Genomic DNA, 55,866 nt, shown 5'->3' on the forward strand with positions numbered 1-55,866 from the left:
CCAGCGCCAAGGCCAAGGTGGCCGGCCTGACCGTGGGCATGGGTTACCCGGAAAAGTGGCGTGATTACACCGGCCTGGAGATCCGCCGTGATGACGCGCTGGGCAATGCGCAGCGCGCCGAACTGTTCGAGTACCAGCGCAACATCGCCAAGCTGGGCAAGGCGGTCGACCACAGCGAGTGGGCGATGCTGCCGCAGACCATCAACGCGATGAACGTGCCGCTGGAGAACCGCCTGGTGTTCCCGGCCGCGATCCTGCAGCCGCCGTTCTTCGACGGTTCTGCCGACGACGCGGTGAACTACGGCGCCATCGGCGCAGTGATCGGCCACGAGATCAGCCACGGCTTCGACAACGCCGGTGCGCTCTTCGACGAGACCGGCAAGCTGCACAACTGGTGGACCGCTGAAGACCTGAAGCAGTTCAACGCCGCTGGTGATGCGCTGGCCGCACAGTTCAGCAGCTACGAGCCGTTCCCGGGCGTGCATGTGAACGGCAAGCTGACCCTGGGCGAGAACATCGCCGACGTGGCTGGCCTGGGTACCGCCTACGATGCCTACCAGCTGTCGCTGCAGGGCAAGCCGGGCCAGACCCTGGAAGGCTTCACACCCGACCAGCGCTTCTTCCTCGGCTTCGCCCAGGCCTGGCGCAGCAAGAGCCGCGAGCAGGCGCTGCGCAACTCGCTGCTGACCGATGTGCATGCACCGGGCCAGTTCCGCGCACTCACCGTGCGCAACATCGACGCCTGGTACCCGGCGTTCGAAGTGAAGGAAGGCCAGAAGCTGTACCTGGCCCCGGACAAGCGGGTCAAGGTGTGGTGATGTAACCGGAACGGGCGCCGAAAGGCGCCCGTTTCATTTCCTGGTAGCTGCCAACCCTGGTCGGCACATGCCCCGCTCTGGTGGGTGCCAACCTTGGTTGGCACGGGGCAGGAATCCACGCATGGCGTGGATCTACCTGCGGGTGGTGGCAACCATCAGGAGAGCGCTCGCAGCCAACACCGCAGCAGCCCAAAGCGTGGCGTATGACCCGACACCATCCAGCAGCCGTCCCCCGCCCCACGCGCCGAGCGCGATACCGATGTTGAACACGCCCACATACAGGGCGGTGGCGATCTCCACGGCCTGCGGCACCGCTTTCATCATCCAGCTCATCAGGCCCACCGATACGCCGCCATAGGCCAGGCCCCATAGCAGCAGCACCGCAATGCCACCGCTCGGCGTGCCACCCAGCCACAGCAACAGCAGCGGCGTCAGCAGCAGGCCCGATGCGATCGCCAGCAACGTACCGCGCGGATGGCGCGCTGCCAGCGGCCCGGCAATGAAGTTGCCGGCGATGCCGGCCAGGCCGTAGGCAAACAGCAGTGCACCGATCCACGACGCCTCCACGCCCGAGACGGACGTCAGCAGCGGCCGCACGTAGGTGAAGGCGATGAAGTGCCCGGACACCAGCAGCACGGTCAGCCACAGGCCATGCCGCAGGTCACGCTGGCCAAGCTGCTGCACGAACTGCCGCAGCCGCACCGATGTACTTACAGGTAACGCAGGAACCACCCGCAGATGCAGCAGCATCACCGCCGCACTGAACAACGCCATCGCTGCAAAGGCGCTGCGCCAACCCAATGCATCCCCGATCAGCGCGCCCAACGGAACACCCAGCACCGACGCTGCGGCCACGCCGCCGAAGATGATCGAGGTAGCCAGGCCGATGCGGTCAGCCGGCACCAGGCGCGCGGCCAGACCGCCGGCGATGGCCCAGATGCCGCCCATGCAGAACCCCACCAGCACCCGTGCGGCCAACAGCCAGCCGATGCCCGGTGCCAGCGCCGACGCGAGGTTGGCGACCAGCAGAAGCGCAAGCAGCGCGCACAGGATGCGACGGCGATCGATGCCACCGGCTGCGATCACCACCAGCGGTGCGAACACTGCCGCCAGCAGGGCCGGCAGCGAGATCATCAGGCCGGCGGTGCCGGTGGACGCGCCGAGATCTTCGGCGATCGGGGTCAGCAGGCCGACCGGCAGCATTTCGGTGGTGACCACCGAGAACGTGGCGAGGCCGACGGCGGAAACCGCCCACCACGGATGACGAGGCACAGGCGCGGCGTGCGCAGGCGATGAAGCGCTCACGGGACGATTCCTTCAGGGGATGTGGTCGAGGCAGACGGGCGCAGTGCACGGTGTGCGAGCACGGCGAACAGCAGCACGCCACCGCCTGCCACCAGCGCAACAACAAAGCCGCTGCGCACGCCCCCCGCATCGACACTCCGCCCAGACAGCGCCGCGCCCAGCGCCACGCCGATGTTCAATCCGGCCAGCAACCAGGTCATGCCTTCGGTCAGGCGCGATTCGGGCACGTACTGTTCGACCAGCGACATCGCCACGATCATCGTCGGCGCGAAAAACACCCCGGCCAGCAACACGGCAACGGCCAGGGCAGGCAGGCTGCCGACCCACAGCAGCGGTAGCGTGGCCAATGCAGTGGCCGCTGCTCCGGTCAGCAACAGGCGCGGCAACGGGATCTGCAGCTTCAGCGCACCAAACAGCAGGCCCGCCGCGCAGCTGCCCAGCGCATAGGCCGACAGCACCCAACTGGCAGCCAGTGGCTGCCCGCGCTGTTCGGCGAAGGCCACGCTGGTGATGTCGACGGTACCGACAATCACACCCATCGCCAGCATCAGCAACGCCAGCAGGCGGATCTCCGCTTGCCGCAGCAGCGAGCGCGAGGGTGTTGCGCCTTCGCAGCGCTGCAGCGGTGGTTCGGTACCGCGTTGCAGAACCAGTGCGGTCACCCCGAGCACCAGCAGCAGGGCGGCGGCCAGCACGCCGGCCTGCGGCCATACCGCCACCGACAACCCGACGGACAACGGTGGCCCGGCGATGAAGGTCACCTCGTCGAACACGGTCTCCAGCGAATACGCGGTCTGCAGCTGCGGGCGCCCGCGATGGATCGCGGTCCAGCGCGCGCGCACCATCGCCGACACGCTGGGCATGCAACCGGCCAGCATCGCCGCAATGAACAGCGTCCAGTCCGGCGCGGCCAGCAGCGTGCACGCAAGCAGCAACAGCAACCCGGCCGCACTGGCCGCGGTGGCCCACGGCAGCACCCTGCCCTGCCCGCGCCGGTCGACCCAGCGCGATACCTGCGGCGACAGCAACGCGTAGGTCAGCACGAAGGTGGCCGACACCGCACCGGCCAGTGCATAGCTGCCGCGCAGCTGGGACAGCAGGGTGATGATGCCGATACCGGTCATCGGTAGAGGAAGGCGTGCCAGCAGCCCGGCCAGGGCGAGGCCGGCGGTGCCGGGGGCCGCGAACAGGTCGCGATAGGGGGTGGCCATCAGGTTCTCCAGGGCAGCGACTTGCCTGGCGCACCGGGCGCCACGACAATACATACAGAGCGTATGAATAAGAGGCTACATTCATACGTACCGTATGTAAATAATCATGCACTGTGTATGTAAGGAGCTCCGGATGGTTCGTCGCACCCGCGCCGAGATGGAAGAAACCCGCGCCACCCTGCTGGCCACCGCCCGCCGGGTGTTCAGCGCGCATGGCTATGCCGCCACCTCGATGGACGACCTGACCGCCCAGGCCGGGCTGACCCGCGGCGCGCTGTACCACCACTTCGGCGACAAGAAGGGTCTGCTGGCGGCTGTCGTCGCCCAGCTCGATGCCGAGACCGACCTGCGTCTGCAGGCGATCAGCGATGGCGCGGATGATGCCTGGGACGGCTTCGTGCAGCGTTGCCGCGCCTATCTGGAGATGGCACTGGAGCCGGAGATCCAGCGCATCGTGCTGCGCGATGCGCGCGCGGTACTGGGTGGCGCCTCACCGGAATCGCAGCGCCACTGCGTGCACTCGATGCAGCACCTGATCGAACATCTGGTGGCGCAGGGCGTGGTGGCGCCGGTGGACGCGCAGGCGCTGGCGTCGCTGATCTACGGCAGCCTGGCCGAGGCCGCGTTCTGGATCGCCGAGGGCGAGGATGGCGACGCGCGCCTGCAGCAGGCGACGGCGGCGCTGGGGATGCTGTTGCGTGGGTTGAAGTCGGCCGGGTGAAGCCCATCCACGCATGGCGTGGATCTACTGCGGAATCCGCTCTGGTAGAGGCCAACCTTGGTTAGCGCTTCTGCGGCACCGCGCGAAATGCGTGCCAACCAAGATTGGCACCTACCGGAGCAGTTCGGGCCACCCGCGCAACACCGCCACCGGCACGCCCATGCGCGTGCAGGCGCGGCTGGCCAGGCCATCGGGCAGCGCGCGGCGGAACAGCGGCGCCATGCCCTGCATCAGCTTCGCCGACGCTGCAGCTTGCGCGCGCTGGCGCGCATTGCGTTCCAGCATGCCCTCCGCCCAATCCGGCAGCAGCGCCGCACCGGCGCCGAGGAACACTTCGCGCGACAGGCCCGGCACCGGTACCGGCAGGCGCACGCCGGACAACACCTCCAGCACTTCGCGCGAGCGTTCGTCGACGCGCAGTTCCGGCTGCCGCGCGCAGAAGTACGCCGCCACTTCCGCTTCACTGCGCGGCACATCCACCGCACCCAGTGCCTCGGCCACGCAGCGGTACTCGTCGTAGTAGCGATCGGCGATGTGCGCCGGCACCTCGCGCCCGTAGCGGCGGAAGCCTTGCAGGAAGCCAAACGCCTCGGTCACGTGCACCCACGTCAGCAGCTGCGGATCGTCCGCCGCATAGGGCTCCCCCTGCGCGGTCTGGCCGCGGATCTGCGCATGGATGCGGCGTACCTTGGCCACCAGCGCCTCCACCTCGCCGCTGGGCGCATAGCTGGTGCCGGCAACGAAGGCGGTGGTGCGGCGCAGGCGTCCCACCAGGTCCTGGCGGAAATTGGAGTGGTCGTAGACGCCGGCCAGCGCGCGCGGGTGCAGGGTCTGCAGCATCAGCGCACACAGGCCTCCGGCCAGCATCGAGGGGAACTCGGCGTGCAGCCGCCAGGTGACGCTGTCCGGGCCGAACCAGCCCGGGTCTCCCAGCGGGTGGTCGTAATCGATGCCGCTCTGGCCACGCGGGAAGGCCTCCAGTACCCAGCGCCGGATAGGCGCGGTGACGGGGCGGGAGAGTCGCTGCAGCAGAGCCGGCATCACAGGTCCAGGAAAGGCGGAAGAGCGGCCGCAGGTTGCGCGGTCGGCCCCGATTCTGGGCGATCACGACGCCGACGGCGAGTCTCCGCGCTCAGCCACGGTTTCATGTGCAGCCGCAGCACGTTTCACCCTGCGACATCCTGTCGCAGGCTGCGACCATGATGTTGCGATGCAACAACATTCACCCATTCAGACAAAACCCTTACGCCGCTAGGCATTGCGCCCATTGCACGGCTCGCTGGAAGTGCTAGAACTGAACCCGCCACACCGTCCAACGCTGATCGACGCACGTTCCACAAGGAGCCAGCCATGATTGCTTTGTTCAAGGGTTTGGGACTACTGCTTCGCGACAACGAGCTCTACAGCAGCCCGTTCGAAAAACAGGTCGCGCACTGGCGCAGCCTCAGCGAGCAGCAGATCCGCGATGAAGTGGCTGTGCTGGCCCAGGCCAAGTGCCAATGGCTGATAGCCTCGATCGTCGGCTGGCAGGCGGCCTCGCTGCTGATCCTCGGGCTGATCACCAACTACCTGTGGCGCGACGATTACCACATCACCTTCACCCGCGTGGTCGTGGTGTTCGGCTCATGGATCTCGATCCTGTTCGTGATCTGGTTCATGGCCAACATGTTCGACCGCACCGCCGGTTTCGAGCGTTGGATGAAGGCCTTCAACAGCCGCGCCCGCATCAGCTCCAAGGCCGACAGCGTCGAGAACGTGGCCGAGGCACTGGACCTGGCCGAACACTACCCGGAAGTGCTGGACTACAAGCAGGCCGTCACCGCCAAGCGCGAGCTGCGCCATGAGGACATCCGCATCATGACCGAGATCGGGCGCATGAAGCAGCACTCAGAACTGGTCGGCCGCCTGAACCATGTGGGTGAGAACGAGCACCACCACGACCTGACACTGCAACCTGCCTACTGACCCTTCAGGGAAGCGGGGGGACCCACAATGCCACCGTGATCACTCACGGTGGCATTGTTCTATCGGGTCCTGGCTGACGCATTGGTGGAAGCCCCTGGGCAGGTCACGCATCGCCTCGGTCTTTCCCACCGCCACCGCGAACCGACGCAACGGCGGCGTGGCACACGCGGCCCCGCTGCTGCATGCAGGGTCCAGCACCACGTAGTGGCAGTGGCCACTGCTGCTGGCGATGCACTGGAACCGCGCCTCGCCATCGACCACGGTGCGTTTGCTGTACAGCGTGTCCACGCCGTTGGCATTGGTACGGGTGATCGAGGTTTCGCTGGACTTCTCGCAGCCGGCCAATGACAGCGCAGCAACGCAGGCAAACAGGAACAGGCGCATGGTGCCTCCAGGGTGCGGCTACATGCCGCGGAACAGGCTCATGAACGGTTGGCTGACCACCAGCGTCTCCGTACGCCCACGCAGGCGCAGCACCCCGCGCCCGGTATCGTCGCGGCTGACCGCTGCCACCGCCTTCATGTTGACGATGGTCGAGCGATGGATCTGGCGGAAGTGCTGCGGATCGAGCACTTCCAGCAGCTCGCGCAACGGTGTGCGCAGCAGGCTCTCACCGGCCGCGGTCATCACGGTGGTGTACTTGTTGTCAGCACGGAAATAGGCCACGTCTTCCAGCATGATCAGCTGCGTCTCGCGGCCGTTGCTGGCGGTGATCCAGGCCAAGGGCGGGCGCTCTGCCGCCCTCTGCGACGGCCCCAGGCGCTGAAGCAGGCGTTCGAGTACGGCATCGTCCTGGCGCGTTGATGGCAGCCGCGACAGGATGCGTTCGCGCGTGGCCAGCAGGCGCTCATCGCTGACCGGCTTCAGCAGGTAGTCCATCGCACCCTGCTCGAACGCGTCGATGGCGTACTGGTCGTAGGCGGTAACGAACACCACCTGGGTGCGCGGGCTCAGTTCGGACAGCGAACGGGCCACTTCAATGCCACTGATGCCGGGCATGCGGATATCGAGGAAGGCGATGTCCGGCTGTTTCTCGGCCAGCTGTTCCAGCGCACTGGCGCCATCCTCGCACTCGGCCACCAGCTTCAGGTCCGGCCACAACCGGCCCAGCTGCTCGACCAGCGACTGCCGCAGCAGTTCCTCGTCTTCGGCAATGAGCGCCTCAAGCGGCATGGCTGCGCTCCTTGCTCGACTGCGGCAGGGTCATGGTCGCGGCCACGCCGCTGGGGAAGTTGGCGACGATCGCCACGCCGGCCTGTTCGCCGCAGGTCAGGCGCAGGCGCTCGCGCAGGTTCTTCAGGCCGATGCCGGTACCGCTGGTGCCCTGGCCGAAGCCGAGGCCATCGTCGGCCACCGTCACCGTTACATGGTCATCGAAGCCACGCGCCAGGATCCAGATCGTGCCACCGCCGGGCTTCGGTTCCAGGCCATGCTTGATCGCGTTCTCCACCAGCGTCTGCAGCGCCATCGCCGGCAGCTGCACGCCGTGCAGTTCGTTCGGTACCTGCACCTCCACCCCCAGCCGTGCGCCCATGCGGATACGCAGGATCTCCAGGTAGGCACGGGTGCGCTCCAGCTCCACGCCCAGCGTGGACAGCGATTCGTCCACCTGTGGCAACGAGCTGCGCAGGTACTGGATCAGGTGGCCCAGCATCTGGTCGGCACGTGCCGGGTCGGTGCGGGTCAGCACCTGCGCGTTGGCCAGCGTGTTGTAGAGGAAGTGCGGTTCCACCTGCGCATGCAGCAGGTTCAACCGGGCCACCGACAGCTCCTTTTCCACCTGGGTCTGCTCAGCCGCGGCCTGCTCGTCGCGACGCTGGTCGGCAACACGGCGGCTGATCGCGCGGGTGACCGCTTCGGCGTTCTCGAAGTTGCTGCCCTCATCCAGTGCCAGCAGGTCGGCCCACCAGCCGGCATCCGGCTCAAACAACAGGGTGACGGTACTGGTGCCCTGCCCCGGCGTGACCGTCGCCAGCACGCTGTTGCGCTTGATCGCCAGCCGTGCCGGCAGGTTCCAGCGCGATGGCTGGCGGCCGTTCCAGGCATCCACGCGGCGCACGTAGGCCCGCACCTGCAGGCTGCCGGCCGAACTTTCCACGTCTTCAACGCGCGGCAGTTCAGCGATGGCCGCTTCCACCACCGAGAATGCCTGGCCGGCATCCATCGGCAGTTCCACCTGGCGGCGCTGGCGGCCGGAGAGCGTGGTCGAATCCAGCCGGCCGGCGACCAGCCAGACGCGGCGTACATGGGTAATCGCGCTGCCCAGCGCGGAAATCATCAGGAACATCGCCAGCAGGCCGAAGATCCAGCCGGGGCCATCGTTCATGCCGCTGAAGATGCCGCTCCAGACCATGCCGGCGACAAACAGCGCCGCAGCCCAGGCCAGCAGGTGACGAAGCAGGAGAGAGAGGCTGGCGAACACGGCGGCGCCTTGGAGGAAGGGGGTGAGCCGAGCATAGGGCGGCCCGCCGGGCAAACAAGCGGGTTGCGACGAAGGGCCGGAAAGCGGGGATGGAAGCCATTCTGGTAGAGCCGGCCGCTGGCCGGCTCCCCATGACCTCCACAAGCATCACAAGGTTGCCGGCCAGCGGCCGGCACTACCCGGGAGGCGCCGGGCGAACCCGGCGCATTCCCTTACTTGCGCTGGTCGGCGCTGGCGTCACGCACGGCGCGGAACGATTCGTCCTTGCTCCAGTTCGGCCAGCTGCGCGAGTTGGCCAGCTGGTTGCCCAGCGTGTACAGCACTTCCAGGTCGCGGGCGGCACCAGCGAACACCCAGTCCGGCTGCCACTCGTCGCCCTGCTGGTGGTAGCGCTTGGCGGTGTAGTCCTCGGAGGCCTTCTTGCCTGCGGCCACGCCACCGTCCACCCAGTCCTGGCCGGCCGACCAGGACAGTGCCGGCACGCCACGCTTGGCGAACGGGAAGTGATCGGAGCGGAAGAACAGGCCCGCTTCCGGCTTCGGGTCCGGCGTGTAGCGGATATCCCAGCCCTTGGCCACGTCCTTCAGCTGGTCCAGCAGCTCGAAGCGCGCGGCACCGTAGATGCCGAAATCACGCGACGGCCCGAACGGCGCCATGCCATCCATGTTGATCACCGCCACGGTCTTTTCCAGCGGATACAGCGGATGGGTGGCGTAGTACTCCGAACCCAGCAGGCCCTTTTCCTCGGCGGTGACCGCCAGGAACAGCAGCGAACGTTGCGGGCGCTTGGCCTTGGCGAAGCCACGGGCCAGTTCGATCAGCGATGCGGTGCCACTGGCGTTGTCCAGAGCGCCATTGAAGATCCGGTCGCCACGTGCGTCGGGCTCGCCCACGCCGATGTGGTCCCAGTGCGCGCTGTAGACGATGGTCTCGTCCGGGTGGCTGCTGCCTTCCAGGCGTGCGGCCACGTTGTGCGAGGTGATCACTTCGGTCTTCACCGCGTACTTCGCGTCCAGGCTGGCGCCGGTCAGCGGCACCGGGGTGAAGTCGCGCTGCTGCGCCTTCTTCTTCAGCGCCTCGAAGTCCTGCCCGGCCGAGCGGAACAGCTCCACCGCCAGGTCACGCTGGATCCAGCCTTCCAGCAGCGGGTGGCTGTCGGCCGGGTTGTCGCGCACCACGTCGAACATGGTGTTGGTGTTGGAACCGGCCACGGTGGCCCAGCCGTACGACGCCGGTGCGGTCTCGTGCACGATCAGCACGCCCAGCGCGCCCTGGCGGGCGCCTTCTTCGTACTTGTAGGTCCAACGGCCGTAGTAGGTCATGCCCTTGCCGTCGAAATCACCCTGGCCGGTCTCGAAGTCCGGGTCGTTGATCAGCACGACGGCGATCTTGCCCTTCAGGTCCACGCCCTTGAAGTCATCCCAGTTGCGCTCCGGGGCCTTCACGCCGTAGCCGAGGAACACCAGCGGGGCCTTGCTGATGTCGACGTTGCTGGCGCCGTTCATGGCGGCGCGCACGGCGATCTGCTTGCCCTGCTCCAGCGGCACGGTCTTGCCGCCCTGGTGCAGCGCCAGCTGCGGTGCGCCGACGATGTCGCCCTTGCGCAGCGGCACCGCCTGGGTCCACAGGCGCTTGCCGTCCTTGAGGTCGCCGCCCGGCTGCAGGCCGGCGTCGGCGAACTGCTTGCTGAGGAAGGCGATGGTCTTCTCTTCGCCGGCGGTGGCCGGGGAGCGGCCTTCGTAGGCGTCGGAGGCCAGTTCCTTGACGTCGGCGGAGATCCGCGCGCCATCGAATTTCGGGGTGGCCGCCATCAGTGCGCTCGACACCGACAGGGCCAGCACGCCCAGCACTACTCGTTTCATTGCTCTCTCCAGCAGGGAAATCCTTCTGGAGTGTAAGGGGTTCGGCAGGGCTGCGCCCTGCACCCGCAGAAACAACGGCAACGGCCGAAGCAACAGCAAAAGCTGGGTTCCTGAGGGTAGGCGGGGTGGGTCCGGTTGCGGGGGACGCCGTGAATCCGTCCCTGGAGGCTTGGGCGCGCCATCCATGGCGCTTACACCCCCGCAACCGGACCCACCCCGCCTTCGAAAGATTTCTGCTGCTGTTGGTAGGTGTCGACCTTGGTCGACACACCGCTGTTGGTAGGTGTCGACCTTGGTCGACACGCCGCTGTTGGTAGGTGTCGACCTTGGTCGACACGGGCGGAAACAAGAAAGGGTCAGAGCTCTTTCCCGGTGGGAAAGGGCTCTGACCCCATCTGTGTGCTGCCTTGGCGTGTTACCAGTTCGGGTCTTCGGCCGGGGCGGCAGCGGGCTTGGGCTTCGGCTTGGCCGCCGGGCGCGCGGCGGCAGCCGGTGCAGCCGAGGCCGTTGCGCCGGCAGCGGCAGCAGCCGGCTTGCTGCCCAGCTTCTGGCGCAGTTCAATCTGCCCCGGACGGAAGCCGCCGCGCATGGCGTCGACACCGTCTTCGATGGTGCCGTACGAGGTCTGTGCGGCCACGCGGTCGATGCGGATGGTGCAGCACGGGTGTTCGCTGCGGCCCAGCGAGCGGCCGGTCTGCGGGTCCTTCAGTTCTTCGCCCAGGCGCACGGCCTGCCAGCGCTGGCCGGCCTGCACGGTGTCACCGCCCTGGCTCAGCACCACCTGGTCTCCGTCCACCGAAACCACCGACACCGGGAACAGCGTGGTGACGATGGTGGTGCCGATCTGGCCGGACAGCGATTCCATCATCGCCGCGGCCATGTTGCGGCCGTTGACCACGCGCGGCAGGGTGCTGGGGCCGGTCGAGGCCAGCTGGTGGTCGAAGCTGTCGGACATCACCACCTGGCCGGTGGTGGCGTTGATCAGGCGCAGGGTAATGCGGCCGCCACCGGAGTACGAGGTCACCTGGCGGTCGGACATGCGCAGGTTGCGCACGCTGCGCGGGTACTCAAAGCGTTCGATGGTCGGGATCAGGATCAGGTCGGTCGCCAGCTGCTGGCCGACGCGTGCGGTGTCCTGCAGGCGCACGTTGCCACTGTTGATGTGGTCGATCTCGGCCTGCAGTTCGTCGCCGAACTCTCGGTCCAGCACGATGAAGCGCTGGGTCTGGGTCAACGTGTCGGACAGGCGTGCGCGGATCGCGTCGGCCACTTCGTCCGCGTCCACGCGGCCGTCGCCCACGGCATAGCTGCCGGCCTTGGTGCGCGGCAGTGCAACCACGATCTTCGGCTTGCCCTGCTCGTCCGGCGCGCGGTACTGGGCGATCTGTGCGCGCACGCGCACCTTCCAGTAGCTGCGCATGCGGCGATGGGTCACGTCGGAATCGAACGAACTGGCGCCACGCTTGGCATCGACGTTGACCTTCTCGTCGTAGCTTTCCCTGACGCTGGCCGAGGCCGAACCGCTCTTGGCCGAGGCTTCGCCGGAGGCACTGGCCGACGCCGAGCCCTTGAAGCTCCAGCCTTCATCGCTGGCGCGCACGCGGGCGATGGTTTCCTCGTCCAGCTGCCGCACTTCATCCTGCGACAGGATTTCATAGCCCAGCACCGCGCCCTGCGAGCCGGCGATCATCTGCTGGGTGAACGCGTCGGCGCGGATATCGCCGACGTGTTCGTCATCCACATCCACATGCAGGCCTGCACGCAGGCTCTGCATCTGGCTGGCCACGCGTACGCCGTTGACCTGCGCCACCGCCGACTGCAATGCCGCCAGCACCGCCAGTTCCGGGGTGCTGCCGATGCCGTCGGCTTCGCGCGCGACCTGGGTGGTGCCGCCGAAATCCGGCGTGCCACGCAGGGGCGCTGCTTCCACTGGCGCATTGCTGGCCAGTGCACTGGTTGCCTTGTCCTTGGCGGGCGCGGCAGCCGGGGTGTCCTGCTTGCCACAGGCTGCAAGCAGCGTGGCAGCCAGGCCCAGGCCGATCAAACGGTAGGTCATACGCATGGAGATTCGCCTCGGATCAGAGCGTGTCGAGCATCGAATCGGCGTTGGACGGCACCTTCACCTTGCTCTTCTTGGCGAAGGTCACGGCCGACTTGGTCGAACCGTACAGGCCCTGGATGAAGCCCGGCGATTCCTTGGCCACCCATGCACCGGCGGCCAGCTTGCGGCCGACGGTGGCCAGCTGGGTCGCGCCCAGGTTCTTCATGCCGGCGGTGAAGCTGCTGGCTTCGCCGCCCAGCTTCTGTGCTTCGGCCGCCGAGGACAGCAGCGAGACCAGGCCTTCGGCGTAGTGCTGCTTGGATTCAGCGTTCAGTTCCGGCTGTGCGGCCTGGCGCTCGTTGATCGCCGCCTGCGCAGCTTCACTGACCGACACGGACTTCTTCATCGCATCGACGCTGACCGAACCCGACGACAGCGCCTGGCGCTCGGCTTCCAGCAGCTGCACCTGCTCGGCCAGGCCGAAGGCGCGGGCAAACGAGGTCTGGGCCTGCAGCGAGTGCGACTGCGAACTGACGAAACGACGCACCAGCGCTTCCTGCGCGGCTTCGTCCGGAGCGGCGGCGCTGGAGGCGCTGCTGCTGGAGGTGCCGGTAGCGGCGCCAGCCAGGTCCTTCAGCTTGCCCAGGCCAGCGTGGGCCGGCATCGACAGGGTGGCGGCAGCGATGGCCACGACAAGAGCGGTATTGCGGATCATGTGAGTGTCCTTTTGGGAGAGACGGCCGCGAAGCGGCACGTGGGAAATCGGTAACCCCAGGGCGATGCCGAGCGAGCTCGGCACCCACCGGGGTGGCGGATCAACGAACTGCCTTGACGTTCAGTTCGTTGATCATCTGCTGGGCAGCCTTTTCAGCCGCCAGCTGCAGCGCGTTGGTACGGGCGACGGTTTCGTTCGGGCCGGTACCGGAGAACTGCACCGGGCCCACCGACGACACGGTGCGCGGGAAGCGACCAGTCACATCCAGCACCTTGCCGGTGACCGTGACGAACACGCGGGTGTTGCCGCTGGCCGGGTCACGGTCGCGCATGCCGACGTCGAGGGTGCCGACGGCGATGTACGGGATGTTGGCCGCACGGATGCCGTTGGCGGTATCACGCAGGGTGGCCGGGGCCAGGTCGTTGCCGGTGCTGAAGTCCTTGCGGATACGCTCGATGCTGAGCAGACCGCGCGACTCGCCTTCCACGTATTCGGCTTCAACCACTTCGTAGCCGGCGGCGCTGAAGGCACCGGTCATCGCGGTGTTCACTTCGGCGGCGTTGGCCACCTTCCAGCTGATGTTGTCGCTGCGCTGGGTGGTGCTGCCGCCGCTGGTGACCGACATCGAACCGTTCTGGTTGATGCTGCCGTTGGTGCTGACCGAGTTGCCGCGGAAGCTGTCGCCTTCACGGGTGTTCTCGCTGTAGCTGCTGCTGGCGTCGACGCGGCGGTATTCCTTGTCCTGGAACGACTGCACGGTGTCCTGCGAGCGCGCCATGAACAGGAAGGTCAGCAGCGAGCGCTGCGCGGCGGTGGCACCGGCGACGGCCGAGCCGGCATCCAGCTTGGTCTGCAGCAGCGTGGTGTTGATCTCGGCGCGGACGGTGACGGTGTAGGTCTTGGCCTTCTTGTCTTCGGTGTCCGACAGCTGCACGGCGCTGAGCACGTAGCGGTCGATCTCGCCGATGAACTCGGAGCGACGTGCTTCGAACAGGCGCAGCTTGGCCGCACCGGTTTCGGCGATGTACGCCTCCAGTGCATTGACCTTGGCCTTGTTCAGGGCCTGGGCACGGGTGTCGGCACTCAGGCGCAGGCCGTAGCTGGCCGAACCGGTACCGCGTGAACTGGCGGTCTGTGCAGCGACCGGGGAGGCCACCACCAGGGCGATGAGGATGAGCAGGATGGTACGCATCAACGACATGACTTGATCAACTCCTGGAGGGCTTGGGTCTGCTGCTGCAACGGGCGGCCGCCCGGCTTCTGTTCGTCCAGCCAGCCGCGCGAATCGGCGCGCTTGGCGGCGGCGCCGGCGAAGGCGTCGAAGCCGGCCAGCAGGGTTTCGTAGCTGGCCGACCACTGGTCGACCTGCCACTGCGTGACCGGCACCACCTTGGTGGCACCCTTGCGCAGCGGCTGTTCGAAATAGACCTTGCCGGAGAACGGCTCGGTCACCTTGGCGGTGAAGAACGCGCCGAACAGCATCGTCTTCATCGCCGGGGTTTCTTCGATCACGCCGTTCTTCAGCGCATCCACCTGCAGGTTGATGACGTAGTCCGGCTCGGGAATCTTCAGCTGGTAGACCTTGCCGTCGGCAAAGCGCGCCGCCATCGCACCACCGATCGCCTGGCCCGAGGCCGGCGGCAGCAGGCCGACGCCGGTATTGGACGACAGCGTCTTGGACAGCTCATGGGCCAGCGTGGCGCGCAGCGGGGCTTCCCACTTCGGGTCGGGCAGCTTGGCGCGGACCGCGTCGGACAGGGTTACGCCACCGACCTGCAGGCGACGCACGGCGGCATCGGGCAGCCTGGCCTGGGCGAGGCTGGCAGCCAGCACCTGCGACAGGCTGGTATCGGCGCTGCCATATAGCAGATCGGCGACGATCGCGTCGATATCGTCGTTGTCCGGCCGGTAATCCTGCACGTCGATGCGCTGCAGGGTAAGCGGATAGGACGCGATCACCTGGCGCTCGCGGAAATCGAAGAACAGCGCCTGCAGCGCCACTTCCACCAGCACCTTGTACTGGTCACCGATCGGCTCGACCGAGACCAGTTCGCGGTCCAGTGCCGCGGCCAGCACTGTCGCACTGGTGGTGCCGTCGAGCATCGCCACCGGCTGGTCGATCAGCTGCAGGTGGGCCGGGGCGCGGCGCTTGAGCGACTGTGCCAGGGCCTGGTTCAACGGGATCAGGCCGCCCTGTTCCAGCACCGCATGCGCATGCGGCGTGGTCGCCTGCACGGCAGCGGCATCAGCGGTATAGGCAAAACCGGCCCAATAGGCCTGCTGTGATTTGTCTGCCGCCTGTATGGCCATCGGCCATACGGCCAGGCACAGGGCACAGGCAAGCAGGCGCGCAAAAGCGCGCGATGCGCTCTTCGTCCTTGAATACATCCAACCGCTCCTCGGTCAATACGCATGGAAAGTGGACGCTGACGCGTCCGCTGGGCGCGAAACATAACGGCTCGCGGGCCCGCCGACAAGTGCTGCCTTCGTCGAGGTCACTCCGTGGGAGGCAGGCCGGCCCGTTGCCGCAGCAGGCCCCGCTCTGCCTGGTTCTGGCTGAGTCTGGCGGCTTCCGCAAAAGCGTGACGTGCATCCAGGTCGCGCCCCAGCGCCTGTAGTAGCTCCCCGCGCACCACCTGCAGCGGCGCGTACTCGCGCAGTCGCGCGTCCACCAGTAACGGCTGCAGCTGCGCCCACGCCGCGAAGGCACCGTCGCTGCGCAGTATCGCCACCACGCGGTTCAATGCGACAACTGGCGAAGGCTGCACCTGCAGCAGCTGCGTATAGAGCGCTGCGATGCGCGGCCAGTCGGTATCCTCGGGGCGGCGCGCCGCTGCATGGCACGCTGCGATACGCGCCTGCAGTACATAGGGATCATCAGCGCCACCGGCGGCCAGAGCGCGCGCCAGCACCTGCTGCCCGCGTTCAATCTGCAGCCAGTCCCAGCGCGCGCGGTTCTGCTGGTCCAGCAGTACCGGCACGCCCTGCGCATCGGTCCGTGCCGCGGCACGCGAGGCCTGCAGCTCCATCAGCGCCAGCAGGCCCAGCACCGGCGGCACCGGCAGCCGGTGCGCCAGGATGCGCGCGAGCCGCAATGCCTCCTCGCACAGCGCCGGACGCATCCAGTCATCACCGGCACTGGCCGCATAGCCTTCGTTGAACACCAGGTAGATCGCCTCCAGCACCGAAGTGAGCCGCTCGGGCATCGCGTCAGCACGCGGGACCTCGTAGGGCACCTGCTTCTGCGCCAGCGTGCGCTTGGCACGAACGATGCGCTGCGCAATGGTCGGTTCGGGTTGCAGGAACGCGCGCGCGATCTCCACGGTGGTCAGGCCACCAAGCAGGCGCAGGGTCAGTGCCACCCGTGCGTCGGCCGGCAGCACCGGATGGCAGGCCACGAACATCAGCCGCAGCAGGTCGTCACCCAGATCATCTTCCAGCGCCTGGCTGTCGTCCGGTGCTGGCAAGGGTGCCGGATGCAGCTCCTCGCCCCACTGCGCATGCTGCTGCGCCACCCGCTGGTGCTGGCGCAGCACATCAATGGCACGGTTGCGCGCAGTGGTCATCAGCCAGGCTCCGGGGTTGTCCGGGATGCCCTGCTCCGGCCAGCGCTCCAGCGCGGCCAGCCAGGTGTCCTGGGCCAGCTCCTCGGCGCGGCCGACATCGCCCCCGAGCAGCCGCGCCAGGCGCGCGATCAACACCGGCGACTCCATCCGCCAGAGGGTTTCCAGACGCTGCGTCAGTGCGGGCTCGAGCATGCGCCGATCACAGCACGCACGCCCGGCCCGCACAAGCGCCGCAGCTCACGCTTCAACTATCGGCTTGAAGCCACCCCAGAACATGCGCTTGGTATCGAACGGCATGTCCTTCGGGCCCAGTGACGCCAGCCGCGGGTCCGCCATTACTTTCGCGTTGATACGGTCGCGCGCCGCGCGCGAACGGAACACCACGAAGGCGACGATCACCGTTTCGCCAGGTTTGGCCTTGACCGCACGCGGAAACGACGTGCTCTTTCCCGGTTCCACATCGTCAGCCACGCATTCCATGTACTGCAGCGCGCCATGGTCCTTCCACACCGCACCGGCCTTGCGGGCAAGGCGGCGGTAGGCCGCCACCTTGTCCTGGGGGCACGGCAGCACGTAAGCATCCACGTAAGCCATGAGGATTCTCCCTGCGGCGGCCGTCAGCCCGGCTCGCCGTCCATGTGTGCGATTTCCCAGAGATGGCCATCCAGATCCTGGAAGCCGCGCTGGTACATGAAGCCCAGGTCGCGCGCCGGCTGCGGTTCGCTGCCGCCGGCGGCCAGTGCCTTGTCCACCAACTCGTCAACTGCCTTGCGACTGGGTGCCGAGAGTGCGTTGATCACTTCCGTGTGGGTGTGCGCATCGGCAATCGGCTTGTTGGTGAACTGCTGGAAAAAAGGTTGGGTCAGCAGCATCACGTAGATGCTCTCGCTGATGACCATGCCTGCCGCGTCATCGTTGGTGTAAGTTGGATTGAAGCTGTAGCCCAGCGCGGTGAAGAAGGCCTTGGATTTCTCCAGGTCCTTCACCGGAAGATTGACGAAGATCATCTGCGGTTGCGGTGCATTCATCGGTGAAGCTCCTTGTGGATGAAAAGAAGAGGGATCAGGGCTGCTTCATGCAGTTGACCATCCACGGCTTGCCGTAGCGGTCGATCAACATGCCCCAGCGGTGCGCCCAGAACGTTTCGGCGATCGGCATCTGCACCTGGCCACCGTCGGCCAGCGCGGCGAACACGCGTTCGGCTTCTTCGATGCTGTCGACGTCGACATTGATGGTGGTCGAGCCACCCTCGCCGCCGCCGGGGCCGTCGGCCGCCATCACGATGGCGTTGCCGATCTCCAGCTGGCTGTGCGCAACGTGGTCCAGGGTTTCCGGCGGCATCTCGTTGCAGCCCGGCGAGCCATCGGAGGGCGGCATGTCGCGGTATTTCATTTCCGAGGTGACCTGGCCACCGAGTGCCTTTGCATAGAACGCCATCGCCTCATGGGCCTGGCCGCTGAAGCCGAGGAAGGGAATCAGTCTCATGGCAATACTCCGTGGTGTGGTTCAGGGTGGTAGTGCCGGGCCGTGCCCGGCAGGGAGATGAATCGGGTCAACCTTCCAGCTGTGCACGCAGACGCTGTTCCTGCTGCTGTAATTCGGGGGTGAAGGCCTCGCCGAAATCCTCGGCGGAGATCAGCGGGCGCAGCTCCAGCGTGCCGCCACTGTTGAACGGCGCGCGGCTGGCCCACTCGACGGCCTCATCCAGCGAACGCACGTCCCACAGCCAGAAGCCGGCGATCTGCTCGCTGGCGGGGCCAAACGGACCGGCCTCGACCTTGGGCGCGCCACTGCCGAAATGAATGCGGCGACCGCGCTGGGTGGCGTGCAGGCCTTCACCGGCCAGCATGATGCCGGCGGCCACGAGTTGTTCGTTGAAGGCGCCCATTTCGGACAGTTCCTGTTCGCTGGGCATGCGGCCGGCTTCGGAGTCGGCGTTGGCCTTCACGATCACCATCACTTTCATTGCGGTCTCCCGTGGGGACGCGTGGTGCGTGCCCTTCACTGGGTACAACGAACCAGGGGGCTGGGAATCGACACGTCTTTTGAAAATTATTTCTTCCGTGGAAAGCGCGCCTTCGGCGGGAGTCGGCGAACGGCGGAGCCCCTCCGTGGTGGGTGGGTTGGTCGCTGAAAGCTGGTTTCCTGTGGGTGGGCCGGGCGGGTGGGATTGGCGGGGACGCCGTAAACCCGTCCATGGGGGCTTAGCCGCGGCATCCATGCCGCGGATACCCCGCCAACCCCACCCGCCCGGCCCCAGACAGATTCCGGTGGCCGAACCACCACGGGAAGATCAAGAAAAAAGGCAGAAGCAACAGCAACAGCGGGTGGCTGGCGACCTCGGCTTTGCGAGCGGAGCGACCCGCTTTTGCTCTTGTTGTTGATCTCCCGTGGTGGGTCAGCCGCAGAGATCTGTCCAAGGCCGGGTGGGGAGGCAGGGCAGGGGCGTGAGCCGCATGGATGCGGCGACCGAGCTTACATGGACGTACTTGCAGCGCCCCCTGCCCTGCCTCCCCACCCGGCCAAATCCAAGAACCCGAGCTTTCAGCGACCAACCCACCCCACCACGGAGGGGCTCCGCCGTTCGCCGATCGCCCGCCGCAGGCGGCTTTTCGCGCTGCAGCATGCCGGCAGGCAAACCTGCGCCATCATGGACACCCCGCCCCCGCCAGGACCGTGCCATGCAGCAGTACCTGCTTCTGATCTACATCGAGCCTGCCCTGCTGCAGGCCCTACCCACCGAAGAATTCAACGCGCTGATGCGCGACTGCCTCGCCCACGCCGACAAACTGCAGGCGGAAGGCACTCTGCTGGCCGCGCAGAAGCTGCAGCCGGTCGACACCGCGCAGACCCTGCGCGTGCGCGATGGCCACAGCCGTGTATTGGATGGCCCGTTCGCCGAAACCCGCGAACTGCTGGCCGGCTTCAACCTGATCGTCGCCCGCGACCGCGACGAAGCCATGCGCATCGCCCGCGATTTCCCGTGGGCACGCTTCGGCAGCATCGAGGTGCGGCCGCTGGAAGACATGGACGCCGAGCGCGAACGCTGCGGCGCCCCGGCTGCGGCTATGGCAGCAACCGTACTCTGATCTCGCGCGGGCCCACGCCTTCGTTGCCGCTGTAGTCGCGCACGCTGGCACGCACGACGTACTCGCCCGGCGGGAGCGCTGCCGGCTGCCAGCGGCCGGTTTCCATCAGGCCATCGCGCACGGTGTTGGTCGCCAGGTAGCGGAAACGGGTCACCGCGCTGCCATGCACGGTGATGCCGCTGTCCGGTGCGTAGGCCACGCGCACCGCTTCGGTCTGCGGCGGCATGCGGTTGAACACGATGTTCCAGCGCGGCTGCTCATAGCCCTGCAGCGGCTGCCCGGCAGCATCGAGGATCTGGTAGCCCACCTGGTACATGCCCAGCCGGCGCCGCGGCAGGTTGTTATCAACCTGGTCCCAGGCCTCGACCACGATCTGCACGCCACGTCCCTGCCGCGCCAGCATCACCACGCCGTCGCTGCCCGCCGCCAGCGGTTGGTCGTTGTCGTCCAGCAGCGCCACATCGGTGATGCGCGGTGCGAAGTGGTCGGCGTAGTTGTGGAAGCCCAGCGCCACGGCGTTGGTTTCGAAGCCGCCGGTGCCCACCGCCAGGTGCACGTGCGCCTGGTTGTTGATGCTGCCCAGGCGATCGCCGACGTGGATGCGCGTGCCGCGACGCACCCGCATCCGCTCCAGCTTGCCCTGTTCGTCGTACAGCGCCTGCCAGCGCGCATCGAACGGCTGGTCGCGCGGTGTGCGGCCGACCCGCATGTGGATGTACTTGAGGCGGTCCACGACCAGGCCCTCGGCCTGCCCACCCAGGCTCCACGCCGCTACCGGGCTGCTGATCTTGCCATCGGCGATCGCCAGCACGGTCTGGCCGACATCGCCGCGCACATCGAAACCGCCGTGCAGGTGGTGGCGGCTCTCGCCCTTGAAGTTGCCGCGCACCTCGCCCAGCGTGCCGACCACTTCATGCCAGCCATCCTGGGGTGCCAATGGCCAGCGCCCACCGGTGTCCGGCAATGCTGCATCGGCAGCGGGCCCGACCAGCGCCGGTGCCGGCAGGTCACCCACCGGCAGCGGGCGCAGGCGGTGCAGGCGATAGCTGGCAGAATCGGCCACCAGCACGCTGCCATCGGCATCCATCGCCAGGCCACTGGGGCGGGCCAGGCGCGGCAGGCGGCCGTTGCCCACCAGCGCGATCTGGTGGCCCTGCGGCGTCACCTGCACGATGCGTCCATCAAGGTCACCCACGTACAGCACGCCGTCGTGCGTGGTGGCCAGCGACAGCGGCCCATTGATCACGCCGCCATCGCCCAGCAGCGTGCTGACCGTGCCGTCGGCACCGACCCGACGCACCGCGTTGTTGAACAGGTCGGCCACCAGCAACGCGCCGTGCGCATCGAAGGCCAGCGCCACCGGGGTATCGAAGCGCGCCGCGGCGCCCAGGCCATCGGCCAGCCCCGGGCGCTCGCCGCCGGCCAGGGTACGCACGTTGCCGTCGGTACCGATCACCCGGATGCGGTCGTTGAAGGTGTCGGCCACATAGACCTGGCCCTGCGCGTCCACCGCGATGCCCATCGGTGCATCGAAGCGCGCCTGCGCGGCAGGGCCATCGGCGTAGCCCTGTTCGCCACCGGCCAGCGTGGTCACCTGGCCATCGGTGCCGATACGGCGGATCGCGTGGTTGCCGGTGTCGGCCACATACAGGTTGCCCTGCGCGTCGGCGGCGATGCCCGAGGGCGTATTGAAACTGGCCTGCAGTGCAGGGCCATCGATACGCCCCTCGCCCTGCCCGGCCACCGTTTCGACGCGGCCATCGGGAAGTCGGCGACGGATCCGGTTGTTGTCACCGGCATCGGTGAAATAGACGCTGCCATCGGCACTGCGCAGCAACGCGTACGGATCGGCGAAACGCGCCTGCGCGGACGCGCCATCGCGGTCACCCGGGTGGCCATCGCCGGCCAGCGGCTCGATCTGCGCGGTCCACGCCAGCGGCGTTGGAACCGGACCTGCCGGTTCAGCCGGCGTATGCAGCGGCGTCTCCCACCAGGTCGCGGCCAGTGCCACTACGGTCGCCAACGCTACGCCTGCCGCCATCCATTGCCACCGTGCCATCGTGCTGCGCTGCCTGCCTGCTGTCTGAAGAGACACCGACAATAGACGCTGAACGCAGGATCCGCCACGGCCAAACGTACTGCCGGATACCAGAGTTCCATGCGTCGCGCTTGTTCTCCCTGGCTACAGCGGGTTCAATGCTCTTCCCACGGATGGAGATCCTCCATGCCCCGCATCTTCCCCCTCGCCGCCCTGCTGGTGGCCGCACTGGCCAGCACGCCGGCCTCCGCCTCGATCTCGGTGGCACCACAGAAGCCGTCAGTCACCGCCGATGCGATGCACCAGGCCTATGCCACGCGATGGGATGAGGCGATCCAGCAGTCACGCAGTGGCAACACGCTGGGCGCACTGATCGCGATGGAACGGCTGATGGAAGATCCGATGCTGGATGACTTCGATGCTGAACATCGCGGCCGCGCCGCGCAGGTGGCCGGCTGGACCGCGATGGTGCAGAAGAAGCCGGACCAGGCTCGCCGCTATCTGCAGCGCGCGCAGGAGGCACTGCCGGACGATGCGCAGATCCTGCTGACCCTGGTCTCGGTGGAACTGTCCGAGAACCAACCGGCGCCTGCCACCAAGCACCTGGTGCAGGCGCTGAAGCATGCCGACGCACCGTTGCCGGTGGACCACCACGCGATCAACTACCTGCAGTTCCGCCTGCGGGACCAGCCGCAGCAGCGTATGGAACTGCTGCAGGCACTGTTCGACAACGGCTGGAAGAGCGGCGGTCTGGAACCCACCGGACTGTGGCTGGCACTGGCCACGCTGCAGGCCGACAACGGCCGTGGCGAGGCCATCCCCGCGACCCTGGCCCGCATCTCCGCGCCCGCCGAAATCATCCGGCTGCGCAGTGACAAGCGCTTCGATCCCTATGTCGACCGCGCCAACCCGCGCTTTGATCCCGTGCAGGCTGCACAGAAGCACCTCGACGAACTACGGGTTTCCGGCCTGCTCGACCGGGCGCTGGACGCGCGCATGGCCGAGTTCAGCAGCACGCTGCTGATGCTGGACCGCAACGAGGAAGTGCTGGCGCTGACCGATGGCATGGCCGCTGCGGCCGCCGAAGGCGAGGCGCCTTCGGCGGCGGAAGCCGAATGGGTGGCATGGCTGCTCAACAGCCGGCTCACCGCGCTGCGCCGGCTGGGCCGCAACGAGGATGCGCTGGCGGCAGCCAAGCTGGCCGCACGCATCGGTGCACTGGGCCCCGATGGTGCCGAGCACCAGTTCAACGTCGGCTTCGTGTTCAGTTCGCTGGGCCGCATGCAGGATGCCGCCACGGCAGTGAATGAGATGCCGGGCCTGGCCGGTTACGGCAAGGCGGCCCAGGCACTGCTGCAGTTCGTTGCCGCCCGTGAACGTGGCGATGCCAAGGCCGAACAGGCCGCGCGTGCAGCGATCCTGGCCCAGGGCGATGACGCGCGCCTGTTCCAGCGCGAGATGCTGCTGGACGAGGGCAATCTCGACGGCGCAGCTGCCGTGCTGATCGAACAGTTGCGCTCACCCGTTGAACGCGGTGAAACGCTGGCCAGCCTGCAGGACATGCGCACCTATCCGTCGCTGCCCGGTGACGTGAAGATCGATGCGGCCTGGCGTGCGCTGAAGCAGCGCGCCGACGTGCAGGCCGAGGTTGCCCGCCTGGGCCGCATCGAACGCTACGAACTGGTCAGCACCTCCACCTCGCGCTGAGCAAGCTCCCATGTAGAACCACGTGCGTGCAGCACCACCCGCCTAGCGCGCCGGCACCTCGGTACGGATGCCCATCGCCTCGCGGTAGCGTGCGTACAGGACCATCACCTTGTCCACATAGGCCAGGGTTTCGGCATAGGGCGGCACGCCCTTGTAGCGGGTGACCGCGCCGATGCCGGCGTTGTAAGCGGCCGCTGCCAGCGGCCGATCACCGTTGTAGCGACGCAGCAACGCGCGCATGTAGCGGGCGCCGCCATCGATCGACTGCTGCGGCGAGAACGGATCATTCACCCCGTACTCCTGCGCGGTGTCCGGCATCAACTGCATCACGCCCTGTGCGCCTTTGCTGGACACCGCCAGCGCATCGAAGTTGCTTTCGGCATGGGCGATCGCGCGCAGCCACGCATCATCCACGCCGGTGGCCTTGGCGGCGGCCTTGAACTGTTTGGCATGCTGCGCCAGCTGCGGCTTGCCCACCTTGCCCAGGCCTTCGTGGGCAGGCTCACCCGGCGGCGTGGCCATGGTGAACTTCAGGAACACCCGCGAGCCGGGCAGGTTGCGGGTGGAGTAGACCAGCGCGCCATCCTGCTCGCGCTCGTACAGCACGCCGCTGAACACGCCCATGTTGCCCCACAGATTCGGGGTCTGGATGGCGTTGTCGTCGATTTCCTTCGGGGTGCAGCGTGAACCGGGTTCCGGCGCGGTGGCCAGGCTGACGGTGTTGCCCTGCACGCAGCGGTAGACGGTGCGCGCGGCGGCCAGCCCGGGCCACAGGCTGGGCAGCAGCAACAGCGCAAGCAGGAGAGGGCGACGGGACATGGCGGCCGGATCATCCGGCCGCGCCCGCTAATGTTGGGTGAATGGGGGTCGGCAGGGCTGCGGCCTGCACCCGTGGTAGTGCTGGCCGCTGGCCGGCAACCTCAACAGCAACGGCAACGGCCGATTTCCTGCGGGGGTCGGATCCCGTTGCTGCGCAACGGTCTCTGACCCCACTCCAGAGAGATCTCTGGATCAATCGATGGAACGCAAATGCTGGGTTACTTCGCGGTCCTCCGCCGCACCCAGTACCCCACGCCCAACAGCACGAACCACACCGGGCTGGCGACCAGCGCCTGGCGGGTGTCGGCCTGCAGGCTCAGCAGCACCAGCACGGCGGCGAAGAACACCAGGCAGGCCCAGCACATGGCGACGCCGCCGGGCATCTTGAAGATCGAGGCGGCGTGGCGTTCCGGGTAGCGGCGGCGGTAGGCCATGTAGGCCACCAGGATCAGCGACCAGACGAAGATGAAGAGCACGGTGGCCAGCGTCGTCACCAGGGTGAAGGCGGTCACCAGGTTCGGGATCAGGTAGATCAGCAACGTGCCGCCCAGCAGGCACAGGCACGAGAACAGCAGGCCACGGGCGGGCACTGCGGCGCGTGACAACTTCGACAACCCGCGCGGTGCGTGGCCCTCTTCGGCCAGACCGTACAGCATGCGGCTGGTAGAGAAGATGCCGCTGTTGGCCGAGGACGTGGCCGAGGTCAGCACCACGAAGTTGATCAGGCTGGCCGCGGCGGGAATGCCGGCCAGCACGAACAGCTGCACGAACGGGCTCTTGTCCGGCACGACCTGGCGCCACGGGGTGACCGCCATGATCGCGATCAGCGCCAGCACGTAGAAGATGATGATGCGCACCGGGATCGAGTTGATCGCCTTCGGCAGGTTGCGCTCGGGGTCTGCGGTTTCAGCGGCGGTGGTACCTACCAGCTCGATGCCGACGAAAGCGAACACCGCGATCTGGAAACCGGCGAAGAAACCGACCAGGCCCATCGGGAACATGCCGCCGTCATTCCACAGGTTCGACAACGACGCGGTGTGGCCACTGGGCGAGGTGAAGCCCCACGCCACCAGCCCGGCGCCGGTGATGATCAGTGCACAGATCGCCACGATCTTGATCAGCGCGAACCAGAATTCCATCTCGCCGAACAGCTTCACCGTCACCAGGTTCAGTGCCAGCAAGAGCAGCACGCAGGCCAGTGCCGGTATCCACGCATCTAGGCCAGGGAACCAGAACTGCGCGTAGGCGGCAATCGCGATCACGTCGGCGATGGCGGTAACGATCCAGCAGAACCAGTACGTCCATCCACAGAAGAAGCCGGCCCAGGGACCGAGCAGATCGGTGGAGAAATCGATGAAGGATTTGTACTGCAGGTTGGACAGCAGCAGCTCGCCCATCGCGCGCATCACGAAGAACAGCATCGCGCCGATGATCAGGTAGACGAAGACGATGGACGGGCCGGCCAGGCTGATGGTCTTGCCCGAGCCCATGAACAGGCCGGTGCCGATGGCACCGCCGATGGCGATCAGCTGCAGGTGGCGGTTGGACAGGCTGCGGCGCAGGTGCTCGGGGGGCGTTGCGGGCTCGGTCATGGGCGTGCACTGGGGCGGGCGAAGCGTTCGACGTTAGTCCTCCCCGGCCCGGAGCGCCAGCGCTGGACGGCCCGATTGCGACAATCATGGTCGCTTTCATCACATTGTGACCGAATACCGGATTCGTCCCATTCCGCCCGGCCCGGCGTCATGCTCAGATAGCCGCACCTGCCCAAGGATCGGCCCGACCATGTGCCCTGCCCTGCCCGCCCCGCTGGAGCTCCGGCCTTGAGTCGGCTGCGCGTGATCATTGGTGGCACCGCGCTGGCGCTGCTGGCCGCGGCCGTGCCGATCGCGGTGATGGCCTATGCCACCTGGGACCGTGCAGTCAGCGTCGAGCAGCAGCGGCTGCGCGACATCGCCGGTCGCGCCCTGCGCCGCGCCGACCAGTCCTACCAGGAAGCGCTGGCGGCACTGCAGTCGGCCGAGGTCGGCGCCCACGACGCCTGCGGGCCCGAGCATATCCGGCGCATGCAGACGCTGGTGATGACCTCGCCGTCGGTCGACCAGATGGGCTACTTCGAGGGTGGCAAGCTGCGCTGTACGTCGTGGGGGCCGTTCCTGTCCGACGTCAACCAGCCCAAGGCCGACCACGTCACCAGTGATGGCGCCGGCATCGCCGTGGATGTGCGCCCCGAGGCCAGCGGACGGCGCCAGGTCCTGTCGTTCCTGTACGGCAACTACGACGTGCTGGTCGATCCGCGCCGCTTCGTCGATGTCATCGCCGACCCGAACGTGCGCCTTGCCCTGGCCAGCCCCGATGGGCGTCTCCTGGCCAGGCAGGACGGCATGGATCCGGCATTGCTGGAGACCCTGCTGCGCGCCCCCGATGAAGGCCTGGACCACCACACCCTGTATGCCACCGCCCGCAACGAAGAGTGGTTGGCGATCGCGACCATGCCGCGTACCGCGCTTGCCGCGACCTTCCGCCAGCAGGCGTGGCTGTTCGTGCCGATCGGCGTTCTGCTGGCCGCTGCCGGTGCCGGCCTGGTGATCTGGCTGTCGCGCCGCCGCCTGTCCCTGCGCGGCGAGCTGGCCACAGCGATCCGCCGCCGCGAGCTGTACCTGCACTACCAGCCGATCATCGAGCTGGATACCGGCATCTGCGTCGGCGCCGAAGCGCTGGTGCGCTGGCAGCGCCCGGATGGCACCCAGGTGCGGCCGGACCTGTTCATTCCGCTGGCCGAAGAGGCCGGCATGATCGGCGCGGTCACCGATCTGGTGATCGAGAACGTGGTGCGCGACATGCGTGAACTTCTGGTGGCCGACCGCAGCGCGCACATCGCGATCAACCTGGCCGCCGAAGATATCAGCAGCGGCCGTGCGCTGAAGATGATCTCCAAGCACATGGCCGGCAGCGGCATCCTGCCGCAGCAGATCTGGATGGAGGCCACCGAGCGCGGCTTCCTGGATCTGGACCGCGCCCGCACGATGCTGGCGCAGGCGCGTCGGGCCGGGCACAGCGTGGCCATTGACGATTTCGGCGTCGGCTTCTCCAGCCTGCAGTACCTGGAACAGCTGCCGCTGGACGCGTTGAAGATCGACAAATCATTCATCGATGCGATCGACACCGAGAGCGCCACCAGCCCGGTAACCCCGCACATCATCGACATGGCCAAGGAGCTGGGCCTGTGGGTGGTGGCCGAGGGCGTGGAGACCGAGGCACAGCTGGCGTATCTGCATACCCGGAAGGTCGAGTTCGCGCAGGGTTGGCTGTTCTCGCGGCCGCTGCCGCGGGATGAGTTCGTGGTGTTCCATCACAAGCGGCAGCAGCGCTATGGCGCGGCGCGGGAGCACATGCAGAATCCGCGCAGCGTGCCGATCGAGCGTGAGGGGATCGAGTAGGACGGCCAACGGCGGAGCCCCTCGTGGTGGGTCGCGCCCAGTGGATCCATCAGTTGGGGCCGGGTGGATGGGTCGCGCAGGGGGCGCTGCAAGTACGTCCATGTAAGCTCGGTCGCCGCATCCATGCGGCTCACGCCCCTGCGCAACCCACCCACCCGGCCACGGACACATTGCGGCGGCGTCCCACCACGGAATCAACAGAAGAAAGCAAAAGCAAACGCGGGTCGCTGCGCTCGGTGGATCCACGCCATGCGTGGATGGCGTGGACCACGTTAGTGCCGGCCACTGGCCGGCACCTCGGTAACGTCTGGTCTGCGCCTACGCCCAGGCCTTCGGCCGTGTCAGCAGCCACACCACGGTCACCGCCAGCAGCAGCAACGGCAACCATCCCAGCTGGCTCGGGCCACTGGCCTGCAGCAGCACACCGCCTGCTACGCCACCGGCGGCAATCGCCAGGTTCCAACCGGTCACCAGCATCGACTGCGCCAGGTCGGCGGCAGCACCGGCACGGCGTGCGAGCGCGGTCTGGAACAGGGTCGCAACCGACCCGAACGCCACGCCCCACAGGATCGTTGCCAGCAGCAGCGGTGTGGCCTGTCCTGGCCACAACAGCAGGGCCAACACCGGAAGAATGAAACCGATCACGGCCGCCCACACCAGCGTGCGCAGATGACGGTCCACGCCCCAACCGGCAATGCCGATACCAACGATGGCAGCCACGCCGAAGGCCAGCAGCAGGCGGTCCAGCCACCGGCCGGCGCCGGCCTCCACCGCCAGCGGTTCGATGTAGGTGTACAGCACGTTGTGCGCCAGCACGTACAGCACCATTACCGCCAACGCGCTGCGCACGCCGGGCATGCGCCACACCGTACCCAACGACGTGCGCTGACCGGCCGCGGCCGCCGGTAACGCCGGCAATGCCCAGCGCGCGTACGCCAGCAGGCCGACCCCCAGCACGCTCATCAACGCGAACGCCCAGCGCCAGCCGATCTGCTGGCCCAGCAACGTGCCCGCCGGTACGCCCAGCGACAGCGCCAACGGCGATCCAACCATCGCCACCGCAATTGCCCGGCCCTGCAGCGACGGCACCACCATGCGCGCCGCGTAGCCGGCCACCAGCGACCACAGCAGGCCACCACTCACACCGGCCAGGAAACGCGCGGCAAGGATCAGCGGATAGCTGCTGCTCACGGCGGTCAGCGTGTTGACCACCACGAAGCCGGCAATGGCGGCCAGCAACAAGGGGCGTCGCGGCAGGCGCTGGGTCAACGCGGTCATCGGCAGTGCGGCCATCACCGATCCCAGCGCGTACACGCTGACCAGCTGGCCCACCGCCGCATCACTCACGCCCAGGCTCTCGCCCATCGGCCGCAGTACACCGGCGGGCAGGGTCTCGGTCAGCAGGGTGATGAAGCCGCCACCTGCAAGCGCCAGCAGGCCGGCCCACGGCAGGTGTGTAGCTTCGCCGGCAGGACTCGCCGCATCAATGGCATGGCCGCTCATCGTGCAGCCTCCAGATCGGCATAGACGGCGTCACGCAGTTCATCGACGAAGGCGCCATCCATGCCTTCGTACAGGGTGTTGGTCAGCGCCACCACGCTCAGCCCACGCGCAGGATCGACAAACCAGCTATGGCCGTAGGCACCGCCCCAGCGCCAGGTGCCTTCGCTCTGCGGCGTGCCACTGGCGGCGGCATCGCGCAGCACCGCAAAGCCCAACCCGAAGCCCCAGCCGGCCGGTTCCGGCGGCCCCTGCTCGCCCACCTGCGGGCTGGCCATCGCCGCCACCAGCGCGGGCGGCAACAGATTCGAAGCTTGCACATCGCGCAAGGCCTCCAACACCGCCATCACCTCGTCGGCGCTGCCAATCAGTCCAGCACCGGCCGAAGGAAAACGGCTGGCATCGGTGGCGCGCGCGAGGCTGTACTCGATGCCGACGGTACCCTCGAATGGAGCGACCACCTCGCCTTCCTGCAGACGATGCGGCTGCGGCGCGTCGGTGACATAGGGCGTGGCCAGCCGTGCGGCATCGTCGATGGCAAACGCGGTATCGCGCAGGCCCAGCGGCGTGGCCAACAGGCGTGCGAACAATGCCTGCAGCGTTTCACCGGTCGCGGCTTCAGCCACGGCGCCCGCGACGTCCACGCCCAACGAGTACAACCATTGGCTGCCCGGCGCGAACAGCAGCGGCGCCTGCGCGATGCGATGCACGTTGTCGGTCAGCGTCAGCGGATTCGCATCCATGCCATCGCTGACGCCGGCCTGTGCGTACGGGCCATCCGCATCGGCTTCGAGGAAGCGGTAACCCAGCCCGCTGCTATGGCTGAGCAGTTGGCGCAGGCTGATCGGCGGCGTCCTGCCATCGGCCAGCGCCGGGCGGAAGTCCGGCAGCCAGCGCTGTACCGGCGCATCCAGGTCCAGCACGCCTTCGGCTACCAGGCGCAGGATCACCGTGGTCAACAGCGGCTTGCTGACCGATGCCAGCCGGAACAACTGGTCGCGCAGCATCGGCGTGGCCGACTCGCGATCGGCCAGCCCGGTCGCGCTGGCGTGGCGCAGCACACCGTGCTCGCGCACCAGCACTACCGTACCGACCAGGCGCTGTGGGTGGACCTGCTGCAGCAGCCGCTGCACCGACGGCAGCGTCGGCGCAGGTGCAAGGGAAGGAACAGCGTTCATCGCGGTGATCCGTGGGGAGAGGCCCGCCACGTTAGGCACCACGCTCTCGTGCAAAAAGCCGGTTGCCGCTCCGGGCATCATGGACCGTGCAGTCCGCAATCGGCATGATGGCCGGAACTGCAAGGCCGCAACGGGCTCCACACCACTTCGCACCACAGTGTTGCGATGGCGGAGCCGTCCGCCACGGCCGCGCCGACCTACCCTGCCGCTTTCATTGCCCGCACGCCCATGTCAGTCCTGGACAACCTCGCCAATCTGCAGACCTTCGTGCACGCGGCCGACACCCGCAGCTTCGTCGAGACCGGGCGCCTGCAGGGCATCTCGGCCTCGGCCGCCGGCAAATGCGTTGCCCGGCTGGAACAGGCACTGGGCGTGCGCCTGTTCCACCGCAGCACGCGCAGCATCACCCTCACCGCCGAGGGCCAGCTGTTCCTGGCACGCTGCCGGCGCATCCTCGACGAACGCGATGCCGCACGCACCGAGCTGGCGCAACCGCATGCCGCACCGAGTGGCACGCTGCGCATCAGCCTGCCGCTGGTGGGCGATCTCACCCTGCCGCTGATGGCCGAGTTCATGACCGCGTATCCGGACATCCGCCTCGACCTCGATTTCTGCGACCGCCTGGTCGATGTCATCGAGGAGGGTTTCGATGCCGTGCTGCGCGTCGGCGAGCCCAGCGACTCACGCATGAACGCTCGACGCCTGGGCGTGTTCCCACGCCGCATCGTCGCCTCGCCGGCGTACCTGCAGCGGCGCGGCACGCCGCGCACGCCGGCCGATCTGATGCAGCACACGCTGCTGCACTATCGCTTCCCCAGCACCGGCAAGCTGGAACTGTGGCCGATCCACTGGCCCGACCATGAAACACCGCAGGAACTGCCGGTACACATGGTGGCCAATACCATCGAAGCGCGGGTAGCGCTTGCATTGCGCGATATCGGCCTGGCTTTCGTGCCGGTGCACTCGGTGCGCGATGCACTGGCCGATGGACACCTGCTGACCGTGCTCGACGAGCATGTGCACTCCTGCGGCATCTTCCACCTGCTGTGGCCCTCCGGCCGCCACGTGCTTCCGAAGCTGCGGGTATTCATCGACTTCGTCAGCGCGCGCCTGGAAACCGTGCCGTAGGAGATCGATCCACCCCATGCCCGGCCCACAGTAGATCCACGCCATGCGTGGATGCCTTTGTAGAGTCGCGCCATCAAACCATTCAGCCAACCCCGCTATACTGGCCGCTCATTCCTCCCAGAGGCTCGCGACCAATGCGCCATTGATGCCGCCGTCTTCACAACAGACGGCCTGACTCTTCCCGCCCCTGCGCGCAGGGGAGAACCCGGCATCCATGGAGGTCGCATGACCCCGTATTCCCTCACGCTCGATCGCGTGTCGTATCGATTGGCCGACGGCCGTATGCTGTTTTCCGATCTGACGTTTTCCTTCGAACCGGTTGCTACCGGCCTGGTCGGTGCCAATGGCGCTGGCAAAAGCGTGCTCGCACGCCTGCTGGCCGGCCGGCTGCTGCCCGACAGTGGCCAGGTGCGTGGCAGTGGCCGCGTGTTCCTGTTGCCCACACCGGGCTATCCACCTACCGGTACCGTCGGTGAGTTGGCCGGTGTGGGTGAAGCCCTGTCCGCGCTCGCACGCATCGAAGCCGGCAGCGTCGATGAGGCCGACTTCACCTGCCTAGGCGAGCGCTGGGACCTACGCGAACGCCTGCAGCAGCAGTGGCAGGCGCTGGGCTTGCCCGATGATCTCGATCACGCCCAGCCTGCTGCGCGCCTCAGTGGCGGCCAGGCCATGCAGGTGGCGCTGTCCGGCGCCTGGGCCAGCAGTGCCGACTGGCTGATCCTGGACGAACCCAGTAACCACCTCGACGCACGCCATCGCCAACAGCTGTACGAACAGTTGCAGCAGTGGCGCGGTGGCCTGCTGGTGATCAGTCATGATCGCGAGTTGCTGGGCCGCATGCAGCAAATTGTCGAACTTGATGGGCGTGGCCTGCATCGCTATGGCGGCGCGTGGCAGCACTATGCCGAAGTGCGCGCCGCCGAACGTGAAGCCGCCGCCGCCCAGCTTGACCATGCACGTGCGCAGCATCGGCAGCAGCAACGCAGTGCACGCGAACAGCACGAGCGCCAGCAGCAACGCCAGGCACGTGGCAACCGTGATGCAAAGCAGGCCAACCAGGCACCGATCCTGCTTGGCCGCCAGAAGCAGCGTGCCGAAGCCAGTCATGGGCGCGCGCAGCAGGTGCAGTCCGAACGCCTGCAGGCCAGCGCAGAGCATCTGCGCGCAGCGGCATCGGCGGTGCACGCGGCGCCGGAACTGGCACTGTTCGCCGGTGCGGGTGACCGTGGCAGCACGCGCCTGCTACAGGCCGAGGCGCTGGTGCTGCCACATGGCTGCAGTGCCCCGTTGCAGCTGGAGATCCGCCGCGGCCAGCGCATTGCCGTGGTCGGTGACAACGGCAGCGGGAAATCGACCCTGCTGCGTGTGTTGGCCGGCCAGCTGCCTGCACGCAGCGGCATCGTGCAACGGCATGCGCCACTGGCCCTGCTCGACCAGCAGCTGCTGGGATTGTCCGGCGAGCGCAGCATCCTCGATAGCGTGCAGGTGGCCAATCCGGGTGCGGACCCGGGCGATCTGCGCACCCGGCTCGCGCTGCTGGGACTGGATGCGCAGCGCATCCAGCGTCCCGCCCGCAGCCTCAGCGATGGCGAACGGGTGAAGGGCGCACTGGCCAGCGTGCTCTATGCCGATCCCGCGCCGCAGCTGTTGCTGCTGGATGAGCCGGGTAATGCACTGGATCTGAGCGCATTGCAGGCGTTGGAGGAACTGCTTGCGGCATGGCCAGGCGCGCTGGTGATGGTCAGTCACGACCGGCACCTGCTGCAGGCGTTGCGGCCGACCCAGGTGCTGCAGGTGAGCACCGAGAGCTGGCAGTGGCGTGACGCCTTGTAGATCCACGCCATGCGTGGATTCGCTTCTGTAGAGTCGAGCCAAGCTCGACTCCACCATGTCGGCCATCCACGCATGGCGTATCGACCCGGGGTAGTGCCGGCCGCTGGCCGGCAGCCCAAGAAACCTCAATGCACCATCAGCGCTTCCACACCGGGAACGCCTGTGGCATCTGCTGCCACAGCAGAGGCCCCGCCCGCAGCTCCTGGTCATTGAGCAGGCACGCATCCAGCTCCGCGCGCACCGCACGCTCATCCATGTGCACACCAATCACCACCAGCTCCTGGCGCCGATCACCCCACAATGGGTGCCACAGCCGCTGCATCGCCGTGTGCGCGGCTGCATCCGGAAACTCTTCCAGCCCCGGCAACGGTGCGCTCCAGCAATCGGCCTGCTGCCGCGCCCAGCCGAGGTCGCTGTAAGGCAGCGGTGTCGGCGGCAACAACGGCGCAGTGTCTTCCAGACCGGCACGCACGCGGTCGCGCGCGGCATACCAGAAGCCCGCCGCCTGCGTCCGCGTCGCCGCGCCCACGGTGTTCAACTCGCCTACCCAATCCATGCGGTTGGCCAGCCAGAACCAGCCCTTGCTGCGGATCACGCCGGGCATGCCCGACTGCAGCGCGCGGGCGAATCGCGCGGGGTGGAACGGACGCCGCGAACGGTAGACGAAGCTGCCGATGCCGTACTCTTCGGTTTCCGGTGTGTGCTCGCCCCGCAGTTCCTTGACCCAGCCCGGCGCGCGTTGCGCACGCTCCATGTCGAAGCGGCCGGTATCCAGCAGCTCGGCCAACGGCACATCACCGAAGCTGGACAGCAGCAGCTTCGCATCCCGGTTCAAGCCACGCAGTACCGCCAGCGTGTCCTGCAGCACCTCGTCGTCCACCTGGTCGACCTTGCTGACCACGATCACGTCGGCGAACTCCACCTGCTCGCACAGCAGATCGACCACTCCTCGGTCGTCATCCGGCCCGGCCTGCTGGCCGCGCTCGGCCAGGCGCAGGGTCGAACCGAAGTCGGCAAGGAACGCGCTGCCGTCGACCACCGTCACCATCGTGTCCAGCCGCGCGATGTCACTCAGGCTGAAGCCGTGCTCGTCGCGCACCGCGAACGTGGCCGCCACCGGCATCGGCTCACCGATGCCCGTCGACTCGATCAACAGATAGTCATAGCGGCCGGCCTCGGCCAGGCGCTGCACTTCCTGCAGCAGGTCGTCGCGCAGCGTGCAGCAGATGCAGCCGTTGCTGAACTCCACCAGCGTCTCTTCAGTGCGGCGCAGCTCGGCGCCACCTTCGCGCACCAGCTGCGCATCGATGTTGACCTCACTCATGTCGTTGACGATGACCGCCACGCGCAGGCCCTCGCGGTTGCGCAGGATCTGGTTGAGCAGGGTGGTCTTGCCGGCCCCAAGGAAGCCGGACAGCACGGTGACCGGAAGGCGACGGTCGGCGCGGGAAACAGTGTTCATGTCGGAGCGGGTTGGCTGCGGAACGGAAATGTTACTGTATAACAATTGCCGCGCAAGGAACCTCCCCCGATGAAGTCGCCTTCTGCCGCCCTGCTCGATGCCGGCGCGGTCGCCCTGTCCAGCCTGTGCCTGCTGCACTGCCTGGCGCTGCCCCTGCTGGCCGCCGCACTGCCCCTGTTCGGCACGTGGGCCGAAGCGGAATGGGTCCACCTGCTGTTCGTGGCCATCGCCCTGCCACTGACCGGCTACGCGCTGTGGCGGGCCGAGCGCCGCCACCCACTGCCCGTGCTGGCCTGGGCCACCGCCGGCGCCGGGCTCGGCCTGCTGCTGGCCGGCGCGCTGGCCTTGCCCTCACATGACTGGGAAACGCCGATGACGGTCACCGGCAGCCTGCTGCTGGCCGCCACGCATATCTGGAACGCGCGGCACCGCCACGGGTAGTGCCGGCCGCTGGCCGGCAACCGCATGAGCTCCAGACGCAACCTGCAGTTGCCGGCCAACGGCCGGCACTACCCCTGCTATTTGCCGTAGCGGCGCAGCAGCTCCACCAGCACCGCAGCCTCGTCCGCCCGCTGCTGCGGGTCATCGGCACCCACCACATGTTCCTGCAGGTGCTCGTGCAGCAGCTCCATCAGCAGGCTGTGGGCGGCACCGCGCACGGCGGCAACCTGCACCAGCACGCCCGCGCAGTCCCCCGCTTCCCCCTCGGGCTTGTCCAGCGCCTGCTCCAACGCCGCCACCTGACCCGCGATACGGCGTACCCGGGTGAGCAGCTGCTTTCGATTCTTGTGTACATGGGCCATGGCGGGATCATATACCCTATGGGGGTATCCACTCCAGCTCCCGCCGCCATGCACTTGGACGCCCTCGCCGCCGCCCGTCGCCACGAACACCGCTTCGACGACGGCAACCCGCTGGCTGAACGCAACACCCGCCGCGCCCTGTGGCTCACCTTCAGCATGATGTTGGTGGAGATCGTCGGCGGCTGGTGGTTCAACTCCATGGCCGTGCTCGCCGACGGCTGGCACATGAGTTCGCACGCGCTGGCGCTGGGCCTCTCGGTGTTCGCCTACCGCTGCGCGCGCCGCTACGCGCACGATCCGCGCTTTGCCTTCGGTACGTGGAAGATCGAGATCCTGGCCGGCTACACCAGCGCCATCGCCCTGCTCGGCGTCGCCGCGCTGATGGCCGTGCAATCGCTGGAACGGCTGTGGGTGCCGGCACCGATCCATTACGACGAAGCCATCGCCATTGCAGCGGTGGGCCTGGGCGTGAATCTGCTCTGCGCCTGGTGGCTGCACGACAGCCCGGGCCACGCGCACCACCACCACGGGCATGACCATGACCATCATCACGGGCACGGGCACGACCACGATCACGGCCATGCGCACGGTCACGACCTCAACCTGCGCTCGGCCTACGTGCACGTGCTGGCCGACGCCGCCACCTCGGTGCTGGCCATCGTCGCCCTGTTTGGCGGCAAGCTGCTGGGCCTGACCTGGCTGGACCCGGTGATGGGCCTGGTCGGCGCCGTGCTGGTGACGGTCTGGGCGATCGGCCTGCTGCGCGACAGCGGCCGCATCCTGCTCGACGCGCAGATGGATGCGCCGGTGGTGGCCGAAGTACGCGAGGTAATCGAACAGGGCCCGTGGCCGGCACGCCTGGCCGACCTGCACGTCTGGCAGGTGGGTCGCGGCAAGTACGCGGTCAGCGCCAGCGTGGTCACCAGCGACGTCAGTCTGGATGCCGATACCGTGCGCAACGCGCTGGCGATTCATGAGGAGCTGGTGCACGTGACGGTTGAGATTCACCGCAGCGCATGATCCACGCCGGGTAGTGCCGCCGCTGGCCGGCATGGCATGCTCCGGCCGCCGCTGACCAGTAGAGCCAGGCCATGCCTGGCTGCGTTGCCCACAAGTCGAGCATGGCTCGACTCTACAACTACAGCTTCAACATCATCCGCAGCAGGTACATCAGCAGCGGCAGCGCGCTCAGCACTGCACCACCGATGCCGATCCACGGCCAGCGCTCGCCGCGCACGCGCGAAGCCACCGCCAGACCGCAGCCCACCAGCGCCGCGCCCAGCACCCCCACGCCCAATCCCGCAGCCATGCCATTGCCGCCTGCGGCCACCGCCGCCTGCGCAGCGAGGCTGCCCGCGCCCCAGCCCACCACGATCCCCAGCCAACTGGCCACGCCGCACCACGGTGCCTTGCCCTTCGCCATCCGAATACCCCTGTGTCCATGCCGAATTTCTGTACGGACCACGCCCGTGCGCTGCCTACACTAGCCGCACCTGCCCCGTCGGGACATCCCATGCGCACGCTCCGCCTGCTGCTGCCCGGTGCCCTCCTGCTGCTCACCGCCTGCAGTGGTGATGCCGGGCTTCCTTTCAGCGCCGACCCGTTGCAGGGCTGCTTCGCCACCGGCGCGCGCAAACCGGCCGATTTCCGCATCGACAAGGAAGGCGGCCAGTACTTCGTCTCCTTCAGCCGCGGCGACCAGTGGCAGCGCGAGCCCAATGCGCTGCACAAGGCCACCCGCAGCGAGATCAGCCGCTACTTCCGCGATGACGCCGAGCAGATCGACAGCGCGTTGATCCGCATGGCCGGTGGCTTCGGCATCTTCCACTTCAACAAGGGCGCGACGCTGAAGGGCAAGGCCAGTGATAGTGACTACATGGCGCTGATGCTGATCGGGGCTGGGCCCGTGTACGCGGTCAAGTGCCCGTAAGACGCAATGATTCTGATGACGGCTCAGGGCAATATGGGCACATCCTGTCTTCTTTGAGGAGCGATGCCAATGCTGCTGTTTCTGCTGCTTGCGGTAAGCGCGCCGAAGACCCAGGGTGCCTATGACGAAGTCCGGCAGCTGCCCGATGGCCAGACCCTGATCATGCGCACCCTGGACTGGGATCTCGGTGATGGTCGCCATGAGCGCGTCACCGTGCATTGGCTGATGCAGGAAGACGGCAGCCTGCGCTACGACTTTGATCGGCAGCCACCGGAAACCCAGGAGGTCCACCGTCGGTCGTGCGCACGGCAGGGCATGCAGCCATCGCGTGGCGTCAACATGATCTCAGGAGAAGGAGCCACGCACGGCTTCAGCTGCACCAGCCAGCGGTAGCGCCGAGCCCACGCTCGGCTCCTCCCGTCTACATCCACGCATGGCGTGGATCTACTGCAGCAGCCACGCGTGACCCCGGCAACAGCTGCGGTACCATGCCCTCCCCCGAACCGCCCCGGTACCCGCCGTGCCCCATTACACCGGCCCCCTGCTGACCCGCGACAGCGCTGACACCCTGCGCCGTGCCCATGACAAGGGCGCTGCTGAATGGCAGGGCTCGCTCGACCTTGGCCGCGGCCAGGACAGCGTGGTGCTGGATGCCGACGGCTTCCACTTCCGTGGCCAGGCCTACCCGTGGCCGGGCAAGTTGAAGGACCGCACGCTGTACTACTGGGACGGCGAGGACTTCGCACCGATCTCGCGCTACAGCGGCTCGCTGATCAAGCTGGTGCCGACCGAATGGGGCGCACCGACCTTCGAGATCGACGGCATCAAGATGCTGCCGACCTCCAAGCTGTCACCGTTCGAGGATGCGCGCCGCAAGGTCGAGCTGGTCGCCCCGGCCGGCAAGGTCATCCTCGATACCTGCGGCGGCCTGGGCTACTTCGCCGCCTGCGCGCTGGAGGCCGGTGTGGGCCAGATCCGCTCGTTCGAAAAGAACGCCGACGTGATGTGGCTGCGCACACTCAACCCGTGGTCGCCGGATCCGGACTCGGCCGCCGCCGGGGGCCGCCTGCAGTTCAGCCACGGCGATGTCTCGCAGCAGATCGAACAGGTGGCCAGCAACAGTGTCGACGCGATCCTGCACGACCCGCCGCGCTTCGGCATCGCCGGCGAACTGTACTCGCAGGTGTTCTACGACCACCTCGCCCGCGTCATCCGCAAGGGCGGGCGCCTGTTCCACTACACCGGCGCGCCGAACAAGCTGACCAGCGGCCGCGACGTGCCACGTGAAGTGGCCAAGCGCCTGGAAAAGGCCGGTTTCAAGGCCGAGCTGGCGCTGGACGGCGTGCTGGCCGTCAGGCGCTGAGCTTCATTCCGAGTCAACCTTCGCCAGCTTCATCACCCACTTCGGCACTTCCGGTTCACCGGCGTAGAAGTCTTTCGGCTTCTTCTCGGCCATCGCCCAGCGGTGCAGCCAGCTCGGGCCATAGCGACCGCTGTAGCCCTCGGCTCCGCGCGCGTAAGCAGGATCGCGCATCGCCTCATCCAGTGAAATGAAGCGATAGCCGCGCCGCTTCGTCGCCGCCACCAGTTCGGCGAAGGTGGCTGCATTGAGTTCGTTGGCATGCATCAGCCAGACCTGCGGCAGCGCGTAGCCCAGCAGCGCCTGCGACTGCTTCTCGTAGTAGTCCAGCTTGTTCAGCATGTACGGCACATAGCCCTTGCGCAGCTGCGCCAGCGTCGCCTCGCGCGCCGGGGAATCGGGCTGCTCGTTCATCACGTTGGCATAGGCAAACGCCCATACCCACTCCCCGTTGTCGACCGTCACCGGTGCCACGCGGTAGCCGTGCTGCTTGAAGAACACGTCCATCTCCGCGCGTTCTTCCGGTGTGCGTCCGGCACGCAGATAGGGATGGCGCATCCACTGCGGTTTCAGTCCGCGCTCGGCCAGCAGCGGCCGCAGCACCGTTTCACCACGCAGAAAATCCTGCTGGAACGCAGGCGCCCCCCTGGCGTTCAGATCCATGTGCGAATACGTGTGGTTGCCCAGCACATACCCGGCGTCCAGCCAGTCGCGCAGCATCTGCACCCGCGCGGGCTGCACGTGTCCGTTGATCTCAAGCTTGTTCTCGTTGACGAAGCCGACCACCGGCACACCCGCCTGGCGAAGCTGGGCCATCAGCGCTTCGTGCCGCGACTGCAGGTCCGGCGGAACGATCTCGTCCACCCGCGCCCACGGCAGGTCGTCGATGGTCATCGCGATCCGGCGATCCACCTCGGCGGCGTGCACCGCCAACGAACACAGCAGCAATGGCACAGCACGCAGCAACCAACGCATCAGCACATCCTTGCAGGGGTGAAGTGCTGACTCTAGCGCGATTGCGGGCGCGCGGCCGGTCCCACACCCGCTATAGGCCGGGCGACTGCACCTGACGTTCGCGCACGATCGCCCGCCACAACATGAATCCCGCAGCCATCGCCATCAGCATCAACGCGACCAGCACCAGGGCAAGATCATCGGGGTTGCGCAGCAGCGGTGCATGCTCATGGGTGAGAATCTCGAACACCACCTGCTGTGCCTGTGCCAGCGGCAACCTGCCCTGCTCGCCCAGCTCCACCAGGCACGCCGCTGGGGACAACTTGGCCACGCCGGTCCATGCCAGGTCGTACAGGTGCAATGCCCTGAGGGCCAGCGCCAGGATCGCGGCGTGCAGCGCCATCAGCCCCCAGTTGGCACGTCGCAGGCGTTCCGACAGGCGGCCCAGCCGGTAGACGCTGATCGACATCGCGCCCAGCAGCGCCAGTACCACGCCCGCCATCGGAATCCACTGCAAGGGTTGCCACGGTGCAAGCGCAGTGGACCGCGCCAGCAGTTGTTCGGCCACCTGCATGCGCGCGACAGGGTCGGGCCCACCGCATGCGTCATCCACCGGCTCCAGCAGCAGTCCCACACGGTAGTGGAAGAAGCCGACTGCAAGGGCTACCGCCAGCAGCGCCACCACCTGCAGTGCCAGCAGGATCGGGCCAGGACTACAGATACGACAGAAGCGGGTAGCAGCAGAGACCATCGGTTCATCCATGACAACAAAGGACCATCCTAACCAAGCGCCCTGTGCTTGTCGGCTGGCGGATACGACAACCGGCGCGCGGTCCCGGTAGGATGTGGATGAGCATGGATGGTCGTATGTAGAGGTGTTGTGGATGGTCACGCTGTATCTGTGGGTGCGAACGCTGCTTCCGCTGCTGGCGTTCGTGATCGCCTGGATGCTGCTGTCGCGCCTGATCAAGGCCCGCGTGGCGCGCCTTCCACGGGTTCCCTTGAACCTGCCCGAGCACAGCAGCAGCCCGCGCAGGAAGGACCGGCGCATCTACGCGCGCAAGCTGCGGCGAAAGCCAGGTCTGCGTACCGCAACGCGCCCGGCCTCCGCGCCGCGCAGCTGGAACCTCGCAGCGGTGTTCGTTTCGCTCTTCACGTTGATCGCCACCGTGCTGGTCGTGCCGGATGGCGCGCGCTTCCAGGTCATGGTCGAGAGCATCACCGGCTACCCGGCTACGATTGCTGAAGGACATGTTCCCGCTGCCGGGCAGCCCCTCGTACTGCAGGCGTGGCAGCCAGCACTGGCGCAACTGTCGCGGCCGGTAACGATGCGCTACCCGATCGGACGCACCGGCGGCGAGCATGATGCGCACGCCATGCTACCGGTACAGGTGAGGCATCAGGGGGATCGCCTGCAGGTGGCTACGGCCGTGCCGGTGGACGCCGCACGGCTGCGTGCGGAGCTTGCGCGCCTGGCTGGGCTGCCGACGGAGTCAATCAACGTCCGCCAGCGCGAGATCTCACCCTGGCTGGAACCCGGCTGGAAGCCGCTGGCCGACCTGTAGAGCCGAGCCCATGCTCGGCTGCTGTTGCAGTAGATCCACGCCATGCGTGGATGGGCACGATGCAGCGTCGAGCATGGCACGACTCTTCAGATCACGACCCGCGCGGCAGCTTCGCGGCCCACATGTTGTCCACCAGATTGGGATAACGCCGCCCGTTCTCTTCCGCACGCTGCCGGGCTGCCTCCTTCTGCGCAGGCGACAACGGCTGCGACGTCTGGCCCTTGGGATTGGGCTTCTTCCACGGGGGCGTCTTCGGTTCACGCATGGCCGCAGCTTACTGCTTCAGGAAGTTCAACAGCGCCAGATTGAAGTGATCAGCATGACTGGTGTTGCAGCCATGCGGCGCGCCTTCAAGGATCACCACTTCGCTGCCCGGAATGGCTCGGTGCGTGCGCTGGCCAGAACCTTCAAACGGCACGATGGCATCGCTGTCACCGTGCAGGATCAAGGTCGGCACCGTGATCTTCTTCAGGTCTTCGCGGAAGTCGGTGGTAGCAAACGCCTTCATGCACCCCAGCGCCGCGTTCTGGTCGGATTGATGGCACAGCGCGATCGCCGCCTGACGCGTCTCTTCGGTCACCATCAACTGGCCATGGGCGCTGAAGAAATCGCGGGTGAAGCCATCGAAGAACGCCTCGCGATCCTTCTCCAGACCGCTGCGCATTTCATCGGCCTTCTCCTGGGTGAGCGGGCCTTCCGGATTGTCGTCACTGCGCAGCAGATACGGCGACACAGCAGCAGCAAACACCACGCTATGCAGGCGCTCCTGACCGTGGTTGGCCACATAGCGCGCTACCTCACCGCCGCCCATCGAGAAGCCGACCAGGGTGACGTCACGCAGGTCACGCTCCTCGATCAACCCGGCCAGGTCCGCCGCCAGCGTGTCGTAGTCGTAGCCCTCGGCCGGCTTGTCGGAACGGCCGAAGCCGCGGCGGTCGTAACTGATCACCCGATGCTGCGCATCGCGCAGGATCGACACCTGTTGTTTCCAGGCATCGGCAGACAGCGGCCAGCCGTGGATCAGAATGACCGGGCGGCCGTCACCACCGGTGTCTTCAACGTGCAGGCGGATGCGGGAAGCAGGCATGGGAGCTCCTGTGGAAGGGGAGGCTTTCAGGCTATTGGCCGGCCCCTATCGCGACCGTGACGGAATCGCCGATCGCCATGACATCGCCTGCACAGGCGACGCCGCCGGAGCCGGGCCGCTAATGCGGGCATTCACTCCGAAGAAGGGCCGTTTCATCGGAAGCCGGCTGCAGCGGCCCATACGCCATGCGAGCCTGCGTGAACCACCCTTGGAGCCTCGCCATGTTGCTGCCTACCTTGCCCCTGCTGGCTGCCGGCCTCGTCGCCACAGCGCCGTCCACCGACGACCTGCGCCAACAGATCCGCCAGGCCGACACCCAGCTGTTCGCCGTCGCCTTCGAGGCCTGCGACGCCGACAAGGCCGCCGCGATGACCACCGAAGACATGGAGTTCTTCCATGACAAGGATGGCAAGTCAGCCAGCAACCGCGAGGACTTCCGCCGCAGCGTGGCCAACATGTGCAGCAATGCGCGCAAGGGCGGCTGGAGCCTGCGCCGTGAGCTGGTGGAACCTTCGCTGCAGGTGTTCCCCTTGCGCGACGAGCGGGCGCTGGAAATCGGCGACCACCGCTTCCATGAACGCGGCAAGGACGGTGTGGATCGCTGGGTGGGCCAGGCCCGCTTCATCCAGGTCTGGCGCCGCGTGGACGGGCGCTGGTTGGCCGAGCGGGTGATCAGCTACGACCATCGGCCGGCGGACTGACCCCTCGGGCGCGCTTCACGGGCCGGATCTATACTGACCGGGCCCACCACGACCCACCGCTACCGTTCGATCGCCATGGCAGAGATCACCCCCAACCACCCCGACTACGGCCTCAACCAGCAGATCCGCCAGGGCGTGGCCACACTGGACGCCCAGCATGGTCGCCCGTTCGATCAGACCAGCGAGCGCCTGACCGCCAGCCTGACCGTGCTCGCCCGCGAGCAGGGCCTGCAGCAGGTCGACCATGTGCTGGTCAGCAACGCCACGGCCAACCAGCCGGCCGGGCACAACATCTTTGTGGTGCAGGGCGACCCGGCCAATCCGGCGCACCTGCGGGCGATGATGCCGACCGCTGTGGCGGCGCAGACGCCGGTGGAGCAATCGATGCAGAAGCTGGGGCTGGGTGTACAGCAGCCGGCCGAGGCGCAGGCGCAGGAAATGCAGCATCCTGCGCCGCGGATGGGGTAAGAAGGCGCGGAGGCGGTTGCTCTCTCTGCTACTTGAACTCCGGAACGAACAGGCCTTCCCGCTTCAGGATGTCTCTGGCCTGGGTGACATAGCTGCTCACCGTCAGTCGATCCAACGGAAACATCTCGCCCTTCTTCCTCGCCGGCAACAACCTGCCTGCCTCGGCAAGACGGCGTGCTTCGTGGTCCTTCCTGGCCTTGTCCCCGCTAACATCGCCGTGGACCTTCAGCAACTGCAGCGAACAGGCATAGAACATCTGTACCTTGCAGTCGGCAATGAACGCATCCAGTGACATTGCCTTATCCTGTCCCACAAAGAACGGCCGGAACTTGTTGTAAAGCGCCTTTGCATCGCGCGGCTCCTGCGCCCGGATGTAGTCCGCCAACGTCCTGTCAACATTGGATACGTTGTGGATGTACTGATTCCTGATCTCGGCAACGGCCAGAAACAGCGTCTTCTGTTTCGTGTCGACGTATCCAAGATCGCGCAGCAGCTCGATCCTTGATGCCTGCGTCATGTTGCTGACCACTCGTCGGGCCTTCGGCTCTCCCAGCGCTTCAACGATGGCGTGGGTGAAGGTGCCTTCAACCAGCTGCGCCAGCTTCGAGGTGAAGCTCCACGAGTTCTCTTCAGCGTAGAGGTCTACGACGAACTTCTTCGAGATCCCAAGCTCTTTGCTCAGCCTCTCAAATGCCAGTTCAATGAACTTCCTGTTGTCGCTCATAACGCCCCCGTTTCAGAAGCAGTGAAGCTACAGCCGCAAGACGATTACAACAAGCGGCCACCCCCTGCTTTTGCAACACTTCCTAATCCAACGCTCTACGAGCTACAACACTGGAAATGGACCCGCTCCACGACCGACGGCCGAGGATGCGGGCCCCATCAATCCAGCGCGAACGCTTACAGCTGAATCCGCGCCACGCTCTCGTCAGCGCCCTTGTCATCCTTCTCGCCGTTCTTGATGCTCACGAACAACACGTTGTTCTTCGCATCCAGCGCCAGGCTGTTCGGGTGGGTCGGCACCGTGTAGGTGGTCACCTTCTGGTAGCTGTCACTGTTGTAGGCCGTCACCGTGCCGGCTTCGCGGTTGGTCACGTACAGGCGCTTGCGCGGTGCATCCAGCAGGATGCCCAGCGGGCCGGCATCGGTCGGGATGCTGGCCAGCTCCTTGCCGGTGCTGCGGTCGAGCACCAGCACGCGCTGGCCCGGATGCTTGCTGACCAGGCCGCTGCTCTTGGCCTGGTAGCCACGCAGGAATTCCGAGCCCTGGTCGGTCACGAACAGGCGCTTTCCGGCCGGGTCCAGCGCGATGTTCATCGGCTGCTCGGCGGCGATTTTGTGCTGTGCCACCACCTTGTTCGAATCGGTACCCACCACCACCAGATCGGCCAGCAGGTTGCTGGTGTAGACGCGCTTGTTGGCCGCATCCAGCGCCAGGCCCGGCGCCTTGGCATTGCCCAGGCCGTCGATGGTGTTGATCACCTTCAGCGTGGTGGTATCGATCACGAACAGCACGCTGCTCACATCTGGCTGGCTGCTGTGGCCGGTCACGTACAGGCGGTTGGCCGCGCTGTCGACCACCAGTTCGCGCAGGTCGTGGGTGTAAGCAGCCTTGCCGTCCTTGCCGGTCTTCTTCTCCATCAGCTGGATGGTGCCGACGGCCTTGTTCTGCGCGGTGTCGACCACGGTCACCGACAGGTCCACGGTGTTGCCCACGTACAGGCGGTTGTGGGCGTCATCCAGCACCACGCCGAACGCTTTGCGCTCCAGCGGGATGCGGGTTTCCACGGCCAGCGTGGTCGGGTTCAGGCGCAGCACCTGGGCCGGGCCAGCGTCATCGCCGAAGCCACCGGACGAGGCCACGAACACGGCATTCTGCTTCGGGCTGTAGGCCAGCTCGTACAGGCCCTTTGCCACAGCCTGGCGCTGCACGGCGGCGGTGGCACTGGCGGCGGGTGCGTTGTCGGCGAACGCGGAGGGCACGCCGAGGCTGAGCGAAACGGCAACGGCCAGGGCGGCCGAGCGGAAGAGAGGATTACGGAACATGCGAGCGTCCTTGAATGGGCACGGGAAGGTGTCCTGGCTCGCTGGGCCGTACTGCGACGGCCCGCCCCGCATCTGTCTGCGCAGGGTGGGCTGGCTGGGTAGCGGGGGAATGGTAGCAGGTGGGGGGGCGTGGCGTGCGTCTGAGCGCGTATGGCAGGCGCGCGGATTACTGCTCCTTCAAGCGCAGCGAATCGGCCACATCGGTCTTGGCCGCCACCTCGGTGGCGATGCTGGCGCGGCGGTGCCCCGGGTCGTTGCGATCGCCCTGCACGATGAAGATGCTTTCGGCGGCATGGCTGCTCTTGGTTGGCTGGCTGAGCAGCACGTGGTCCACGCGTGAGAGATTGTTCTGCTTGGCCAGCACCAGCAGGCTGGCGCTGATGCGCTGGCTGGCGGCATCGAACGGGCGGCCATGCGCGGCGTCCAGCTCGGCCACTTTCTGGATCAGCTGCGCGAACAGGCGATGGTCCGGATGCGAGGGGTCCAGCAGCGTGCCGGCCACTTCAATCGGCGTCGGCGGCGGCTCATCGCTGGCGCGGTCGCCCTGGCGATGGTGTTCGGCCTCGCGCTCGGGCATCGCATGGTGGGTTTCAGCATTCAGATCGCTACCCGGGAACGGCGCGGCGATGCACTGGATTTCCGGCAGGTTGAACAGCACCGCGAACTCGCCCAGATTGCTGCCGCCGTCCAGCGGCGCCGGCAGTGGATGCAGGCCGGCGTAATGCAGCGCGGCCCAGACGAAATCGCTGCAGCGGTTGATGGTGGCCGGGCGATCCACATCGAATTCGAACTCGGCCGGTTCCTCGGCGAAATCACGCAGGCAGCCGTAATGCTCCTCGGTGATTTCCAGAGTGCGGCTGTAGTACGGGTCCAGATGCTCTTCGGCATCGTCGTGGCGCACCTGCGCGTACTGCACGCCGGTGTGGGTTTCGCCCGGCGCCTGACGCGGCGGTGCGAAGCCGTAGCTGTGGGCCTCGTCGCCCGCCGCCACCTGCAGGTACATATGGCCGCGCGGCGAGATGCCCCCATTTTTCAGCGGGGTGCCGGGGGCGGCCAGATAAAGCGTTGCGGTGTAGCGTGTTGCCTGCTCCATGCCTGTTCAGCCTTGATGGGTGCTGCGGTCCTGGGCGGATGATGGCATAGGTGGGATGGGGGGCAGGTGGAGGAATAGAGGAGGCCGATCGCGACTTGCTGAATATGTGAGCCAGCGTGCAGTAATCGCCCTGCGCGTGAGCGAGATCCCGGCAGCGACTGGAGCTTGCCATTCCACCGTTCTATAGTCGTTTCGATCATGCAAGGGAATCGCCCATGAGCAGAGCACCGGCTTGCCGGCTTGCCTCCTTCGCCCTGGTGGCCGTGCTGAGCACCACCGCCTGCGCGAAGGCCCCATCCACGGAAAAGGACCCGAACGGAACCCCCATGTCCGAAAGCGCAACCAGCCCACGTACGGTGGGCGGACAGACCTACACGACGCAGCCGGTGGAAGCTCGGCTTGGCCCGCACCGCTTCATGTTCCCGGCCAACCTTTACTACAACCAGACGGGCCCCCTCGCCGATGGCGGCGTCATGCTCACCGTGCTCTGGCCTGATTTCGATGCAGCGCCTCCGGGCAATCGCCCGGTGCGCAGCACGCAGGACAGCCGACGGCAGGTGCTGGTCGAGCTTAGATACATCGATCGCGTTCCCATCCAGAACTATCTGGCACGTCGGTCCAGCAGTGAGGCCACCAGCGCGCCTGGATCACTGGAGCGAAGGGACCCGGTAGAGAACCTCTCGCTGCGCGTTGCACAACCCGAACGCTGGGGTTTGACGCCATATGCGATCGACCCATCGTTGATGGCAGCCTATGCGAAGGACTCGGAGGCTGCGCTGGGCAGGCCTTACGTGCACAACCCGGGGATGGAACCAGACTGGTACGTTGCCCGCTCGGCGGAGGGCCAACTGACAACGTTCATCAGCTGCGACCCGACAGACCGCATTCCTGACGGGCTCACGATTCAGGGTAAGACACTTGAACGCGCCGGCGAAGGCCAGATCGCAATGTGCCGCCATTCCATCGTGGACGTGGGCGACAGCATCGCCATCGAAATGAACTATGCACGCGTCATGCTGAGCGACTGGCAGCGTATGGAAACCAGCGTGCGTGAACTTCTGAGCCGATATCGCGTTCAGCCGTAAACCGCATCTCAAGGATGAACCATGAGCGGACTTACCGATAAGGACATTCGTGTCCTGTCCTCCTACGCGAAGGAGGGAAATCGCGAGCTGTATTGGAACTATCTCGCGCAGCTTCCCGACAATGATGGCTACGGACTGCTGGCGTTGGGTGTTGTGCGCAACGACAGCCTCCCCGGCCGGGTGGCCAACAGCTTTGCAACCGCCGTTGCCGATCAACAGGCCACGCTGTTCGGCAACGAGAAGAACGTAGCGTTCACCGAGCGCAGGCAAGAAACCTTCGGCCAGGATCTGATCAGGAATGACTTGGCGGAGCGCAGAAGTTGGGTGGAGGCCGGCAGGCCCGATCTGGCACTCAACCTGCCCTACACGAGCACGCTCAAATCCCACGATGTTTCGTTCGAAAGGAACGACCTCAATGTGAACTGCTGGACGCCGCGCTTGCTGCTGGTGTCTACGGAGCATAAGCGCGGCGAGCAGGCAGCCGAGAAAGTCTGGCAGAACATGCTGGACAACAGCGCTGCAGGCGCATTCCGTGCCGGCAAGACGGCGGTCAGCGTGCACCTGGATATGCCGCAGCCTGCCGGGCATTTCTACTTCGTTGAGCTGAGCAAGTTCGAGGGCGCGGCACTCCTGCAGCGCGACGCCGTCGATCCGAACGTGATTGGCACCAGGTTCGACTATCACAGCTACGACCCCAAGGACGGCAGCTGGAACCGCACAGTGGGCGTTCCCCCACTCGACAGAACAACCAAAGAGACCGATCCCGCCGAGATTTCCGCGTTGAACGAGACCCGCGAGGTTCGCCTGGAACGCGAGGCCAAGGCGAAGCAGTTTCATCCTGAAGATCCCTACAGAGAGATCGCCAAGAGTCCACGTGTGGTGTCTACGCAGGAGCCCGAGCCTCTCTTTACGGAAGGACGCCGAATCGCGGCGATAGAGCCAGGCAGCCCGGACTACGCGCTCCATCAACAGATTCGCCAGGGCGTCGCTGCACTGGACGAGAAGCACGGCCGCCCCTTCGACGCGACCAGCGAGAACCTCGCGGCCAGCCTGACGGTGAAGGCACGCGAGCAGGGTCTGGAACAGGTAGACCATGTGGTGCTCAGCAACGCCACGCCCAATCAGCCCGCGGGTCACACGATCTTTGTTGTACAAGGCGACCTATCTGACCCCGCCCACCTGCGTGCAGGCATGCCCACTGCCGCGGCTGCACAAACGCCGGTGGCTGATTCGCTGCAGCAACTGGCTGTGCTTGGCGACCAACGCGAGCTCGCCCGTCAGAATGAGCAGCAGGCGCTGGATGCACGTACTCAGGAGCAGCAGAGCCACGCCATGCGCATGGGCTGAGCCTCCAGATTGAGGCGGCCTCTCTCGGGGCCAAAGGTCGCGGCCCCTGAGACCTCCCCAGGTCATCCTCACCTGCTTCGGGAGGATGACCATGACCAAGATCGACCCTGCATGGCTGGAAGCCTTCGACAAGGAGCTCCTCCACCTGTTCGCCATCGACCATCGCGATGCCGGCATGGATGAGTACCTGCTGGGCTGCTATGCGGACCTTCCACCACGCGAGGCGGCGTTGGCGTTCGGCAGCGACTACGACCTGGAGCGCGACGATGCGCTGTGGCCACGGCCGGGAGTGGCGCTGCAAAGTTAAGCTGTGTCGCAATCGGCACACTTCGGATCGCAGCCCTTCGGGCGGATTGTCGCTTTTGAGACCCCGACCCTCTGCAAACCGTGCTATTCAATGCGCATTCCGGCGGTAACTTAACACCGGCCGAAACCACTGCACCGCAATGGTTCTGCCACGCGTTCGCCATGCAACAATGCCGTAAGCGTCAGCATTTGCGGCCTCTGCGGCCTGCGGTTTCTTGGCATCTCGCAACCATGCGAGTACACCTTGGCGTGCCACCGGAAAAGGGTGGCGCGGGACTCGAAAACCCGTCTCTGTACCAGATGTATGCGCTTGCCGGCCGGCGTCACCTTTTGTGTGGCGCCGGCTGGCAATCCGTTCGCGTTCCATGGCGGGCGGTGCGTGGGGATCTTCGGATCCGCCGGTCTGGTACATACCGGTTTTCGAGCCCGCACCGTCCGCCACCTTTATCGGTGGCGGTGCTATCTGTCCTGTACGGAGCATTGCCATGAACACATCGGACTTCCGTTCCCTGCACGCGCAGTACGATCCGGACAACGCCGAAGCCGAGCGCGAACCTTCCGTCGATCCCAACGCCTTCGTCGCCACGCTGCGGCGCATTGGAACCGGTGCAGCTGCGGACGGCCAGCCTTGGCCGGAGCGGCATCAATTGCCTGGGCGGTGTCTTCAGTTGGCGGATGCGGATTGCGCGCTGGCGGGGCTGCGCGTGGTGGCGGAGCTGATGCTGGCTGCGGAGCGGACTCGGCAGAATGGCGCGCCCGAGGAGTACCTGGGGGATCGGGTGATGGAAGGGTTGAAGATGGCTTGTGTGGCGTTGACTGCGCAGGTGGCTGAGCGGTTGCAGGTGCGGGGATAGAACGCGACGATCACAGATTCAGGAGCAACTTGTGAGGCCCGCTGACGAGCTTGTGCGATCATCGACGTTCCCTCACAGCATAGAGCTGCAGGGCCTCCCACAAGTGTCCGCGACACATCCTTGCTCTCGTGGCAGCGCTGATAGACGCATCACTCGTCATCTTCATCTAGCCAAGGCTGGGCCTGAGCTCGTGACTTAGCCCCGGTCTCCGAGTTTGAGATTGTGACCTCATCTGGAGAAACTACGCGTCTAGTGGATGAAGCTAGGCGCTGGTAGCTTCCGAGGTCGCATCTTCGAGCTGATGCGTCAGGTCGAGTCATTCCCGATGGTGAGAGATTCACCAGCGCGGGTTCTAAGCATAGACCTGAAGGCCTGCATGTCCGAGGCGCCTCGCTCGAAGTCTCCTTTGCAACGTCGGAGAAGTTGACTGACTGGTGCGCGAAGTACATCCAGGGTACCTGCACCACACGTGAGCTCCCTAGTTGGCAGCCATGCGCTTGTCATCCATGATCTGCATCCTGCTTCTATACTTAGCCACCGCGGCTACACGTCACTGAGCATCGTTGCGTACACGCGCGATAGCAGATCGACGCTCAGCCAATGTCGACTTCGCTGCCGGCTGTGGTTTGGCCGGGCTCTTCCTGCGTGAAGCGCGAAGCAGCAAAGCCCCTTCATCCTAAATCCTTCACTTGTGGCTCGCCGCGTACCAGGCAGCACCCGCGTGCCGGGAATACTCACCCGGGACGCTGTGAGCAAGGGTGTCCCGTTCCGAGGAAGACCATGCGGCATCCGAGCAGTAAGTCCATAGGTTTGCTCGGGGCACTCAACCCAGAAATCGGTCCTTTCTCCTCCCGGCGCCATCCCCGCATTTAGAGATTGTGCCGGAACTGGATTGTCACCTAGACATGGGCCGCGAACCGCTATGCAGACCGGTTCATTGCTTAATGTAGTAGTCGTTCAACACGCTACCACTTACGGCGCCCCCCCCGCGTTCTTCGCACAGATGACCCCTGAGCATCACTACTGGCGTGGTACGAATCAACCGAGCCGGTGCCAATCATGACTTCATATGTCGTAACAGGCCTGCTAGCCTTGCCATCCAACAGGAGGGCATGTGGCCAAGGCAATTTTCACTTCTTCCGAGATATCTCCATATCGGGATCTCAAGGAGCAGTGGTATCACTTCTCAAAGAACTTGCTTGCCCGGGTGCAAGAGACTATAGGTGACTGGGTCATTTTCTATGAGCCCCGGCGAAATAGCGGCCCAAGCAGCTCCGGAGGAACTCAAGCCTATGTTGCTCTCGCGCGCGTTGTACGCATTCGTCCAGACCCCACTGCAGCGAATTACTATTTCGCCGATCTTGCGGAGTACATTGAGTTCGACCATCGGGTTCCCTTCAAATATGAAGGGCACTACTTCGAATCTGCGCTTCGAAAAGCCGATGGATCTACGAACAAAGGAGCATTCGGGCAATCCGTTAGAGTCATACCAGATTGCGAATTCCACACCATATGCAACCTTGGATTCAAGAGCTCGCTGTCTCTGATTGATTCCGATGACCGGACCAATAATGCGGATGCTCACTATCCGGGAGATGTCAAACGCACGATCGCCACTACAACAGTGAGCCGTGCCGTAAGGGACGCTTCATTTAGGAAGCGCGTCCGCCATGCATATGGAAACCGCTGTGCATTCACCGGACTCATGTTGCTTGATCGACTTGGAAATCCTGAGGTTGAGGCAGCGCACATTCGGCCGGTATCAAAAAATGGACCGGATACAATGAGTAACGGGATCGCATTAACAGGAACTGTCCATTGGATGTTCGACGCCGGCATCGTTTCAATTGATGAAGATCATCGAATTCTCTTGGGTAGCAACTGCGCCTCTCTTTTCCATTTGACGAGTCTGTTCCCCGATGACGGAAGAGTATGCCTGCCACGACTTCCGGACGAGAGACCTCATCGTAGGTACCTGGAGTGGCACCGTAAGAAGGTCTTTAAATCAGAAAATCTCGACAATGAATTACCCCTTGAATTGCCATGAAAACTGACACCAGCATGGGCTTGTAGGAATTTCCCTACAGCACCAACTGTGACTAGATGTCAGAATGGCCGCTCAGCTGTCCAACAGGGGACCAAATTGAGCACCGCACAAGCCTTTCCGGCAAAGCGTTTCTTCGTCGACATGCTCGTTAGAGATATCGAACTAAAGGACGCTATATTGGACCTTCTCGACAATTGCGTCGATGGTGTTATGCGATCTCCAACTCAACCAGAAGATCCGGCGATCCCGTACGCTGGCTATTGGGCCAGGATTGAGTTTAACGAAAACTCCTTCACCATCAAAGATAATTGCGGCGGAATACCTTTCGAGATCGCAGAGGAAAGCGCATTTCGTCTTGGACGAAAGAACGCGGAGCTAGACGCAGAGCTACCCACTGTGGGTCTTTACGGCATCGGAATGAAACGAGCCATTTTCAAGATGGGAACTTCAGCCCGAATTAAAAGCGAAAGATCGGACAAATCATTCTACGTAGATATCACTCCGGAATGGATGCTGGATGATGACACCTGGACTTTCGACATGGTTGAAATTCCGAACCCAGAGGAATTGTCGTTCGGAACCACCATACGCATTGGAAATCTTCGACCAGCGATATCCAATAGTTTTTCACGTGATGAGTTTCTGAATGAATTCAGAGAGGCCGTGCGGGCTTACTACGGATACATCATTGAGAAGGGATTTAAGGTCTTCATCAATGATGTCGAAGCAGATTCACGGAAGATCAAACTAATTCTGGAAGACAATCCGGATGACTCAGGTCAAAGCATCGCCCCATACATCTACAGGCGAGAGGGCCAGCCTGATGGTGTGGACGTCCACCTTTCCGTGGGGCTTTATAGAAACTCCCTAAGCGACGAAGAGGAAGAGCAGGAACTGGAAGGTCGGGCTTCTTCCGAGAGCGCTGGCTGGACAATTATCTGCAATGACCGTGTGGTTCTTCATGCCGACAAGTCTCGGCTTACCGGCTGGGGAGAATCAGGCGTTCCGTCTTATCACACTCAGTTTGTTGCGATCGCAGGAACGGTTGTATTTAGATCAAATGATCCATCCAAACTTCCACTGACGACAACTAAACGCGGCGTGGATGCCAGCAGTGAAATTTATCTTCAAGTAAAAGATTTCATGCGGGACGGCCTTAAACTCTTTACAAACTATACTAACAAATGGAAGAAGCGCCCTACTGAACGAAAGGAACGCGAGTCCCAGACGGAGTCCGTGTCGCTTTTGCTTCCTGAGGAAATTGTGAAGAACGGCAGCCTGAAGTTTACTACCGTTCGAAAGACTATTGGCGGCGAGCAGTTTAGGCCCGCATTACCGGCACCTGAATCATTCACTGATCAGTGGATAAGATTCTCAAGGCCGAAGTCAGAAATTGAGGCACTTTCTGATCTCTACTTCGGCACGACAGATGCGAAGCCATCCGAGGTTGGGGAGGAGTGCTTCTCTCGAGCCGTGAGGGAACTCAGCAAATGAGTGGAGGGAACATCGCCTATCATCTGCGGCCAAATAAGGCGGCTGACAGAGCTCTCTTCCTGGATTTGCTCAATCGGATTGGAAGAACATCCTTCAACATATCCGATTACAAATATTATGGATTCGGCGGCCCATTCATGGAGGATTTCCGGGCGATACATGCTGCGACCAGGATTTCGGACATGACATGCATTGAGCGAGATGCCACCGTTCAGGCCAGGCAACGCTTCAACTGCCCTCTCAGCTGCGTCAGCTTCCAACTAACTGACTCTTCAACCTTCATATCTGAATTTAGCTCTGACTCACCATCGGTCGTATGGCTCGACTTTACTTCTCCCGGCGAGCTTAAGCAGCAGCTTGATGACACGTTTAATCTCGTTAACAAGCTCGCTCACGGGGATATCTTTAGAGTTACCCTCAATGCGTCGGTATCTGCGCTTCGAGAGGACAGCGGCAACCTGAAGCAGGATGAATTAGTTGCTCTCCGGCGAAGAGTGTTTATTGATCGATCTGGGATAGACTGTCCAACTACGATTAAGGACTCCGACTTTCGAGCGAATCAGTACCCAACCATTCTCCTGCAGGCACTTAAACTCGCCGCAATTCGTGCCACTAACCACTCCCCACTGGTGGTCCAACCGTTATCAGCCTTCACCTATTCCGACGGAACCACGATGCTAACCGCAACAGGAATCGTTCTGGACTCCTCAAAATTGAAAATTGAAGAATTCCCCATTGATAGCCGGATTGCCCACTGGCCCTTTGCAAATACTGACTGGAAGTATCCACACGAAATCGACCTTCCTACGCTCTCCAGTAGAGAGCGCCTGGCACTTGAATCACTCCAACCAAATGGAACAGTTGATGCGGCTAGAAATATTCTAAAAGATGCGATTGGCCCAGACGGCATCACGGAGAAAGCAGTACGGTCATATGGAACTTTCTACCGCATCTATCCAGAGTTCGTCCGGATTAACGCTTAAGGGCATTGAAGATTACCGAAAGAACTCTCTCAGCGACAATCGGACTCACGCTATTCCCGATCTGTCGGAATGAGTGCCACTTGGTCGGATGAAACAAGAACCAATCAGGAAAGCCCTGTAGTCTCGCCGCTTCACGCGGCGAAATTACTCGGGGATGCCTTGGGTGAATGGGCCTAACAGCCTGATAGCTTCCCTTATCAGAGTTGGTTCCCGCTCTGATCGTTGGGCATAGTCCCTTCGGATCTAAGCGAGGAGACCTGTAGACCTTGTCCACCTCACCTGGTCTAAGTTTGGAGAATCGCGCGACTGTCTCGTCAGAATGTCGGGTTCCAAGGAAGCCAGAAACGAGGTTTTTGGCAGAGTGCAGCACCGCCTCTCTGTTACCGACGCCAGGTGGGATCACCCCCCTCGCGCGCTCATGAAATTGACTAGAAGTTACTGGCTTTATCTTTCGCCAGCTTTGACTCTCCTCCTGCCAATCCGCACTAACATTTGGAAGCCCTTTTAGCGCATCTGATACTGTCGTTCCCTGCCACTCCGAACTAGGAGAAAATGACTCCACAGACAAATCAGAAATTTTCTTCGGATCAAAGCCAATGAAGAACACACGAGTTCTAGTCGTTGGCGCACCAAATGTGCTTGCCCTAATTTTAATGGGCGCAAGCAAAGTGTAATTTGAAGGAATCTGGCCTAACGCCTGACGCACAAAGTCAGCACTTGCTCCGTTGAGAATTCCAGGAACATTCTCGGCCACGTAGAAGGCCGGCCGCGTTTCAGCTACCAGCCTGAAAAAATGCATGAAAAGCTGATTGCGAGGATCTAGCTCATCGCGCCTACCAATCAGACTAAAACCTTGGCAAGGCGGCCCGCCGATCAACCCGGAAAGCTCTCTTTGGTTTAACTTGCATCTTTTTAGCAACTCAGCT

At 65.2% G+C, this 55,866-nt stretch carries 55 protein-coding genes (2 of these 55 cut by a window edge); 23 read left to right on the top strand and 32 right to left on the bottom strand.

Translation table 11 applies throughout. The features are described 5' to 3' along the window. Nucleotides 1-818, top strand: partial view of a M13 family metallopeptidase gene (locus R1L06_RS02195; protein ID WP_317216808.1) — the final stretch only. Its footprint begins 1,294 nt before the window's first position; 818 of the gene's 2,112 nt are visible here — the last part of the coding sequence; the start codon falls outside the window, past its left edge; it ends in the stop codon at nt 816-818. A 132-nt stretch (nt 819-950) separates the two neighbouring features. On the opposite strand, the gene R1L06_RS02200 is transcribed toward R1L06_RS02195, so the two are convergent. Together R1L06_RS02200 and R1L06_RS02205 are read right to left on the bottom strand one after the other, a co-directional pair. Continuing rightward, on the bottom strand, nt 951-2,123 hold the full coding sequence (locus R1L06_RS02200; protein WP_317216809.1) for an MFS transporter: 1,173 nt from the start codon (nt 2,121-2,123) through the stop codon (nt 951-953). Then, the gene (locus tag R1L06_RS02205; RefSeq protein ID WP_317216810.1) at nt 2,120-3,334 is read right to left on the bottom strand and encodes an MFS transporter; all 1,215 of its coding nucleotides are present in this window, start codon (nt 3,332-3,334) and stop codon (nt 2,120-2,122) included. The genes R1L06_RS02200 and R1L06_RS02205 overlap by 4 nt, the downstream gene beginning before the upstream one ends. Nucleotides 3,335-3,467: 133 nt before the next feature. Between R1L06_RS02205 and R1L06_RS02210 the strand changes: the two genes are divergently transcribed. Continuing rightward, complete coding sequence (locus R1L06_RS02210; protein WP_317216811.1) at nt 3,468-4,055, top strand: TetR/AcrR family transcriptional regulator; 588 nt, start codon at nt 3,468-3,470, stop codon at nt 4,053-4,055. A gap of 111 nt (nt 4,056-4,166) precedes the next feature. On the opposite strand, the gene R1L06_RS02215 is transcribed toward R1L06_RS02210, so the two are convergent. Next, entirely contained in the window at nt 4,167-5,096 is a 930-nt protein-coding gene (locus tag R1L06_RS02215) for an oxygenase MpaB family protein (protein WP_317216812.1), read from the bottom strand. A 309-nt stretch (nt 5,097-5,405) separates the two neighbouring features. On the opposite strand from R1L06_RS02215, the gene R1L06_RS02220 reads away from it, so the two are divergent. Further along, entirely contained in the window at nt 5,406-6,020 is a 615-nt protein-coding gene (locus R1L06_RS02220) for a hypothetical protein (RefSeq protein WP_032128761.1), read from the top strand. A gap of 39 nt (nt 6,021-6,059) precedes the next feature. On the opposite strand, the gene R1L06_RS02225 is transcribed toward R1L06_RS02220, so the two are convergent. From R1L06_RS02225 to R1L06_RS02285, 13 genes are all read right to left on the bottom strand, one after another. Then, complete coding sequence (locus R1L06_RS02225) at nt 6,060-6,404, bottom strand: hypothetical protein (RefSeq protein WP_032128762.1); 345 nt, start codon at nt 6,402-6,404, stop codon at nt 6,060-6,062. A gap of 18 nt (nt 6,405-6,422) precedes the next feature. Further along, nucleotides 6,423-7,193, bottom strand: coding sequence for a LytR/AlgR family response regulator transcription factor (locus R1L06_RS02230; protein ID WP_032128763.1), 771 nt, complete (start codon nt 7,191-7,193; stop codon nt 6,423-6,425). Beyond that, complete coding sequence (locus R1L06_RS02235) at nt 7,183-8,442, bottom strand: sensor histidine kinase (protein ID WP_010484138.1); 1,260 nt, start codon at nt 8,440-8,442, stop codon at nt 7,183-7,185. Before R1L06_RS02235 ends, R1L06_RS02230 begins: the two co-directional genes overlap by 11 nt. Nucleotides 8,443-8,654: 212 nt before the next feature. Beyond that, nucleotides 8,655-10,304 carry a M28 family metallopeptidase gene (locus tag R1L06_RS02240; RefSeq protein WP_149909017.1) on the bottom strand — a complete coding sequence of 550 codons (1,650 nt, stop codon included), beginning with the start codon at nt 10,302-10,304 and terminating at the stop codon, nt 8,655-8,657. Between the two features lie 415 nt (nt 10,305-10,719). Continuing rightward, on the bottom strand, nt 10,720-12,366 hold the full coding sequence (locus R1L06_RS02245) for a CsgG/HfaB family protein (protein WP_317216813.1): 1,647 nt from the start codon (nt 12,364-12,366) through the stop codon (nt 10,720-10,722). Between the two features lie 16 nt (nt 12,367-12,382). Beyond that, nucleotides 12,383-13,060, bottom strand: coding sequence for a hypothetical protein (locus R1L06_RS02250; protein WP_317216814.1), 678 nt, complete (start codon nt 13,058-13,060; stop codon nt 12,383-12,385). Nucleotides 13,061-13,160: 100 nt separating this feature from the next. Continuing rightward, the gene (locus R1L06_RS02255; RefSeq protein ID WP_049398326.1) at nt 13,161-14,261 is read right to left on the bottom strand and encodes a hypothetical protein; all 1,101 of its coding nucleotides are present in this window, start codon (nt 14,259-14,261) and stop codon (nt 13,161-13,163) included. Next, nucleotides 14,252-15,448: a hypothetical protein gene (locus R1L06_RS02260; RefSeq protein WP_317216815.1), complete on the bottom strand. Its 1,197-nt coding sequence runs from the start codon at nt 15,446-15,448 to the stop codon at nt 14,252-14,254. Before R1L06_RS02260 ends, R1L06_RS02255 begins: the two co-directional genes overlap by 10 nt. A gap of 107 nt (nt 15,449-15,555) precedes the next feature. Beyond that, nucleotides 15,556-16,818, bottom strand: a complete 1,263-nt coding sequence (locus R1L06_RS02265; protein WP_149909020.1) for an RNA polymerase sigma factor — start codon at nt 16,816-16,818, stop codon at nt 15,556-15,558. Between the two features lie 45 nt (nt 16,819-16,863). Further along, a complete protein-coding gene (locus tag R1L06_RS02270) occupies nt 16,864-17,220 on the bottom strand; it encodes a DUF1428 domain-containing protein (RefSeq protein ID WP_032128771.1) in 357 nt (118 codons plus the stop codon). Between the two features lie 23 nt (nt 17,221-17,243). Continuing rightward, nucleotides 17,244-17,654: a VOC family protein gene (locus R1L06_RS02275; protein WP_032128772.1), complete on the bottom strand. Its 411-nt coding sequence runs from the start codon at nt 17,652-17,654 to the stop codon at nt 17,244-17,246. 34 nt (nt 17,655-17,688) lie between these two features. Further along, nucleotides 17,689-18,111 carry a VOC family protein gene (locus R1L06_RS02280; RefSeq protein ID WP_317216816.1) on the bottom strand — a complete coding sequence of 141 codons (423 nt, stop codon included), beginning with the start codon at nt 18,109-18,111 and terminating at the stop codon, nt 17,689-17,691. Nucleotides 18,112-18,178: 67 nt separating this feature from the next. After that, complete coding sequence (locus R1L06_RS02285) at nt 18,179-18,592, bottom strand: YciI family protein (protein WP_049424778.1); 414 nt, start codon at nt 18,590-18,592, stop codon at nt 18,179-18,181. Between the two features lie 715 nt (nt 18,593-19,307). Between R1L06_RS02285 and R1L06_RS02290 the strand changes: the two genes are divergently transcribed. Next, nucleotides 19,308-19,715 (top strand): YciI family protein, encoded by a 408-nt coding sequence (locus R1L06_RS02290; RefSeq protein ID WP_032968393.1) that lies wholly within the window; start codon nt 19,308-19,310, stop codon nt 19,713-19,715. Here R1L06_RS02290 and R1L06_RS02295 read toward each other — a convergent pair. After that, nucleotides 19,693-21,774 (bottom strand): gluconolaconase, encoded by a 2,082-nt coding sequence (locus R1L06_RS02295; protein WP_317216817.1) that lies wholly within the window; start codon nt 21,772-21,774, stop codon nt 19,693-19,695. The two genes, R1L06_RS02290 and R1L06_RS02295, sit on opposite strands and share 23 nt — an antisense overlap. 165 nt (nt 21,775-21,939) lie before the next feature. Between R1L06_RS02295 and R1L06_RS02300 the strand changes: the two genes are divergently transcribed. Then, nucleotides 21,940-23,460: a tetratricopeptide repeat protein gene (locus R1L06_RS02300; protein ID WP_317216818.1), complete on the top strand. Its 1,521-nt coding sequence runs from the start codon at nt 21,940-21,942 to the stop codon at nt 23,458-23,460. 42 nt (nt 23,461-23,502) lie between these two features. Here R1L06_RS02300 and R1L06_RS02305 read toward each other — a convergent pair whose 3' ends face one another. Further along, a complete protein-coding gene (locus R1L06_RS02305; protein WP_317216819.1) occupies nt 23,503-24,279 on the bottom strand; it encodes a lytic transglycosylase domain-containing protein in 777 nt (258 codons plus the stop codon). A gap of 218 nt (nt 24,280-24,497) precedes the next feature. Continuing rightward, entirely contained in the window at nt 24,498-25,871 is a 1,374-nt protein-coding gene (gene cycA / locus R1L06_RS02310) for a D-serine/D-alanine/glycine transporter (protein ID WP_049399140.1), read from the bottom strand. A gap of 228 nt (nt 25,872-26,099) precedes the next feature. On the opposite strand from cycA, the gene R1L06_RS02315 reads away from it, so the two are divergent. Next, nucleotides 26,100-27,716: an EAL domain-containing protein gene (locus R1L06_RS02315; protein WP_049461408.1), complete on the top strand. Its 1,617-nt coding sequence runs from the start codon at nt 26,100-26,102 to the stop codon at nt 27,714-27,716. Between the two features lie 318 nt (nt 27,717-28,034). Here the strand turns inward: R1L06_RS02315 and R1L06_RS02320 are convergent, their stop codons facing one another. Both R1L06_RS02320 and R1L06_RS02325 read right to left on the bottom strand, forming a co-directional pair. After that, entirely contained in the window at nt 28,035-29,219 is a 1,185-nt protein-coding gene (locus R1L06_RS02320) for an MFS transporter (protein ID WP_317216820.1), read from the bottom strand. Continuing rightward, the gene (locus R1L06_RS02325; protein WP_317216821.1) at nt 29,216-30,394 is read right to left on the bottom strand and encodes a serine hydrolase domain-containing protein; all 1,179 of its coding nucleotides are present in this window, start codon (nt 30,392-30,394) and stop codon (nt 29,216-29,218) included. Before R1L06_RS02325 ends, R1L06_RS02320 begins: the two co-directional genes overlap by 4 nt. A gap of 228 nt (nt 30,395-30,622) precedes the next feature. On the opposite strand from R1L06_RS02325, the gene R1L06_RS02330 reads away from it, so the two are divergent. Continuing rightward, nucleotides 30,623-31,522, top strand: coding sequence for a LysR family transcriptional regulator (locus tag R1L06_RS02330; RefSeq protein WP_317216822.1), 900 nt, complete (start codon nt 30,623-30,625; stop codon nt 31,520-31,522). 225 nt (nt 31,523-31,747) lie between these two features. Further along, on the top strand, nt 31,748-33,355 hold the full coding sequence (locus R1L06_RS02335) for an ATP-binding cassette domain-containing protein (protein ID WP_317216823.1): 1,608 nt from the start codon (nt 31,748-31,750) through the stop codon (nt 33,353-33,355). Nucleotides 33,356-33,491: 136 nt separating this feature from the next. On the opposite strand, the gene R1L06_RS02340 is transcribed toward R1L06_RS02335, so the two are convergent. Then, nucleotides 33,492-34,817, bottom strand: coding sequence for a GTP-binding protein (locus R1L06_RS02340; RefSeq protein WP_197585363.1), 1,326 nt, complete (start codon nt 34,815-34,817; stop codon nt 33,492-33,494). A gap of 69 nt (nt 34,818-34,886) precedes the next feature. Between R1L06_RS02340 and R1L06_RS02345 the strand changes: the two genes are divergently transcribed. Beyond that, on the top strand, nt 34,887-35,258 hold the full coding sequence (locus R1L06_RS02345; protein ID WP_014645760.1) for a MerC domain-containing protein: 372 nt from the start codon (nt 34,887-34,889) through the stop codon (nt 35,256-35,258). A 77-nt stretch (nt 35,259-35,335) separates the two neighbouring features. Here the strand turns inward: R1L06_RS02345 and R1L06_RS02350 are convergent, their stop codons facing one another. Next, on the bottom strand, nt 35,336-35,620 hold the full coding sequence (locus tag R1L06_RS02350) for a metal-sensing transcriptional repressor (protein WP_032130410.1): 285 nt from the start codon (nt 35,618-35,620) through the stop codon (nt 35,336-35,338). 48 nt (nt 35,621-35,668) lie between these two features. Between R1L06_RS02350 and dmeF the strand changes: the two genes are divergently transcribed. Beyond that, complete coding sequence (gene dmeF / locus R1L06_RS02355) at nt 35,669-36,640, top strand: CDF family Co(II)/Ni(II) efflux transporter DmeF (RefSeq protein ID WP_317216824.1); 972 nt, start codon at nt 35,669-35,671, stop codon at nt 36,638-36,640. A gap of 118 nt (nt 36,641-36,758) precedes the next feature. Here the strand turns inward: dmeF and R1L06_RS02360 are convergent, their stop codons facing one another. Further along, nucleotides 36,759-37,043 carry a hypothetical protein gene (locus R1L06_RS02360; RefSeq protein ID WP_004139696.1) on the bottom strand — a complete coding sequence of 95 codons (285 nt, stop codon included), beginning with the start codon at nt 37,041-37,043 and terminating at the stop codon, nt 36,759-36,761. 90 nt (nt 37,044-37,133) lie between these two features. Here R1L06_RS02360 and R1L06_RS02365 point away from each other — a divergent pair, with 90 nt between their 5' ends. The 3 genes from R1L06_RS02365 to R1L06_RS02375 all read left to right on the top strand — a co-directional run bounded on the left by R1L06_RS02365 (nt 37,134) and on the right by R1L06_RS02375 (nt 38,913). Further along, a complete protein-coding gene (locus R1L06_RS02365) occupies nt 37,134-37,550 on the top strand; it encodes a hypothetical protein (protein ID WP_049399133.1) in 417 nt (138 codons plus the stop codon). Between the two features lie 69 nt (nt 37,551-37,619). Next, a complete protein-coding gene (locus R1L06_RS02370) occupies nt 37,620-37,943 on the top strand; it encodes a hypothetical protein (protein WP_317216825.1) in 324 nt (107 codons plus the stop codon). 127 nt (nt 37,944-38,070) lie between these two features. Further along, nucleotides 38,071-38,913: a class I SAM-dependent methyltransferase gene (locus R1L06_RS02375; protein ID WP_317216826.1), complete on the top strand. Its 843-nt coding sequence runs from the start codon at nt 38,071-38,073 to the stop codon at nt 38,911-38,913. 3 nt (nt 38,914-38,916) lie between these two features. Here the strand turns inward: R1L06_RS02375 and R1L06_RS02380 are convergent, their stop codons facing one another. Together R1L06_RS02380 and R1L06_RS02385 are read right to left on the bottom strand one after the other, a co-directional pair. Then, entirely contained in the window at nt 38,917-39,885 is a 969-nt protein-coding gene (locus tag R1L06_RS02380) for a polysaccharide deacetylase family protein (RefSeq protein WP_317216827.1), read from the bottom strand. Between the two features lie 70 nt (nt 39,886-39,955). Further along, nucleotides 39,956-40,615, bottom strand: coding sequence for a hypothetical protein (locus R1L06_RS02385; protein ID WP_317216828.1), 660 nt, complete (start codon nt 40,613-40,615; stop codon nt 39,956-39,958). Nucleotides 40,616-40,748: 133 nt separating this feature from the next. Here R1L06_RS02385 and R1L06_RS02390 point away from each other — a divergent pair, with 133 nt between their 5' ends. Beyond that, nucleotides 40,749-41,429: a hypothetical protein gene (locus R1L06_RS02390; protein WP_317216829.1), complete on the top strand. Its 681-nt coding sequence runs from the start codon at nt 40,749-40,751 to the stop codon at nt 41,427-41,429. Nucleotides 41,430-41,520: 91 nt separating this feature from the next. Here R1L06_RS02390 and R1L06_RS02395 read toward each other — a convergent pair whose 3' ends face one another. Beyond that, a complete protein-coding gene (locus R1L06_RS02395) occupies nt 41,521-41,694 on the bottom strand; it encodes a hypothetical protein (protein WP_097048477.1) in 174 nt (57 codons plus the stop codon). A 9-nt stretch (nt 41,695-41,703) separates the two neighbouring features. Then, nucleotides 41,704-42,516, bottom strand: a complete 813-nt coding sequence (locus R1L06_RS02400) for an alpha/beta fold hydrolase (RefSeq protein ID WP_317216830.1) — start codon at nt 42,514-42,516, stop codon at nt 41,704-41,706. A gap of 221 nt (nt 42,517-42,737) precedes the next feature. On the opposite strand from R1L06_RS02400, the gene R1L06_RS02405 reads away from it, so the two are divergent. Beyond that, nucleotides 42,738-43,217, top strand: a complete 480-nt coding sequence (locus R1L06_RS02405; RefSeq protein ID WP_317216831.1) for a nuclear transport factor 2 family protein — start codon at nt 42,738-42,740, stop codon at nt 43,215-43,217. Nucleotides 43,218-43,292: 75 nt separating this feature from the next. Then, nucleotides 43,293-43,685: an XVIPCD domain-containing protein gene (locus R1L06_RS02410; RefSeq protein WP_317216832.1), complete on the top strand. Its 393-nt coding sequence runs from the start codon at nt 43,293-43,295 to the stop codon at nt 43,683-43,685. A 28-nt stretch (nt 43,686-43,713) separates the two neighbouring features. Here R1L06_RS02410 and R1L06_RS02415 read toward each other — a convergent pair whose 3' ends face one another. The 3 genes from R1L06_RS02415 to R1L06_RS02425 form a co-directional block, all read right to left on the bottom strand. Further along, on the bottom strand, nt 43,714-44,409 hold the full coding sequence (locus tag R1L06_RS02415; RefSeq protein ID WP_046987003.1) for a hypothetical protein: 696 nt from the start codon (nt 44,407-44,409) through the stop codon (nt 43,714-43,716). Nucleotides 44,410-44,585: 176 nt separating this feature from the next. Further along, entirely contained in the window at nt 44,586-45,731 is a 1,146-nt protein-coding gene (locus tag R1L06_RS02420; RefSeq protein ID WP_317216833.1) for a YncE family protein, read from the bottom strand. 166 nt (nt 45,732-45,897) lie between these two features. Next, nucleotides 45,898-46,824, bottom strand: coding sequence for an XVIPCD domain-containing protein (locus tag R1L06_RS02425; RefSeq protein WP_317216834.1), 927 nt, complete (start codon nt 46,822-46,824; stop codon nt 45,898-45,900). 215 nt (nt 46,825-47,039) lie between these two features. On the opposite strand from R1L06_RS02425, the gene R1L06_RS02430 reads away from it, so the two are divergent. The 7 genes from R1L06_RS02430 (at nt 47,040) to R1L06_RS02460 (ending at nt 54,940) form a co-directional block, all read left to right on the top strand. After that, nucleotides 47,040-47,909 carry a hypothetical protein gene (locus R1L06_RS02430; RefSeq protein WP_317216835.1) on the top strand — a complete coding sequence of 290 codons (870 nt, stop codon included), beginning with the start codon at nt 47,040-47,042 and terminating at the stop codon, nt 47,907-47,909. A 21-nt stretch (nt 47,910-47,930) separates the two neighbouring features. Next, on the top strand, nt 47,931-49,256 hold the full coding sequence (locus tag R1L06_RS02435) for an XVIPCD domain-containing protein (protein WP_317216836.1): 1,326 nt from the start codon (nt 47,931-47,933) through the stop codon (nt 49,254-49,256). 91 nt (nt 49,257-49,347) lie between these two features. After that, nucleotides 49,348-49,563, top strand: a complete 216-nt coding sequence (locus R1L06_RS02440) for a hypothetical protein (RefSeq protein WP_279938967.1) — start codon at nt 49,348-49,350, stop codon at nt 49,561-49,563. Nucleotides 49,564-50,047: 484 nt separating this feature from the next. After that, nucleotides 50,048-50,416, top strand: coding sequence for a hypothetical protein (locus R1L06_RS02445; RefSeq protein WP_317216837.1), 369 nt, complete (start codon nt 50,048-50,050; stop codon nt 50,414-50,416). A 1,114-nt stretch (nt 50,417-51,530) separates the two neighbouring features. Beyond that, nucleotides 51,531-52,463 (top strand): HNH endonuclease, encoded by a 933-nt coding sequence (locus tag R1L06_RS02450; protein ID WP_317216838.1) that lies wholly within the window; start codon nt 51,531-51,533, stop codon nt 52,461-52,463. A 96-nt stretch (nt 52,464-52,559) separates the two neighbouring features. After that, entirely contained in the window at nt 52,560-53,957 is a 1,398-nt protein-coding gene (locus tag R1L06_RS02455; RefSeq protein WP_231298652.1) for an ATP-binding protein, read from the top strand. Beyond that, a complete protein-coding gene (locus R1L06_RS02460; protein WP_139042441.1) occupies nt 53,954-54,940 on the top strand; it encodes an O-methyltransferase in 987 nt (328 codons plus the stop codon). The genes R1L06_RS02455 and R1L06_RS02460 overlap by 4 nt, the downstream gene beginning before the upstream one ends. Here the strand turns inward: R1L06_RS02460 and R1L06_RS02465 are convergent. Next, nucleotides 54,930-55,866, bottom strand: the 3' portion of a protein-coding gene (locus R1L06_RS02465) for a DNA cytosine methyltransferase (RefSeq protein ID WP_317216839.1). 170 nt of this gene lie beyond the right edge of the window; the window shows 937 of its 1,107 coding nt (coding positions 171-1,107); its start codon lies off the right edge, out of view; the stop codon is at nt 54,930-54,932. The genes R1L06_RS02460 and R1L06_RS02465 overlap by 11 nt on opposite strands.

It is taken from the genome of Stenotrophomonas mexicanensis (assembly GCF_032911605.1).
In the GTDB taxonomy this organism is placed as follows: Bacteria; Pseudomonadota; Gammaproteobacteria; order Xanthomonadales; family Xanthomonadaceae; genus Stenotrophomonas; species Stenotrophomonas maltophilia_A.

Excerpts from the sequence above, each read along its gene's own strand:
- R1L06_RS02205 (WP_317216810.1), bottom strand. The coding sequence starts at position 3,334 with ATGGCCACCCCCTATCGCGACCTGTTCGCGGCCCCCGGCACCGCCGGC.
- R1L06_RS02210 (WP_317216811.1), top strand. The coding sequence starts at position 3,468 with ATGGTTCGTCGCACCCGCGCCGAGATGGAAGAAACCCGCGCCACCCTG.
- R1L06_RS02215 (WP_317216812.1), bottom strand. The coding sequence starts at position 5,096 with ATGCCGGCTCTGCTGCAGCGACTCTCCCGCCCCGTCACCGCGCCTATC.
- R1L06_RS02220 (WP_032128761.1), top strand. The coding sequence starts at position 5,406 with ATGATTGCTTTGTTCAAGGGTTTGGGACTACTGCTTCGCGACAACGAG.
- R1L06_RS02225 (WP_032128762.1), bottom strand. The coding sequence starts at position 6,404 with ATGCGCCTGTTCCTGTTTGCCTGCGTTGCTGCGCTGTCATTGGCCGGC.
- R1L06_RS02230 (WP_032128763.1), bottom strand. The coding sequence starts at position 7,193 with ATGCCGCTTGAGGCGCTCATTGCCGAAGACGAGGAACTGCTGCGGCAG.
- R1L06_RS02240 (WP_149909017.1), bottom strand. The coding sequence starts at position 10,304 with ATGAAACGAGTAGTGCTGGGCGTGCTGGCCCTGTCGGTGTCGAGCGCA.
- R1L06_RS02245 (WP_317216813.1), bottom strand. The coding sequence starts at position 12,366 with ATGCGTATGACCTACCGTTTGATCGGCCTGGGCCTGGCTGCCACGCTG.
- R1L06_RS02250 (WP_317216814.1), bottom strand. The coding sequence starts at position 13,060 with ATGATCCGCAATACCGCTCTTGTCGTGGCCATCGCTGCCGCCACCCTG.
- R1L06_RS02255 (WP_049398326.1), bottom strand. The coding sequence starts at position 14,261 with ATGTCGTTGATGCGTACCATCCTGCTCATCCTCATCGCCCTGGTGGTG.
- R1L06_RS02260 (WP_317216815.1), bottom strand. The coding sequence starts at position 15,448 with ATGTATTCAAGGACGAAGAGCGCATCGCGCGCTTTTGCGCGCCTGCTT.
- R1L06_RS02265 (WP_149909020.1), bottom strand. The coding sequence starts at position 16,818 with ATGCTCGAGCCCGCACTGACGCAGCGTCTGGAAACCCTCTGGCGGATG.
- R1L06_RS02270 (WP_032128771.1), bottom strand. The coding sequence starts at position 17,220 with ATGGCTTACGTGGATGCTTACGTGCTGCCGTGCCCCCAGGACAAGGTG.
- R1L06_RS02275 (WP_032128772.1), bottom strand. The coding sequence starts at position 17,654 with ATGAATGCACCGCAACCGCAGATGATCTTCGTCAATCTTCCGGTGAAG.
- R1L06_RS02280 (WP_317216816.1), bottom strand. The coding sequence starts at position 18,111 with ATGAGACTGATTCCCTTCCTCGGCTTCAGCGGCCAGGCCCATGAGGCG.
- R1L06_RS02285 (WP_049424778.1), bottom strand. The coding sequence starts at position 18,592 with ATGAAAGTGATGGTGATCGTGAAGGCCAACGCCGACTCCGAAGCCGGC.
- R1L06_RS02290 (WP_032968393.1), top strand. The coding sequence starts at position 19,308 with ATGCAGCAGTACCTGCTTCTGATCTACATCGAGCCTGCCCTGCTGCAG.
- R1L06_RS02295 (WP_317216817.1), bottom strand. The coding sequence starts at position 21,774 with ATGGCACGGTGGCAATGGATGGCGGCAGGCGTAGCGTTGGCGACCGTA.
- R1L06_RS02300 (WP_317216818.1), top strand. The coding sequence starts at position 21,940 with ATGCCCCGCATCTTCCCCCTCGCCGCCCTGCTGGTGGCCGCACTGGCC.
- R1L06_RS02305 (WP_317216819.1), bottom strand. The coding sequence starts at position 24,279 with ATGTCCCGTCGCCCTCTCCTGCTTGCGCTGTTGCTGCTGCCCAGCCTG.
- cycA (WP_049399140.1), bottom strand. The coding sequence starts at position 25,871 with ATGACCGAGCCCGCAACGCCCCCCGAGCACCTGCGCCGCAGCCTGTCC.
- R1L06_RS02320 (WP_317216820.1), bottom strand. The coding sequence starts at position 29,219 with ATGAGCGGCCATGCCATTGATGCGGCGAGTCCTGCCGGCGAAGCTACA.
- R1L06_RS02325 (WP_317216821.1), bottom strand. The coding sequence starts at position 30,394 with ATGAACGCTGTTCCTTCCCTTGCACCTGCGCCGACGCTGCCGTCGGTG.
- R1L06_RS02330 (WP_317216822.1), top strand. The coding sequence starts at position 30,623 with ATGTCAGTCCTGGACAACCTCGCCAATCTGCAGACCTTCGTGCACGCG.
- R1L06_RS02335 (WP_317216823.1), top strand. The coding sequence starts at position 31,748 with ATGACCCCGTATTCCCTCACGCTCGATCGCGTGTCGTATCGATTGGCC.
- R1L06_RS02340 (WP_197585363.1), bottom strand. The coding sequence starts at position 34,817 with ATGAACACTGTTTCCCGCGCCGACCGTCGCCTTCCGGTCACCGTGCTG.
- R1L06_RS02345 (WP_014645760.1), top strand. The coding sequence starts at position 34,887 with ATGAAGTCGCCTTCTGCCGCCCTGCTCGATGCCGGCGCGGTCGCCCTG.
- R1L06_RS02350 (WP_032130410.1), bottom strand. The coding sequence starts at position 35,620 with ATGGCCCATGTACACAAGAATCGAAAGCAGCTGCTCACCCGGGTACGC.
- dmeF (WP_317216824.1), top strand. The coding sequence starts at position 35,669 with ATGCACTTGGACGCCCTCGCCGCCGCCCGTCGCCACGAACACCGCTTC.
- R1L06_RS02360 (WP_004139696.1), bottom strand. The coding sequence starts at position 37,043 with ATGGCGAAGGGCAAGGCACCGTGGTGCGGCGTGGCCAGTTGGCTGGGG.
- R1L06_RS02365 (WP_049399133.1), top strand. The coding sequence starts at position 37,134 with ATGCGCACGCTCCGCCTGCTGCTGCCCGGTGCCCTCCTGCTGCTCACC.
- R1L06_RS02370 (WP_317216825.1), top strand. The coding sequence starts at position 37,620 with ATGCTGCTGTTTCTGCTGCTTGCGGTAAGCGCGCCGAAGACCCAGGGT.
- R1L06_RS02380 (WP_317216827.1), bottom strand. The coding sequence starts at position 39,885 with ATGCGTTGGTTGCTGCGTGCTGTGCCATTGCTGCTGTGTTCGTTGGCG.
- R1L06_RS02385 (WP_317216828.1), bottom strand. The coding sequence starts at position 40,615 with ATGGTCTCTGCTGCTACCCGCTTCTGTCGTATCTGTAGTCCTGGCCCG.
- R1L06_RS02390 (WP_317216829.1), top strand. The coding sequence starts at position 40,749 with ATGGTCACGCTGTATCTGTGGGTGCGAACGCTGCTTCCGCTGCTGGCG.
- R1L06_RS02395 (WP_097048477.1), bottom strand. The coding sequence starts at position 41,694 with ATGCGTGAACCGAAGACGCCCCCGTGGAAGAAGCCCAATCCCAAGGGC.
- R1L06_RS02400 (WP_317216830.1), bottom strand. The coding sequence starts at position 42,516 with ATGCCTGCTTCCCGCATCCGCCTGCACGTTGAAGACACCGGTGGTGAC.
- R1L06_RS02405 (WP_317216831.1), top strand. The coding sequence starts at position 42,738 with ATGTTGCTGCCTACCTTGCCCCTGCTGGCTGCCGGCCTCGTCGCCACA.
- R1L06_RS02410 (WP_317216832.1), top strand. The coding sequence starts at position 43,293 with ATGGCAGAGATCACCCCCAACCACCCCGACTACGGCCTCAACCAGCAG.
- R1L06_RS02415 (WP_046987003.1), bottom strand. The coding sequence starts at position 44,409 with ATGAGCGACAACAGGAAGTTCATTGAACTGGCATTTGAGAGGCTGAGC.
- R1L06_RS02420 (WP_317216833.1), bottom strand. The coding sequence starts at position 45,731 with ATGTTCCGTAATCCTCTCTTCCGCTCGGCCGCCCTGGCCGTTGCCGTT.
- R1L06_RS02425 (WP_317216834.1), bottom strand. The coding sequence starts at position 46,824 with ATGGAGCAGGCAACACGCTACACCGCAACGCTTTATCTGGCCGCCCCC.
- R1L06_RS02430 (WP_317216835.1), top strand. The coding sequence starts at position 47,040 with ATGAGCAGAGCACCGGCTTGCCGGCTTGCCTCCTTCGCCCTGGTGGCC.
- R1L06_RS02435 (WP_317216836.1), top strand. The coding sequence starts at position 47,931 with ATGAGCGGACTTACCGATAAGGACATTCGTGTCCTGTCCTCCTACGCG.
- R1L06_RS02440 (WP_279938967.1), top strand. The coding sequence starts at position 49,348 with ATGACCAAGATCGACCCTGCATGGCTGGAAGCCTTCGACAAGGAGCTC.
- R1L06_RS02445 (WP_317216837.1), top strand. The coding sequence starts at position 50,048 with ATGAACACATCGGACTTCCGTTCCCTGCACGCGCAGTACGATCCGGAC.
- R1L06_RS02460 (WP_139042441.1), top strand. The coding sequence starts at position 53,954 with ATGAGTGGAGGGAACATCGCCTATCATCTGCGGCCAAATAAGGCGGCT.